At 64.5% G+C, this 57,671-nt stretch carries 47 protein-coding genes and 1 pseudogene (1 of these 48 running past the window's edge); all 48 read right to left on the bottom strand.

Annotated features, from left to right (window positions below; genetic code table 11):
* Positions 1-560: the 5' portion of a transporter substrate-binding domain-containing protein gene (locus QZ613_RS10445; protein WP_291901840.1), read on the bottom strand. Its footprint begins 943 nt before the window's first position; 560 of the gene's 1,503 nt are visible here — the first part of the coding sequence; it begins with the start codon at positions 558-560; the stop codon falls past the left edge of the window.
* A 77-nt stretch (positions 561-637) separates the two neighbouring features.
* Positions 638-841: a heavy metal-associated domain-containing protein gene (locus tag QZ613_RS10440; protein ID WP_043563338.1), complete on the bottom strand. Its 204-nt coding sequence runs from the start codon at positions 839-841 to the stop codon at positions 638-640.
* Between the two features lie 69 nt (positions 842-910).
* Complete coding sequence (locus tag QZ613_RS10435; protein ID WP_291982305.1) at positions 911-2,509, bottom strand: HAMP domain-containing sensor histidine kinase; 1,599 nt, start codon at positions 2,507-2,509, stop codon at positions 911-913.
* Entirely contained in the window at positions 2,509-3,210 is a 702-nt protein-coding gene (locus tag QZ613_RS10430; RefSeq protein WP_291982303.1) for a response regulator transcription factor, read from the bottom strand. Before QZ613_RS10430 ends, QZ613_RS10435 begins: the two co-directional genes overlap by 1 nt.
* A gap of 84 nt (positions 3,211-3,294) precedes the next feature.
* Positions 3,295-4,131 carry a spondin domain-containing protein gene (locus QZ613_RS10425; protein ID WP_291982301.1) on the bottom strand — a complete coding sequence of 279 codons (837 nt, stop codon included), beginning with the start codon at positions 4,129-4,131 and terminating at the stop codon, positions 3,295-3,297.
* A 153-nt stretch (positions 4,132-4,284) separates the two neighbouring features.
* A complete protein-coding gene (locus QZ613_RS10420; protein WP_291982299.1) occupies positions 4,285-5,211 on the bottom strand; it encodes a transglycosylase SLT domain-containing protein in 927 nt (308 codons plus the stop codon).
* 221 nt (positions 5,212-5,432) lie between these two features.
* Positions 5,433-6,050: a c-type cytochrome gene (locus tag QZ613_RS10415; RefSeq protein WP_291865995.1), complete on the bottom strand. Its 618-nt coding sequence runs from the start codon at positions 6,048-6,050 to the stop codon at positions 5,433-5,435.
* Between the two features lie 118 nt (positions 6,051-6,168).
* A complete protein-coding gene (locus QZ613_RS10410; protein ID WP_291982297.1) occupies positions 6,169-6,828 on the bottom strand; it encodes a putative metalloprotease CJM1_0395 family protein in 660 nt (219 codons plus the stop codon).
* 148 nt (positions 6,829-6,976) lie between these two features.
* A complete protein-coding gene (locus QZ613_RS10405; RefSeq protein ID WP_043563173.1) occupies positions 6,977-10,123 on the bottom strand; it encodes an efflux RND transporter permease subunit in 3,147 nt (1,048 codons plus the stop codon).
* A 15-nt stretch (positions 10,124-10,138) separates the two neighbouring features.
* Entirely contained in the window at positions 10,139-11,257 is a 1,119-nt protein-coding gene (locus QZ613_RS10400; RefSeq protein ID WP_291982295.1) for an efflux RND transporter periplasmic adaptor subunit, read from the bottom strand.
* Positions 11,258-11,440: 183 nt separating this feature from the next.
* Positions 11,441-11,590 (bottom strand): PIN domain-containing protein, encoded by a 150-nt coding sequence (locus QZ613_RS10395; RefSeq protein ID WP_291982293.1) that lies wholly within the window; start codon positions 11,588-11,590, stop codon positions 11,441-11,443.
* Positions 11,591-11,701: 111 nt separating this feature from the next.
* The gene (locus tag QZ613_RS10390) at positions 11,702-11,980 is read right to left on the bottom strand and encodes a DUF1272 domain-containing protein (RefSeq protein ID WP_291982291.1); all 279 of its coding nucleotides are present in this window, start codon (positions 11,978-11,980) and stop codon (positions 11,702-11,704) included.
* Positions 11,973-12,557, bottom strand: coding sequence for an isochorismatase family protein (locus QZ613_RS10385; RefSeq protein WP_043563169.1), 585 nt, complete (start codon positions 12,555-12,557; stop codon positions 11,973-11,975). The genes QZ613_RS10390 and QZ613_RS10385 overlap by 8 nt, the downstream gene beginning before the upstream one ends.
* A 92-nt stretch (positions 12,558-12,649) precedes the next feature.
* Positions 12,650-12,967, bottom strand: coding sequence for a pyrimidine/purine nucleoside phosphorylase (locus tag QZ613_RS10380; RefSeq protein WP_043563168.1), 318 nt, complete (start codon positions 12,965-12,967; stop codon positions 12,650-12,652).
* Positions 12,964-13,173, bottom strand: coding sequence for a DUF2788 domain-containing protein (locus QZ613_RS10375; RefSeq protein ID WP_043563167.1), 210 nt, complete (start codon positions 13,171-13,173; stop codon positions 12,964-12,966). Before QZ613_RS10375 ends, QZ613_RS10380 begins: the two co-directional genes overlap by 4 nt.
* Before the next feature lie 19 nt (positions 13,174-13,192).
* A pseudogene (locus QZ613_RS10370) lies at positions 13,193-14,421 on the bottom strand (argininosuccinate synthase).
* A 57-nt stretch (positions 14,422-14,478) separates the two neighbouring features.
* Positions 14,479-15,414, bottom strand: a complete 936-nt coding sequence (gene argF, locus QZ613_RS10365) for an ornithine carbamoyltransferase (protein ID WP_043563163.1) — start codon at positions 15,412-15,414, stop codon at positions 14,479-14,481.
* A 12-nt stretch (positions 15,415-15,426) separates the two neighbouring features.
* Positions 15,427-16,599, bottom strand: a complete 1,173-nt coding sequence (locus tag QZ613_RS10360) for an aspartate aminotransferase family protein (protein WP_043563161.1) — start codon at positions 16,597-16,599, stop codon at positions 15,427-15,429.
* A 369-nt stretch (positions 16,600-16,968) separates the two neighbouring features.
* The gene (locus tag QZ613_RS10355; RefSeq protein WP_043563158.1) at positions 16,969-17,724 is read right to left on the bottom strand and encodes a zf-TFIIB domain-containing protein; all 756 of its coding nucleotides are present in this window, start codon (positions 17,722-17,724) and stop codon (positions 16,969-16,971) included.
* Between the two features lie 180 nt (positions 17,725-17,904).
* Complete coding sequence (locus QZ613_RS10350) at positions 17,905-18,138, bottom strand: DUF3567 family protein (protein ID WP_043563156.1); 234 nt, start codon at positions 18,136-18,138, stop codon at positions 17,905-17,907.
* Between the two features lie 38 nt (positions 18,139-18,176).
* Complete coding sequence (clpB, locus tag QZ613_RS10345) at positions 18,177-20,756, bottom strand: ATP-dependent chaperone ClpB (RefSeq protein ID WP_043563154.1); 2,580 nt, start codon at positions 20,754-20,756, stop codon at positions 18,177-18,179.
* A gap of 136 nt (positions 20,757-20,892) precedes the next feature.
* Entirely contained in the window at positions 20,893-21,357 is a 465-nt protein-coding gene (gene moaE, locus QZ613_RS10340) for a molybdopterin synthase catalytic subunit MoaE (protein WP_043563153.1), read from the bottom strand.
* A 1-nt stretch (position 21,358) separates the two neighbouring features.
* Positions 21,359-21,610 (bottom strand): molybdopterin converting factor subunit 1, encoded by a 252-nt coding sequence (moaD, locus tag QZ613_RS10335; RefSeq protein ID WP_291868367.1) that lies wholly within the window; start codon positions 21,608-21,610, stop codon positions 21,359-21,361.
* 29 nt (positions 21,611-21,639) lie between these two features.
* Complete coding sequence (gene glp, locus QZ613_RS10330; protein ID WP_291982289.1) at positions 21,640-22,845, bottom strand: gephyrin-like molybdotransferase Glp; 1,206 nt, start codon at positions 22,843-22,845, stop codon at positions 21,640-21,642.
* Positions 22,832-23,359 (bottom strand): molybdopterin-guanine dinucleotide biosynthesis protein B, encoded by a 528-nt coding sequence (gene mobB / locus QZ613_RS10325; protein WP_291868363.1) that lies wholly within the window; start codon positions 23,357-23,359, stop codon positions 22,832-22,834. The genes glp and mobB overlap by 14 nt, the downstream gene beginning before the upstream one ends.
* Positions 23,356-24,690 (bottom strand): hypothetical protein, encoded by a 1,335-nt coding sequence (locus QZ613_RS10320; RefSeq protein ID WP_291982288.1) that lies wholly within the window; start codon positions 24,688-24,690, stop codon positions 23,356-23,358. The genes mobB and QZ613_RS10320 overlap by 4 nt, the downstream gene beginning before the upstream one ends.
* On the bottom strand, positions 24,690-26,672 hold the full coding sequence (locus QZ613_RS10315) for an ATP-dependent DNA helicase (protein ID WP_291868358.1): 1,983 nt from the start codon (positions 26,670-26,672) through the stop codon (positions 24,690-24,692). Before QZ613_RS10315 ends, QZ613_RS10320 begins: the two co-directional genes overlap by 1 nt.
* 47 nt (positions 26,673-26,719) lie before the next feature.
* A complete protein-coding gene (locus QZ613_RS10310; RefSeq protein WP_291982285.1) occupies positions 26,720-27,583 on the bottom strand; it encodes a serine protease in 864 nt (287 codons plus the stop codon).
* 96 nt (positions 27,584-27,679) lie between these two features.
* A complete protein-coding gene (locus QZ613_RS10305; RefSeq protein WP_291868352.1) occupies positions 27,680-28,588 on the bottom strand; it encodes a transglycosylase SLT domain-containing protein in 909 nt (302 codons plus the stop codon).
* Positions 28,588-29,646, bottom strand: a complete 1,059-nt coding sequence (locus QZ613_RS10300; protein WP_291868349.1) for an SDR family oxidoreductase — start codon at positions 29,644-29,646, stop codon at positions 28,588-28,590. Before QZ613_RS10300 ends, QZ613_RS10305 begins: the two co-directional genes overlap by 1 nt.
* The gene (locus QZ613_RS10295; protein ID WP_043563139.1) at positions 29,646-30,926 is read right to left on the bottom strand and encodes a nucleotide sugar dehydrogenase; all 1,281 of its coding nucleotides are present in this window, start codon (positions 30,924-30,926) and stop codon (positions 29,646-29,648) included. Before QZ613_RS10295 ends, QZ613_RS10300 begins: the two co-directional genes overlap by 1 nt.
* A gap of 45 nt (positions 30,927-30,971) precedes the next feature.
* On the bottom strand, positions 30,972-33,761 hold the full coding sequence (gene prsT / locus QZ613_RS10290) for an XrtA/PEP-CTERM system TPR-repeat protein PrsT (protein ID WP_291982283.1): 2,790 nt from the start codon (positions 33,759-33,761) through the stop codon (positions 30,972-30,974).
* 37 nt (positions 33,762-33,798) lie between these two features.
* Entirely contained in the window at positions 33,799-35,157 is a 1,359-nt protein-coding gene (prsR, locus tag QZ613_RS10285) for a PEP-CTERM-box response regulator transcription factor (RefSeq protein WP_043563134.1), read from the bottom strand.
* Positions 35,154-37,265 (bottom strand): XrtA/PEP-CTERM system histidine kinase PrsK, encoded by a 2,112-nt coding sequence (gene prsK / locus QZ613_RS10280; RefSeq protein ID WP_291868373.1) that lies wholly within the window; start codon positions 37,263-37,265, stop codon positions 35,154-35,156. The genes prsR and prsK overlap by 4 nt, the downstream gene beginning before the upstream one ends.
* A gap of 61 nt (positions 37,266-37,326) precedes the next feature.
* Positions 37,327-38,709, bottom strand: coding sequence for a TIGR03013 family XrtA/PEP-CTERM system glycosyltransferase (locus QZ613_RS10275; protein ID WP_043563128.1), 1,383 nt, complete (start codon positions 38,707-38,709; stop codon positions 37,327-37,329).
* A gap of 300 nt (positions 38,710-39,009) precedes the next feature.
* Entirely contained in the window at positions 39,010-41,097 is a 2,088-nt protein-coding gene (locus QZ613_RS10270; RefSeq protein WP_291868344.1) for an O-antigen ligase family protein, read from the bottom strand.
* Positions 41,098-41,423: 326 nt separating this feature from the next.
* Positions 41,424-44,027, bottom strand: coding sequence for a TRAP transporter permease (locus tag QZ613_RS10265; protein WP_043563125.1), 2,604 nt, complete (start codon positions 44,025-44,027; stop codon positions 41,424-41,426).
* A 105-nt stretch (positions 44,028-44,132) separates the two neighbouring features.
* Positions 44,133-45,098, bottom strand: a complete 966-nt coding sequence (locus QZ613_RS10260) for a TAXI family TRAP transporter solute-binding subunit (RefSeq protein WP_043563124.1) — start codon at positions 45,096-45,098, stop codon at positions 44,133-44,135.
* A gap of 241 nt (positions 45,099-45,339) precedes the next feature.
* The gene (locus QZ613_RS10255) at positions 45,340-46,470 is read right to left on the bottom strand and encodes an ISAs1 family transposase (RefSeq protein ID WP_291868322.1); all 1,131 of its coding nucleotides are present in this window, start codon (positions 46,468-46,470) and stop codon (positions 45,340-45,342) included.
* A 320-nt stretch (positions 46,471-46,790) separates the two neighbouring features.
* Positions 46,791-47,579, bottom strand: coding sequence for an enoyl-CoA hydratase-related protein (locus tag QZ613_RS10250; RefSeq protein ID WP_043563123.1), 789 nt, complete (start codon positions 47,577-47,579; stop codon positions 46,791-46,793).
* Positions 47,576-49,756 (bottom strand): acetate--CoA ligase, encoded by a 2,181-nt coding sequence (locus QZ613_RS10245; protein WP_291901814.1) that lies wholly within the window; start codon positions 49,754-49,756, stop codon positions 47,576-47,578. The genes QZ613_RS10250 and QZ613_RS10245 overlap by 4 nt, the downstream gene beginning before the upstream one ends.
* A 10-nt stretch (positions 49,757-49,766) precedes the next feature.
* Positions 49,767-50,549 (bottom strand): enoyl-CoA hydratase/isomerase family protein, encoded by a 783-nt coding sequence (locus QZ613_RS10240; RefSeq protein ID WP_043563119.1) that lies wholly within the window; start codon positions 50,547-50,549, stop codon positions 49,767-49,769.
* A gap of 74 nt (positions 50,550-50,623) precedes the next feature.
* Positions 50,624-52,213, bottom strand: coding sequence for a hypothetical protein (locus tag QZ613_RS21130; protein ID WP_366144452.1), 1,590 nt, complete (start codon positions 52,211-52,213; stop codon positions 50,624-50,626).
* A complete protein-coding gene (locus QZ613_RS21125; RefSeq protein WP_366144450.1) occupies positions 52,098-53,390 on the bottom strand; it encodes a hypothetical protein in 1,293 nt (430 codons plus the stop codon). Before QZ613_RS21125 ends, QZ613_RS21130 begins: the two co-directional genes overlap by 116 nt.
* The gene (locus tag QZ613_RS10230; RefSeq protein WP_291982281.1) at positions 53,377-53,721 is read right to left on the bottom strand and encodes a hypothetical protein; all 345 of its coding nucleotides are present in this window, start codon (positions 53,719-53,721) and stop codon (positions 53,377-53,379) included. The genes QZ613_RS21125 and QZ613_RS10230 overlap by 14 nt, the downstream gene beginning before the upstream one ends.
* Positions 53,670-53,843, bottom strand: a complete 174-nt coding sequence (locus QZ613_RS10225) for a hypothetical protein (protein WP_291982279.1) — start codon at positions 53,841-53,843, stop codon at positions 53,670-53,672. The genes QZ613_RS10230 and QZ613_RS10225 overlap by 52 nt, the downstream gene beginning before the upstream one ends.
* A 462-nt stretch (positions 53,844-54,305) precedes the next feature.
* Positions 54,306-54,581, bottom strand: a complete 276-nt coding sequence (locus tag QZ613_RS10220; RefSeq protein ID WP_291982277.1) for a hypothetical protein — start codon at positions 54,579-54,581, stop codon at positions 54,306-54,308.
* A gap of 856 nt (positions 54,582-55,437) precedes the next feature.
* Entirely contained in the window at positions 55,438-55,608 is a 171-nt protein-coding gene (locus tag QZ613_RS10215) for a hypothetical protein (protein WP_291982274.1), read from the bottom strand.
* Between the last annotated feature and the right edge of the window lie 2,063 nt (positions 55,609-57,671).

The raw sequence follows: 57,671 nt of genomic DNA, 5'->3' as shown, positions 1-57,671 counted from the left end.
GCCACCGCACGCAGGCCGTCAAGCGGATTGGCGACCAGCAGGGGGCGCAGCTGCGGGTGTTCGTCGAGCACCCGGCGGCTCGACGAATACCCCTCGACGAGCACCAGGCGCAAGGCTTCGAGGTCCTTGAGCGAATGCAGCTGCGCGGTCTCGCGGCGAGTCACGACGACCAGTGGGGTGATCAGGTAGGGGGCGCTGAATTCGAGAAAAGCTTCGCGCTCGGGCAGATGGACGACGGTGGCCACGGCATCCAGCTGGCGCGCGCGCACCGCGTCCATGAGCTGCATCCAGGAGAGGTCGGCGACGAATTCGAAACGGACTCCCAGTAACGCGGCGATCTCGGCCATGAAATCGGCCGCCACACCCTGCACCCGGCCGTTCTCGTCAACAAAGGTATAGGGGCCGTAGCCGGCATCGATGCCCATGCGGATCACCGGGTGCTCGGCGACCCAGGCGCGTTCGGCGCTGCTCAGCTCGAGCCCGGCAGCGCGCAACGAAGCGCTCGCCGCCAGCAGCATCAGCAGGCAGAGACCGGTCAGAAGGCGAACGACCAACGGCATGTCTTGTCCCCGGGTCAAATCGGTTCAGTTGAACGCGCGCACAAGATCAGCGATACGCGCCCGCGCGCCCGCCGAACCTACTCGGTCGGATAACCCGCGTCTTCGATGATCTGGCGGATATCGCCCTCATCGACCATCGCCGTATGCTCGATGGTCGCCTGGCCGGTTTCCAGCGACACCTCGACGTGGCCGATGCACGGCAGGTCCTGAATGGCGTTCATGACCAGGCGCAGGCAGTCGTCGGACTTCATTCCGGTGATCTTGAGGGTGGTGGTCGGCATCGCATCTTCCCGTTCGCGGTGAGCGCTCATTGTAGCCGCTGTCACCAGGGTCACCGCAACCCGCGCCCACTAGCCCAGATTCAGCGCACCCTGCATCGACTGCGCCAGCGGCAGCGCCAGGCAAAGGCGCGTGCCGCCGTCCGGCGACGGCAACGGTCGCAGGCTGCCGCCGTGCAGGCTGGCGACGCGCTGGGCGATGGCCAGGCCGAGGCCGCCGATGCCGCCGCTGCTGCGCCGGACCGGCGGGTCGCGCAGCGATTGCCCGCTTTCGAGGCGGATCAGGACTTCTTCGGGCAGACCGCTGCCGGTGTCCTCGATGGTGATCCGGGCCTGGGCGCCGTCGTGGGTGACGCTGACCCGTACCGGTGCGCACTCCGGCGCATGACGCATGGCGTTGTCGATGAGGTTGGTCAGTGCGCGCTCGATGAGTTGCAGGTCGCCGTCGAGTTCGAGGCGTCCGGGGGGTTCGCCGTGCAGCGTCACCGGCGACGGCCCGCCGTTGACGGCGAATTTCTGCACCGCGTCGGCAACCAGTTCGTCGAGCCGGAAGCGCTCGCGGTGCAGCAGCTGGTCGGTCGATTGCAGCGCTGCCAACTCGAAGAGCTGCTGCGAGAGCCGACGCACCTTGTCGCTCTGCGCGAGCGCGGCGGCGACGACACGCTCGCGCTGCGCGGGTTCGCCGAGGCCCTGGCCGGCCAGCGCTTCGAGATGGCCGTGCAGCGCGGTCAGCGGCGTCCGCAGGTCGTGCGCGACGCCGGCCATCGTCTCGCGGTGCGCGCTCGCCTGCTGCTGTTCGCGCGCGGCCTGCGACTCGATGCGCTCGGTCATGGCGTCGAAAGCGGCGCCGATGGCCAGCACTTCGTCGCCAGCGCTCGGCGACGAGCGGCTTGCGGCGGCTTCGCCGGACTGCCGGCGGCGCTGGCTATAGTCGCCGATGCGGCGGGCGAGCCGGTGCAGGGGCTGCGTCAGCCGACGCAGGGTAAAGGCGCCGACCGCCAGGGTCACCAGCAGACCGAGTCCGGCGACCAGCGCGGTGCCCTGCCAGACGCGGCGCTGACTCAGCTGCCCGGCGACTGCTTCGCGCGCCTGGCCGTCGAGGACGATGTAGAGATAACCCGGCGGGCGGCTGTCGCCCGCACGCGGCGGAAACATCGCCGCACTGAAGATGCGCGCGACACCCGATCCCATCGGGTCGCTGCCGCGCAGCGGCAAGGCGCTACCGGCCAGGAAGTCACGCACCGGGCGCAGGTCCACCTGCTCCTGGCGCACCATGCCGGGGTCACCGATGTAGGCCTGCACGCGGCCGTCGGCGTCGAGCACGTAGACCTGGATGCCCGGGTTGACGACCATCAGCATCGACAGCAACTCGTCGCGCGCCGCGCGATCGGCCTGGTCACGGTCGGCAAGGGTGATCTCCGGCCAGTGTTCGACGATGTGCCTGGCCAGCCCGTGCGACAGCCGCTGCAGGGATTCCTGCTCGTCCTCGGCGGCGACGTGCCAGCCGAGCACCCCGACCAGCGCGCCGTAGGCGAGCAGGAGCAAGGCCATGGCCATCGTCAGGCGCGAGGAAAATGAACGTCGCGCGTGCCGCGCGGAACACGCTGACGAAGACCGCGTGGCATGCGCGGCGCCGGGGCGCGCATCGCTCACATTGCGCTCACGGCTCATTACGGGCTCTCTTCGAAGCGGTAGCCGACGCCCCAGACGGTGACGATGCGCTGCGGGTCGCGCGAATCGTCTTCGATCTTGGTGCGCAAACGGTTGATGTGCGAGTTGACGGTGTGCTCGTAGCCGTCGAAGCCGGCGCCCCAGACGCGTTGCAGGAGTTCACCGCGACTGAAGGCGCGGCCCGGGTGGCGAGCGAGAAAGTGCAGCAGGTCGAACTCGCGCAGGGTCAGCGGCACGGCAGTGTCGCCGCGCTGCAGTTCGCGGCGCTCGGTATCGAGGCGGAAGGGCCCGAAGCGCAACTCCGACGCGGCGGCCGCAGGCGACGAGCGCAGCTGCTCGATGCGGCGCAGCAGGGCACGCACGCGGGCGACCAGTTCGAGCATCGAAAACGGCTTGGCAAGGTAGTCGTCGGCACCGAGTTCGAGGCCCAGCACGCGGTGCGCCTCGGCCGAACGCGCGCTGAGCATGATCACCGGCACGTCGGCATGGCGGGCGCGCAAATGGCGGCAGACGTCCCAGCCGTCGGCGCCGGGGAGCATCAGGTCGAGGAGCACCATGTCCCAGCGCTGGCGATCGATGGCCGCCATCGCCCGCAATCCGTCGGACTCGCGATGCAGGCGATAGCCGGCTTCTTCGAGGTGCAGGCGCAAGGCGCCGGCAATCGCGTCGTCGTCCTCGACGAGGAGCAACTGCTCGTTCATGCGCCCAGCGGCGCGGAACGCTGCCGGTGCCGACGCCGGAGGGCGATGAACAGCGAGCCGGCGGCCGTCGTCTTCAAACCGTTCTCACACCGGTGACGCCGTCGCCAGAGGCGAATCCGCGCGCTCGGCGCCTGGTTTGGGGCGCCGGCGGCCGACCCAGCCAATGGCCAGCAGTCCAGGCAGCATCAGCGCCAGGCTTTCCGGCTCGGGCACCGTCGCAAAGCTGATCCGATAGACCTCGCTGCTGGCGCCAAGGCCACTGTTGAAAACGTAGCCGGCGGCCGTATTGACGCCGTTGAACGCCGCCAGTCCGGCGAAGTTCAAACCGACGTTGCCGCCTTCGGCAGTCCGCAGGGTGGCGTCGCTGCCGGCGACGAAGGCGGCGGCTGCGCTAGCGAAGGTTTCCGATCCCGCATCCCAGATGTCACCCGCGGTCTGCACGATCGACGAGATGAGCAGATTGCCGGCGGCGCCGAAGAGCTGATACTGCGTCGGCGAATCGTTGCCTATGAAGTGATCGTTGCTGGGCAAGGCCATGGCCGCGAACGTAAAGAAGGGATTGCTGGTGCTGTCGATCAGCGAGAAGAGCTTACTGCTGCTCGCGCCAGGCAGCAAGGCGCCGCCAATCGCGGCGCGCGTCGACGTCGGATCGGCCGCGGCGAAGGCGGCCTGCCATTGTGCGCCGCCACCCAGTTCGGCGACGGAAATGATTTCCGGGCCGGCAGGAGAGCCGCTGTCGAAAGCGTCGAAGCTACCGTTGTTGAAACCCACGTGCAGCGGCGCAAAGGCGATGCTGTTCGCGGCAGCGAGATTTTCAATGGTCACCATGAGGTTGACCTGTGCGGCGCTGGCAGCAGAGCAAACGGCCAGCGCCGCAGCGCCGGCCGCCAGGCGGAAAGGGAGGGAAAGGCGTTCGTGCATCTGGGTTCTCCTCGAGGAAGGAAGCGGATGGAAAACGAGCCGGAAAACCCGAGCCCGCACGAACGATGATAGGAAACGATTCTCCCGCAGTCCTCATGGAATATTCACGCCGCGGTGAACATTGCGCCCGCGCGCACACGGCGACAGCGCGCATCACCCGCAGCAAGGAAGATCGGCACGCTTGTCGGCCACCCCGCCGGGATGCGGCGAGCGCGCTGCGGCCGGTGCCTGCCGGGCAACGCCGGGCTGTTCGCCGGGCGATGCACCGGCAAAGTAGAGAACACGCCGGACATACTGCCGCGTCTCCAGGCACGGATGCGGAGGCACGGCGCCGCAACGTCCGACGCTTCCCGCCCCCGCGTCGTAGGCCGTGGCCATCGAACGCCAGTCACCGGCGAAGCGCTCGTGCAGCCGGCCCAGATACGCCAGAGCGGCGCGAATGTCCTGCTCGCCGTCGACGATGCGGGGGCCGCCGGAGTTCTGCCGCGCAGCTGTGGCGAGCTGCATCACGCCCTGTGCGCCGCCTTCCGGAACGACGGCGGGATCGAGGTTCGACTCGACCAGGGCGATGGCCAGCGCCAGACGCTCATCGACCTTGTACTGCCGCGCGGCGCTACGGATCGACGCGGCAATCTTCTGCCTCGCTCGCGGCTGCCGGGACAGGTAGGCTTCGATGTCGAAGGACTGCGTGTGCAGGCCAGCGGCGAAGGCGCCGCAAGGGTCGCCGAGAAGCACGTTGTCGACGCGTGGATCGTAGTACTGGAGCGCCTGCGTGTTGCCGAGGCGGGTCGCCAGGGCGAGATAGGAATTGGCCAGACCCGGGTTGCGCAGGGCACCGGGCGCGCTGGCCAGCACACGGCCGACGTGGAAGAAGCCTTCGCCACTGCCCATCGTTCCGGCGTCGCAGTAGAGCGCCATGGCCAGCATCAGGTTCTTGCCGATGCCTCTCCCCACTTCGGCGGCCTGCGCCTGGGCCAGCGCGGCCTGCACGCGTGGCGTCTGAACGTCGCCGTCGGCCCGCGCCGGCAGACCATGAAGCCCGGTCGCCAGAAACAGCACCAGCAATGCGCTTCGCCTCATCTTCTTTGCCCCTGCTCGCCCAGCTCACGGCCGTCGTCCGCGGTCTCGCCCGCGGCGCGAGGGTGGCAGCGCGGTTGCCGGTCACGGCGAGCCGCTGCCTACGGACAAAGTCTCTCAGCTCGGGCGTGCGCGGCACAGGAACTAATGCGCACTGGGAACATTGCCGGGCAGTGCCCGGCATTCGCGGACCCTGTCAGGCGTTCTTCCCGCCCGCCGAGCGCCTACTGCAGGGTTGCGATGTACTCCGCAACCGCGTGCGCCTCGAGTTCGGTGAGCTTGGCGGCAACGGTATGCATGACGGCGTTGTCGTTGGTGCGTTCACGGGTGTTGAACTGCTTGATTTGGTCTTCGATGTAGCGTGGGTGCTGCCCGGCCAGGCGCGGCAATTGCGGCGTCCCATAACCCTTCTCGCCATGACAACTGGCGCAGGCCGGCAGGCCCGAGAAAGGATTTCCCTGGCTGAAGATATACAGGCCGACACCCAGCAGCGCCGTATCCCGCGACGTTTTTGCCGGCACGCTCTTGCTCTCGAAGAAGACGCCCAGTGCCTTCATCTCGGCCGCCGTCAACTCTGCAGCCTGCGGCTTCATGGTCTCGCTCTTGCGCTTGCCGCTCTTGAAATCGGCCAGCTGCTTGCTGACATACTCGGCATGCTGCCCGGCCAGGCGCGGGAAGACGACGCTCGCCGCCTCGCCTTCCTTGCCGTGACAAAGCGAGCACCGCTCGACGACGATCTGCTGCGCACGTGCCTGATCGGCATTGCTGTCCGCCTGCACGGGCAGCGCCGACAGCGCCGCCAGGACGCCCGCCGCGAGCAGGGTGCTATGTTGGTAAGCCAATTGATTTCTCCTCCGCCAGCACAGACTGTGTGCACAGTGGCTGGATACTAATTCGCCGGCGTCTGCTTTTCAATCGCCCCGAACACGGCGGCGCGCAGTGCGCCCGCGGGCGGGCCTGTCAGGCGAAGGCGCGGAATCCCGCGGATTGGGAAGCTGCCGAGGCGTCGCCGGCAGCGGCCACCGACTCGTAGGCGGCGGCCGCGGCACCGATGCGTGACTCGCTTTCCTGCGCCGGCGTCTGGTTCTGCGCACGTTCCTGGGCAGCCAGCTGCAGGCGCGCCACGCTGGCCATCTGTGCGGCCATCGCCGCGACCTTCTGGTCCTGCGACGACGGATCGGCCGGCGCCAGCGCCGCGGCACGAATCTGCTGCGCCTTGGCGATCGTTTCCTCGGGATCACCGGCGGGTGAGGTGTCGATGCCTACTTCGCCAGCGACGGCGTAGCGCTGATTGTCGGGACCAACCTGGTGGGTGAATGTCGCGCTGCCGGTCAAACCGGCCCCCGCCGCCATGTGCGCCAGTTCGTGCGCGCGCACCTGGCGGTCGGTGGCGCTGAGCTGGTCGATCAGGCGCAGGTCTTCCGGGGAAAGCGCACCCGCAGCACTGGTGGTGGCGATGGTCTTGCCCGCGACAGCACCCGTTTCGGGCGCCGGACTGGTTGCCGCGGATCGACCCGCTGCGCCGGGTCGCCCAGCCTCGGTGGCCGCCGCTTTTTCGGCCGGCTCCGGTTCTTCACGGGCGGCAACGCGACGAGTTCCCTGGCCGGGCGATACGACCATGCGGAGAACTGAAGCCTGCGAAGCAGCGACACTGGTGACCACGACAACCTCGGACCGCAAACGACAACGTTGTGACTATAGACCCAAGAGGCGTCGTTCGCCAACCGGCCTGCCGGCTGCCGTGCCGCTCTCGTCTGGCGCGCCGCGATCAACCTCGCCGAACGCGCGCCAGCCATCGCCGCAGAAGCGAGCCTCCGCACGGCGACTTCCGACGTTCGCCCATGAAAGCCAGATAGAGCAGCGGGACGGCGAACAGGGTCAGCGCGGTCGAGAAGGTCAGCCCCCAGACGATGCTCGAAGCGACCGGCCCCCACAGCAGGCTCTTGCCGCCGAGGCCGAAAGCCAGCGAGAAGAGGCCGCCGATGGTCGTCGTGGTGGTGATCAGGATCGGAACGACGCGCCGTCGCGCCGCCTGGATCAGGGCGTGCATGCCACCCATGCGCGTCATCCGCCCGTTGGCCGCGTCGATCAGGACGATCGCCGAGTTGACGCCGATGCCGGTCAGCGCGATCACCCCGTACAGCGTGTACAGCGACAGCGGATTTCCCGACAGCGCGAGCCCGAAAGCGACGCCGGTGAAGGCCAGCGGCACGGTCACCAGAATCATCAGCGGCTGCCAGTAGCTGGCGAACTGCGCCGCGAGAATGAGATAGATCAGGCCGATGCCGAGCAGGAAAAGCATCTTCATCGCCGCCAGGCTTTCCTCGATGTCCTCCAGCTCACCGGAAAAATCGAGGCTGACGCCGGGATGCGCGGCGCGAATCCTGTCCCATTCGCCGGCGATGATCGCGTTGGCCGCGGCGGTGTCGGTGAGCGTCTTGTCGAGACTGGCTTCGACGGTGACCGTGCGGCGCAGGTTGTAGTGGCGGATGAAGCCGCGGCCCGGCGTGATCTCCGCTTCGACGAGCGCGCCGAGGCGGCTGATCCGGCCATCCGGCAGGGCAATCGGCTCGTTCAGGAAAGTCGCCGGGTCGAGGCGGCGGGTACGCTCGGAACGCACGCGCACCTCGAGCTTGTCGCCCTCGTCGCGGGTGAAGGCAACCACCTCGCCGTCGACGGCGATGCGCACCTGGCGCGCCAGTTGCGCGGCGTTCAAGCCGGCCTTGCGCAGCGCGTCACGGTCGAGGCGCAGGCTCAGTTGCGGACGGCCGGGGACGTTGTCGTCCTGGACGTCGCGCGCGCCGGGGATCCTGGCGGTGATCTCCTTGAGCGCGTCGGCGGCGGCCTGCAACTGCGCGAAGTCGTCGCCGCGCACCTTGACGCTGATCGCCTTGCCGGCCGGCGGCCCGCCGGAGAGCACGGTGAAGCTCTTGCGGCCGAGACCCGGCACCGCTTCGACGCTGGCGCGCATCGCCTCGACGGTGGCGCTGACGTCGCGCGCTCCCTTGACCAGCGGGTTGAGCGAGACGATCACCTGCCCGTAGGGGTCGCCGTAGAGCGGCTCGGTATCGGTGAACTTGACGCCGGCGTTGGCATACACCGAGCGCGCTTCGCCACCCGTCCCGACGCCATCGAGCTGGCTGCGCACCACCTGCTCGACGGCCCGGGTTTCGGCCAGCGTGTCTTCGAGCGTTGCCGTCGCCGGCATGTCGACGTTCACGTAGATGATCCGGATCGGATCGAAGGCGAAGAACTGCACGCGGATCACGCCGCTGGCAACCAGCGCCACGGCGGCGGCAACTGCGGCCAGAGTCAGCGCCGCGAAGCGCTTCGGCCGGCGCAGCGTGTAGGCCAGCGCCTGCCCGTAGCGCAGGCGAATGCGGCGATTGAAACGGTTGCGCCAGAGCTGCAGAGGCGACGGCCGATCAAGGCTCATGCCGATGGCCACGACATGCACCGGCATCATCCAGAACGCTTCGAGCAGCGAGATCAGCAAGGCCAGGGTAACCACGAAGGGAATGATGAACATGAACTTGCCGACGATTCCCGGCAGCAGCATCAGCGGCAGGAAGGCGGCCATGGTCGTCGCCACCGACGCCAGCACCGGCGCCCAGACCTCGCCGATCGCGTCGAGGCTGGCCTGCAGCGCCTGCTGGCCGCGTTCGATGCGGTAGTAGCTGGCTTCGACGATGACCACCGCGTCGTCGACCAGCAGGCCGAGTGCGATGACCACGCCGAGCAGCACCGAGACATTGACCGTGTGTCCCATCGCCGCCAGCAGGGCGAAAGTGCCGAGCAGCGAAAACGGGATGCCCAGCGCCACCAGCACGCCGATCTTGGCGCCGAGGAACAGCCAGCACACGGCGAGCACCATGATCACCCCGTAGAGCGCATTGGTCTGCATGACGTTGATCGCTTCGCGGGTGGGGATGGTCTGGTCGTCGGCCAGGATCATCTTCAGGCCGCTGGCGGCGAGCACGGCGTTTTCCCCGGCGATGAAGCTGCGCAGACGGTCGACGAGTTCGAGCGTATTGCTGCCGGCTTTCTTGTTGATCGCCAGCGACACGGCATCGCGGCCGTCGGTCGAAGAGTATTGCGTCGCCGGCGCGCGTGCGCGCTCGATGGCCGCCACCTCTTCCAGGCGCGCCGAAACGCCGGGCCGCGACGCCGACATCACCGGCAGCGTCGCCAGCGACCCGGGGTCGGTGACCACGCCCTTGACGCCGACCGACCAGGCGCTCCCCTGCCCCTTCAGCGTGCCGCCGGAAACGTCGCGATACCAGTCGCGCACGCTGTCGGCGATGTCGGTGCTGGTCAGCCCGCGCGCCGCCAGTGCCTGCGGATTGGCGCTGATCAGCAATTCCGGGTCGCGCAGTCCGGACGCGATGACTGTATCGACGCCGCTCATGCGCTCCAGATCGCTCTTGATGCGCCGCGCGTTCAGGCGCAGCGTCTCGTCGTCGGCCTGGCCGACGAGCAGGATCGACGCCGTCGGAAAGCCGTTCGACGTGGTGATCTCCATCACCAGCGGGTCCTTGGCCTCGGGCGGCAGCTCGGATTTCGACTTGTTCTGGATTTCGCGGCGCAGGTCGTTCATCCGCTTGTCGAAGTTGCGCTCGGAGATTTCGCGAAAGCGAACGAGGATCGTCGAGATGTTCTCGCGTGAAGTCGAAATTACGAAGCGCACGTCGGCGACGCCCTTGATGCCGTCTTCGAGCGGGTTGGTGACCAGCCGCTCGACTTCCTCGGCACTCGAACCGGGCAGCGCGGTGATGATGCTCACCCAGTTGAAATTGATTTCCGGGTCCTGCTCGCGCGGCATCGTCAGGTAGCTGAGCAGGCCGAGCAGCAAGACCACGACGAAGGCGACGTTGGCCAGCGGATGGTTCGAGATCAGCGCGCGCAGCAGCTTCATGGTGGGCGGCGCAGCCTACCTGATCGCCGCGCCGTCTTGCAGCGTCGCCTGGCCGCGCACGACGACGCGCGTTTCCGCCGGCAGCTCGACCGCCGCCGCGCGGCCCTCCTGTGCGCCGGGCAGGACGACGAAACGGGCGACCCTGCCCTGCTCGACGAAGACTCCGATTGCGTCGCCACGGCGCACGAGCAGCGGCGCCGGCAGGTAAGGCTGCGGATCGGACCACAGCAGGCGCCCATCGCTGCCCACGGGAACTGGCGGCGGCTGCCCCGCATCGGCGGCGACGAAAGCCAGGCGGACCTCCTGCGTGCGCGCCGGCGCCGATACCGTGCTGCCGACGCGCAGCAGGCGCAGCGGGTAGCGCTGTCCGCGCGTCGCGAAAACCAGGTCGGTCGCGCGCCGCAGTCCGGCGACGTCGGCCGGTGCGATACTCGCGCTCACTTCGGCGGCGCCGGTCTCGGCCAGGACGTAGAGCACGCTTCCCGGCGTCACCGCTTCGCCGGCCTGCGCCAGCCGCTCGACGACGCTGCCCGCAAACGGCGCGCGCAGCGTCGCCTTCGCCAACTGGCGCTGAGCGATCGCCAGCTGGGCGCGATTCGACGCCAGCTCGCTGCGCTTGAGCGCCACCTCGGTTGCACGCTCGACCTGTGCCTCCTGCGAGAAGAAGCCCTGCGCGACCAGCGCCTGCGCGCGCTGGTGCTGCTGCTCGGCCTGCCTGAAGCGCGCCAGCGACGCATCCACGGCCGCCTGCGCCTGCGCCACCGCGAGCCGGAAGTCGACCGGATCGATGTCGACCAGCACCTGCCCCTTATTAACGGCGCTGCCGGCTTCGGCCGTCCAGCGCAGCACGACCCCGCTGACCTCGGCCGACAGCTTCGACTCGTTGCGCGCCATCACGCTCGCCGCCAGTTCGCGCTGCGGGTGGATGATGACCTCGCCGAGCGGCGCGCTCTCGATGATCAGCGCGGTCGCTTTCGTGGCCACGGGCGTGTTCTGGGCCTGCGCCGGCGGCGTTGCCGCGAGGAGGATCAGGAGGGCGCCAAGGGCGGCGGAAAACGCCGCCGCGGGCGGCCGCGTCGGCCCCGCTCGGCGAACGAGCCGGGCAATCGGTTGCTGCAGGTCAATCAGTCTCATGGCTGCCGCCCTGCCGGCGGCGATTAATGTCAGATGAATGGCGATAGAAGCGCCAGCGCAAGAAGCGAAGTATCCTCAGCAAAGGCGCGGCGGTCAAATGGGTCGTTGCCGCCAATCGGCTCTCTCAGAACCGGCCCCGACTTGCCACGCAATCCGGCTACTTCTGCCTTGCGGCGCCGACAGTCACGCGACATCGACCCGCCCTATGCCCAGCAGGTCGGCCGCCTCACACAGGCGGCGATCAGTGCTGGCCAAGCGGGCGTTCAGGCGACGAGCAACGGCCAGGTGCAGGGCGTCTCCAGCGCGCAGGGCAGCGGGCGTCGCGATGAGCACCGCCGCCGTGTTCGAGCCGGCGTTGCAGGGGCAGAAAGGCGCCGCTGTGTCGCCCGTCGAGTCGTCGCCGATCGACGCGGTGGCTGGGCGGACGGGCCGTCAGCAGCGAGATCAGCGCGGAGTGGCGGCCAGCGAGCGCGTTTCGGCGGCCGCGCACGCGAGCGGCTTGACGATGCGTTGCGTCGAAGCCGGATTGTTCGCCAGTTCGCCCGCCGGGCGGACCGGCCGGCGGACCAGTTCGCCGCCGCAGTTGGGGCAGCGCTGCCCGGGCAGCCGCTGCGCTACGCAGTCGGCGCAGAAGGTGCATTCGAAGGAGCAGATCATCGCCTCGGGCGATTCCGGCGGCAGGTCGCGATCGCAGCATTCGCAGTTCGGGCGCAGTTCAAGCATGGACGCCTCCCAGACTGGCCAGGCAGTCGTCGACGCCGACGATGCGCGCGAAGCGCCCGCCGAGTACCAGTTCGGCGTGGGCCTTGATTTCCTGCGCCGAGTACACGCGGCCGCTGACCGGATGCGTCATCGGGAAGGTGAGCGTCGCCTCGCTGACGAAATCGACCTGGTAGCCGATGTCCGACCCCACCCGGGTGGTCGTCTCGCAACATTGTTCGGTCCGGATACCGGCAATGATCAGGCGCTCGACGCCGTGCCGGCGAAGCCACAGGTCGAGGCCGGTATCCGAGAAAGCGTTGTGCGTGTGCTTGAAGAAAGACGCGGCGGGCGAACCCGGCAACCAGTCGAGTCCGCGTACGGCTCCTGACTCCTCGCTGAACGGGCCGGCCTGGCCGACGTGGAAAATGTGCACCACCGGCACGCCACGCGCGCGGCAACCGTCGTCGAGGGCGAGCAGCGCCGCCTTGAACGCGGGCAGGTCCCTCTCCGACCAGTAAGGCATCTGGCGGAAGGACTCCTGCACATCGATGACGATCAGCGCGCTACGGCTGACGTTTTCAATTTCGTGCGCGGACATTTCACGATCTCCGTTGTTGAGCGTGCGGCCATGGTAAGGCTTTCTCCTGCGTGGAGCGATAGCGCCTATCGCCAGCAAACGAACGGAGAGAACTACGCGAAGTGGCAGACGTAGTGAAAAGCGTCTGCGCAGACGATATCGAACGACGAATCGCCGGGTACGGCGAACGACTGGCCTGCGGCGTAGGTTTGCCACTGATCGTTGCCGTCGAGACGGACACGGCACGAGCCGGCGACGCACTCCATGACCTCCGCGGCGCCGGTGGTGAAGGTCAGCGACGAGGGCATGATGACGCCGATCGTCTTGCGGCTGCCGTCGGCCAGGAGCACGGTGTGGCTGATGCACTTGCCGTCGAAATAGACGTTGGCCTGCTTGACCACGCTGACGTTGTCGAACTGCGAGCTGTTCATAATCCCCAGACTTTCTCCATGATCGTCTTGGCAATGAAGCCAAGCATCCCGAAGGACAGGACGAAGAACAGGATGAGCGTCCCTGTCCTCCCGGCTTTCGCTTTCCAGGCAATCTCGCCGACGATGAACAGCATGAAGAGCATGAAGGCACCGATCCCGAAGGTCATGCCAAATTCCGATATCTGCTCTTCCGTCAGCCCAAACATGGCGGGCTCATCTCCAGGATCAGTGTGGGCGATTCGCCAGTTTTGCCGCGATGCGCATGCGTAGCGCGTTGAGTTTGATGAAGCCACCGGCGTCCTTCTGGTCGTACGCGCCGGCGTCGTCCTCGAAGGTGGCGATGGTCGAGTCGAACAGGGAATTGGTTTTCGAATCGCGGCCGACGACGATCACGTTGCCCTTGTACAGCTTGACCCGCACCCAGCCATTCACCGGCTGCTGCGTGTGGTCGATCAGCGTCTGCAGGGCGAGGCGCTCGGGGCTCCACCAGTAGCCGTTGTAGATCAGGCTGGCGTAGCGCGCCATCAGGTCGTCCTTGAGATGGGCGACTTCGCGATCGAGGGTGATCGACTCGATGGCCCGGTGCGCGGGCAGCAGAATGGTCCCGCCCGGTGTTTCGTAGCAACCGCGCGACTTCATTCCGACGTAGCGGTTCTCGACCAGGTCGATACGGCCGATGCCGTGCTTGCCACCGAGCTGGTTGAGCAACGCGAGAAGTTCGTGCGCCGGCATGCGCGTGCCGTTGATCGCCACCAGGTCGCCCTTCTCGAATTCGAGATCGACGTACTCGGCCGCGTCGGGTGCCGCTTCCGGCGACACCGTCCAGCGCCACATCGACTCCTCGGCTTCGGCGGCCGGGTCTTCGAGGTGGCGGCCTTCGTAGCTGATGTGCAGCAGGTTGGCGTCCATCGAATACGGCGAGCCGCCCTGGCGGTGCTTCATCTCGACCGGAATACCGTGCCTCTCGGCGTAGGTGAGCAGCTTCTCGCGCGACAGCAGGTCCCACTCGCGCCACGGGGCGATAATCCGGATGTCCGGCTTGAGTGCGTAGGCGCCGAGTTCGAAGCGCACCTGGTCGTTGCCCTTGCCGGTTGCCCCGTGCACGACGGCGTCGGACGCCGTCAGTCCGACGATCTCGATCATCCGCTTGGCGATCAGGGGACGGGCGATCGACGTGCCGAGCAGGTACTCGCCTTCATAGACGGTGTTCGCCCGGAACATCGGGAAGACGAAATCACGAACGAACTCCTCGCGCAGGTCGTCGATATAGATGTTTCCGGCTTGATGCCGCACTGCAGCGCTTTCGGCCGCGCCGCCTCGAGTTCGTCCCCCTGGCCGACATCGGCGGTGAAGGTCACCACCTCGCATTGATAGGTATCCTGCAACCACTTCAGGATCACCGAAGTATCGAGACCGCCGGAATAGGCCAGTACCGCTTTCTTGACGTCGCTCATGAGATTTCCCTGCTGATTTTTCTGGTTCTGCTGACGATGCTGATCGTGTTGACTCAGCTATTTGGATTCTGGCGTCTCGACCCGGCCCAGAAGCAGGTACTCGAGGAGCGCCTTCTGCGTGTGCATGCGATTCTCGGCCTCGTCCCAGACGACGCTCTGCCCACCGTCGATGACCGCCGCTTCGACTTCTTCGCCGCGATGCACCGGCAGACAGTGCATGAACAGGGACTCGCGTCCGGCAGCGCGCATCATGTCGACGTCGACCTGCCAGTCGGCAAAGTGACGCCGACGCTCGTCGTTCTCGGCTTCGAAACCCATCGACGTCCACACATCGGTGGTCACCAGGTCGGCGCCGCGCGCGGCCTCCATCGGATCAGCGTAGAACTCGAAGTGATCGGTGCCATACAGGCCGGCGCGTGCCGGCTCGACCTCGTAGCCCGGCGGCGTTGACACATGGACGTTGAAATCGAGCACTTCGGCCGCCTGCAACCAGGTGTTGCAGACGTTGTTCGAATCGCCGATCCAGGCCACCGTCTTGCCCTGAATCGGACCGCGATGCTCGATGAAGGTGAAGATGTCGGCGACGATCTGGCAGGGGTGATACTCGTTGGTCAGGCCGTTGATCACCGGCACGCGAGAATGGGCGGCAAAGCGCTCGATCATCGCCTGCTCGAAGGTGCGGATCATGACCACGTCGCTCATCCGCGAAATTACCTGCGCCGCGTCTTCGACCGACTCGCCGCGCTGCAATTGCGAATCGCGGCTGTTCAGGTAGATCGCCGAACCGCCGAGTTGCTGCATGCCGGCCTCGAAAGACAGGCGGGTACGCGTGCTCGCCTTCTCGAAAATCATCACCAGCGTACGGTCGCTGAGCGGCCAGTACTTTCGGTACGACTTGAACTGCCCCTTGATCCAGCGCGAGCGCGCGAAGAGGTGATCGAACTCGGCACGGGTGAAGTCCTTGAACTGCAGGAAATGTTTGACGCTGTCCATCACAGATCTCTATCAGGGGGCGAGAAAATCGCCAATCAGTCCGCCCAGGCGGGTCACCAGTTCGCGCGCGTCGTCGGCGCTGAAGTTCAACGGCGGCAGCAGGCGCACGACCCTGTCGGCGGTGACGTTGATCAACAGCCCGACGTCGAGCGCGCGGAGGACCAGTTCGGCGCAGGGACGATCGAGTTCGACGCCGATCATCAGGCCCTGACCGCGAATCTCGACCACGCCCGTGCAAGCTGCCAGCGCTTGCGCCAGCCCCTCGCGGATCAAGCGCCCGATGGCCACCGCGTTGTCGATCAAACCATCCTCTTCGATGACCGCGATGGTCGTCAGCGCCGCGATCGATGCCAAGTGGTTGCCACCGAAAGTTGACCCGTGCTTGCCGGGCTTGAACAAGCCCGTCGCTTTGCCCCGCGTCAGGCAGGCGCCGATCGGCACGCCGCCGCCGAGCCCCTTGGCCAGCGTCACCACGTCCGGACGGATACCCGCGTGCTGAAAGCCGAACCAGGTGCCGGTACGGCCGGTACCGCACTGCACCTCGTCGCAGATCAACAACCAGTCGTTCTCGTCACAGAGGGTACGCAGGCCGCGCTGGAAATCGACGTCGGCGATATGGATACCACCCTCGCCCTGGACGATTTCGAGCATCACCGCGACGACGTTCTGATTGGCCCTGGCCACCGCCCGAATCGCTTCGAGGTCGTTGTACGGAACACGCACGAAGCCCGAGACCAGCGGTTCGAAACCAGCCTGCGCCTTGCGGTTGCCGGTCGCCGAAAGCGTCGCCATGGTACGCCCGTGGAAGGCATTCTCCATGACCACGATCGCCGGCCGCTCGACATCCCGCCGATGGCCGTAATAGCGCGCCAGCTTGATCGCGGCTTCATTGGCTTCGCAACCCGAGTTGCAGAAGAAGACCTCGTCCATCCCGGCCAGCGCGGCCAGCTTGTCGGCCAGCTGTTCCTGTTGCGGAATGCGGTAGAGGTTCGACGAGTGCAGGATGCGGCCGGCCTGCGCAGCAATCGCCGCGACCAGCGCCGGATGGTTGTGCCCGAGCGTCGACACGGCAATACCCGCCAGCGCATCGAGGTAGCACTTGCCGTCGGTATCGGTCACCCAGCTGCCGTCGCCGTGGCTGAAGGCGATGGGCAAGCGAGCGTAGGTATTCATCAGGTGCGACATGGTTCACCCATTGCAAAGCACTTGAAACTGAAACGGCGGCTCGCGCCGCCGAATTACGAGATGGACGTGATACGCAGTGAAACCAGAATCGGTTGGTTCCGGCGTGCTTTGAAAGGGGTTCGCACACCGTCTTGCAAGGGCATGGATTTTACGGGAAAAAGACCGCCCTGTATAGAAAAGGCGAGCGTTATGAGGAGCGTGCGTGGGGCGGGTGTGACGGCGAGATACGAAACGGAGGCAGCTGCACGACACTCGCCGTTCATCACCCTACGGCAACTGCGCGTACCGCGGCCACGGCAACCCGCCGCCGGTGCGAACCCGGCCACTGGCATGTCATCGTCGTTACTGCGCGTGCAAGTACTCGCTCACTCAGCGCCGCAGCAGCTTCCAGACGGTCTCGATACCGCCGATGACCAGGTCAGAGATGTCGGCTTCGAGGAAGCCCTTGCGCTTTTCCCGCGTCGCCAGCGACTTGGCGCGCTCGTTGGCGAGCAGCGCGTCGGCGACGGCGTTCGGGTTTACATGCTGCTGTCGGCTGGCCTTTTCGCCAAAGTTGTCGAGTGCGTCCTGCACCGCGTCGGGATCGAGAATGACGATCGGCGAACGGCAGTGCGTGCATACGTGATCGCGGCGAATATCGACCGGCGCGCCGCAGCCCGAGCAGCGAATGGTCTGCACCTGCCGCGCCAGCTCGGCGACCTCGACGCCGTTGAGCTGACGGACAAAACCTTTTTCGATCATGAACGCGGCGAAAGCGCTGTAGCGACCGTGGCGCTGCGGGCAGCGGCTGTAGGCAAAGCGGCCGTTGCGCGTGCTGTCGAGCCGATGCATCAGGCGTTCGCGACAGCGCGGGCATTGCAGGATGTCGCGCCAGGGCTGGCGCAGGTCGGCGTGGTGTTCGTGCAGCAGGCGGAACAGTTCGAGAACGCCGGCCGGGGCGAGTTGCGCGCTTTCGAACTCGTCGAACCAGATGCCCTGGCAGGGAAAGCAGATGTCGAGCGAGACGATGCCGTTGAGCTGGCGCTGGAAATGTTGCACCGCCATCGGCGCCTGGCAGCTCGGACACGGTCCGCCGCGCGCCACATGTGCGGGTTGAACAGGTCGAGCATCGCTGAGATCGTTCATGGCATCGAATGCCTGCTGGCTGGTTTTACTCGGGCGGGGCCGTCGCTGCACTCCCCGACTTCTGCTCGGAGCCAGTGCTGCTCGCCGCAGCCCGAAGCGCACTTTCGCGAGTATAGCGGCCAGTCCTTCGGCAGGCGAGCCCGACTCAGAGGGCGGCCGTCCGGCCGCCCTCGCGCGTCCTCAGTGCAGGACGATGGCGCGGGCAGCGCCTGCGCAATAGGTGTCGAGGACGGCGTCGATCGACTCCTCGTCACGCTCGTGGTCGGGAATCTCGTCGAGCGTTCGGCGCAGGGCCCTGGCCACCGAGCCCTGGATGAAGAGGCTGCGACTGGCCGCCTTGTCGACCACCTCGAAACCTTCCTGCACCGGATAAGCGACGATCGCGTAATGCGCACTGTCATAGACGAGGTTCATGATCGCTCCTTATCGCTGCCCTGGGTCATGGCTATAGCCTATACCTTGTCGAAGCGCATGATGCCATTTTCGCATTGCGCACGAATCGTATCGCCGGCGACGAAACGCCCTTCGAGAATCGACTTGGCGAGCGAGTCCTCGAGTTGCGACTGGATCGCTCGCTTCAGCGGGCGGGCGCCGAAGACCGGATCGAAGCCGGCAGCGGCGATCTCGGACAGCGCGCTGTCGTCCACCTGCAGCTGCAGTTCGAGCAGAGCCAGACGCTTTTCGAGGTAGGCGAGCTGGATGCCGGCGATCGCCTTGATATGCTGCTCGTCGAGCGCGTGGAAGACGACGACTTCGTCGATACGGTTGATGAACTCGGGCCGGAAGTACGACTTCACTTCGCCCATCACCGCCAGCTTTATCACCTGGTAGTCGTCGCCAGCCATCTGCTGGATCATCTGGCTGCCGAGGTTCGACGTCATGACCACCACCGTGTTCTTGAAGTCGACCGTGCGACCGTGCCCGTCGGTCATCCTACCGTCGTCGAGAACCTGCAGCAGGACATTGAAGACGTCCGGGTGCGCTTTCTCGACCTCATCGAGCAGGATCACCGAATACGGCTTGCGCCGTACCGCTTCGGTCAGGTAGCCGCCTTCCTCGTAGCCGACATAGCCCGGCGGCGCGCCGATCAGCCGCGACACCGAGTGTTTCTCCATGAACTCGCTCATGTCGACGCGGATCAGGTGCTCGTCGGAATCGAAGAGGAAACCGGCGAGCGCCTTGCACAGCTCGGTCTTGCCAACGCCGGTCGGACCAAGGAAGAGGAAGGAGCCGTAAGGCCGATTGGGGTCGGCCAGGCCGGCACGCGAACGGCGGATGGCGTTGGCCACCAGGCGCACCGCCTCGTCCTGCCCGACGACCCGCTTGTGCAGGCGCTCTTCCATGAGCAGCAGCTTCTCGCGTTCGCCCTGCATCATTTTCGACACCGGGATGCCGGTGGCCCGCGAGACGACCTCGGCGATCTCCTCGGTACCCACCTGATTGCGCAGCAGCTTGTTCTGCTGCCCGCCCTGGTTTGGCTGTTCCGCCGCTTTCAGCTGCGCCTCAAGCTGCGGCAACCTGCCGTACTGCAACTCGGCCACCTTGTCGAGCTTGCCATCGCGCTGCAGGCGAACGAGTTCGATCTTGAGTTTGTCGATCTCTTCCTTGATCTGCGCACTGCCCTGCACCTGCGCCTTCTCAGCCTTCCAGACCTCGTCGAGGTCGTTGTACTCGCGCTCGAGCTTGAGCAACTCATCCTCGATCAGCTGCATGCGCTTCTTCGATGCCTCGTCCTTTTCCTTGCGCACCGCCTCGCGCTCGATCTTGAGCTGGATCCTGCGCCGGTCGAGCTTGTCCATCACTTCCGGCTTCGAGTCGATCTCCATCCTGATCCGCGCCGCCGCCTCGTCGATCAGGTCGATCGCCTTGTCCGGCAGGAAGCGGTCGGTGATGTAGCGCTGCGAAAGCTCGGCGGCAGCGACGATCGCCGGATCGGTGATGGCGACGCCGTGATGCAGCTCGTATCTGTCGCGCAGGCCGCGCAGGATGGCGATCGTCGACTCGACGCTCGGCTCGTCGACCAGCACCTTCTGGAAGCGGCGTTCGAGCGCGGCGTCCTTCTCGATGTACTTGCGGTATTCGTCGAGCGTCGTCGCGCCAACGCAATGCAGTTCGCCGCGAGCGAGGGCCGGCTTGAGCATGTTGCCGGCGTCGATCGCCCCCTCGGCCTTGCCGGCGCCGACCATGGTGTGCAGCTCGTCGATGAAGACGATGATCTGCCCCTCTTCCTGGGCGATTTCCTTGAGCACCGCCTTCAGACGTTCCTCGAACTCGCCGCGATACTTGGCCCCGGCGAGCAGCGCCGCCATGTCGAGACTCATCACTTTCTTGCCCTTGAGCGTTTCCGGGACCTCTTCATTGACGATCCGCTGCGCCAGGCCTTCGACGATCGCCGTCTTGCCGACGCCCGGCTCGCCGATCAGCACCGGGTTGTTCTTGGTCCGCCGCTGCAGAATCTGGATCGCCCGGCGGATTTCGTCGTCGCGCCCGATCACCGGGTCGAGCTTGCCATGACGGGCGCGATCGGTGAGGTCGATGCAGTACTTGGCCAGCGACTGACGCTGCCCTTCGACGTCCTGACTGTCGACCCCTTGTCCGCCGCGCACCGAGGTCACCGCCTGCTCGAGTGACTTCTTGACCAGCCCGTGCTGCTTGGCCAGGCGAGCGCACTCGCCCTTGTCGTCGCACAGCGCGAGCAGGAACATCTCCGAAGCGATGAACTGGTCGCCGCGTTTCTGCGCTTCCTTGTCGGAGACGTTGAGCAGGTTGCCCAGATCGCGGCCAATCTGCACCTCGCCGCCGTGTCCTTCGACTTTCGGCAGGCGGGTGATCGCCTGCGCGAGCGCCGCCTTCAGCGACGCCACGTTGACGCCGGCACGCGCCAGCAGCGGCGAGGTGGCGCCGTCGTCCTGCTGCAACAGGGCGAGCAACAGGTGCTGTGGCTCGATCAGCTGGTTGTCGTGGCCGACCGCCAGACTCTGGGCATCGGCCAGCGCCTGCTGGAACTTGGTCGTCAGTTTGTCGAAACGCATGCTGCACTCCTTCGGAGGTTTATGTTCATGCGCTACAAGTGGGGGCATGCCGGGCTAAGTCAACACCACGGCTGAGGCGATGGCTTATTTCTTGCGTGCCCTGCGCGGCGGGCGGGAAGCGCGGCGCGCGGCTCGGTCAGTCTGCGCCCGGCTCACGCCAGCGTTCGGCTGCCTGGTCGTCGGCGTCGCGGGCGTCCACCCAGCGTGCGCCGGCCGGCGTCACTTCGCGCTTCCAGAACGGCGCGCGCGTCTTGAGATAGTCCATGATGAACTCGCAGGCGGCGAAGGCCTCGCCGCGATGCGCGCCGGCCACCGCGACCAGGACGATCTGATCGCTCGGCATCAGGCGGCCAACGCGATGAATCACCAGCGCGTCGATGATCGCCCAGCGCCGGCGGGCTTCGGCGACGATCTCGGCGAGCGCTTGCTCGGTCATTCCCGGATAGTGTTCGAGGGTCATTTCGCAAACGCCGGCGCCGTCGTTCGTATCGCGCACCAGGCCGACGAAGGACGCCAGCGCGCCGATCTGCGGATTCCCCCGGCGCAGGGCGGCGAGTTCGCTGCCGACGTCGAAATCGGCCTCCTGAACGCGGATGCGCATCTCAGCCACCGGTCACCGGCGGGAAGAAAGCGACCTCGTCGCCCGCACGCAGGGGCGAGTCCGGCCGTGCCATCTGCTGATTGACCGCGTAGCGCAGGTTCTGCAGCGTTGCCAGGCTTTCCCAGGCGCCGCCACGCGCGGCCAGCAGGTCGCGCAAGGCCGCGACATCGCCCACCCCGGCCGGCAGTTCGAGTTCCTCGCTGCCCTGTCCCAGTCGTTCACGCAGACCGGCAAAGTAGAGAATCTTCAGCATCTTCACGCTCTTCGCTGGCGTCGATCGGCTCAACTCAGCAATTCGGAAAACGGTACGAAGCGCACCATGTCACCGCGCCGGATCGCCTGCTGCGGCGGGTTGTCGACCAGGCCATCGCCCCACACCGCCGAAGTCAGCACGCCCGACCCCTGGTTGGCGAAGAGTTCGACGCCGCCATCGGCGTTGATCCTCGCGCGCAGGAACTCGCGCCGCGCATCGGGCCGTGCCCATTCGCCGTCGGCGCGCAAGCGGTAGCTCAGCGGCGCGGTGCGGCGAACGCCCTGCATCTTGAGTACGAAGGGCCGCACCAGCATCAGGAAAGTGACCAGGCTCGACACCGGGTTACCCGGCAGGCCGATGAAGGCTACCTCGCGCTGCACGCCGCGGACCTGACCGAAGGCCAGTGGCTTGCCCGGCTTGATGGCGATTTTCCACATCTCGAGCCGACCTTCGGCTTCGACAGCGGCCTTGACGTGATCCTCGTCGCCGACGGAAACGCCCCCCGAGGTGAGGATCAGATCGCTGTCCAGCGCCGCCGCGCGCAGCGCCTGCCGGGTCGCAACGAGGTCGTCGGGCACCTGCCCGTGATCGCGCACCTCGCAGCCCAGGGCGTCCAGCAAACCGGTCAACAGGAACCGGTTGGCGTTGTAGATCGCCCCTTCCTGCAGCGCCTCGCCGGGCATGCGCAGTTCGTCGCCGGTGAAGAAAACGGCCACCCGCAGGCGCCGCAACACCGGCAGAGAAGCGATCCCCACGGACGCGGCCAGCGCCGTGTCCTGCGGCCGCAGGCGCTGGCCGGCGGCGAGAATCTCGCTGCCCGCGGCGATGTCGCTGCCGGCACGGCGAATGTGGTCGCCAGCTTCGGGCAGATGATTGATCGTCACTTCGCCGGCGACGTGCTGGCAGAGTTCCTGCATGACCACGGCGTCGGCGCCGGCCGGGATCGCGGCGCCGGTGAAAATCCGCGCGGCGCTTCCCGGCTGCAAGGGGCTGCCGACGCTGCCCGCCGGGATGCGCTGCGCCACCGACAGGCGTGTCGGCACCTGGCGGACGTCGGAGACGGCGACGGCGTAGCCGTCCATCGCCGAATTATCGAGCGGCGGCGCGTCGATCGGTGCCCGCTGCGCCTGCGCCAGCACGCGGCCGGCGGCGGCCAGGGTCGGCAGCGAGCTCGCTTCGGCAAGCGCCGACGCCGCGCCCAGCAACTGCGACAGCGCCTGATCAAAAGACAGCATGGCTCGCTCCCCTCAGTTCAACGGTATCGAGAATGTAGCCGACAATCGCCGGCGTGTCGTTCAGGTCCAGCGCCACCAGGCCGGCGGGAAAACCCGGCGGCAGCGGCTGGTCGGAGGCCACGCCGACGATCTGGCGATGCGCCGGCCACAGCGGCGGCTTGCCGTTGGCCGGCCGATAGACCTCCAGCGTCGGCACCGCCTCGTCCTTGAAACCCTCGACGAGAACCAGATCACACGGCGAAAAGCGGGCCAGATATTCGGCCAGCGACGGCTCGCGAGCGCCGCGCAACTCGTTCATCAGCACCCAGCGCGAACTGCTGGCCAGCAAGACCTCGCCGGCGCCCGCCTGGCGGTGCCGGAAAGAGTCCTTGCCCGGACGATCGATATCGAAATCGTGATGCGTGTGCTTGATCACCGAGACGCGCAGACCGCGCGCCGTCATCTGTGGCAACAGCTTTTCGAGCAGCGTCGTCTTGCCCGAACCGGAGTAGCCGGCGACCGCGAAAACCTTCATCGACAGCCTCCGGAAGAATCCTGACAAGACACCGGCAGCACCGCCGCAAAACCGCCACCGCGGGTCCTGAAATTGGTCGTCTGGCCACGGTAGAGGCGTGCGGAAAGCAGCTGTACCTCGCCCCGGTAGACGTAGTTGCGCAGGTCCAGCTTGAAATCCTGGCCAACGCCATCGACCAGCAGGTGGCGCTCGGATGGCGCGACCAGTGCCTGCGCGACGTAGCCGCCGCGCGCGATCTCGGCGAAAACGCGGCGGGTGATCTTGTCGCCCCGATAGGCCGCCTTGCTGCCAAAACCGGCCGCCGGTTTGAAGAACCATTGCTTGCGACTGTTCCAGAACGCTTCGGCCGCGGCTGGCAGGACCTCCTCGGTACGCGGAATACTGCTCGCCAGGAGCCGCCGATCGTGCTCGCCGACGCCGATCTGCGCCAGCCATTGCTCGTCACCGAGCAGCGCCAAATTGCGCTTGTCGGCATACAGCGCGTGCATCTGTGGATGCGGGGTGAGGACCACCGCGTCGGCCAGATAGGCGGCACGCAGCGCTGCATGCTGCGCCTCGGCAAGCGCGAAGTCGGTCAGCCGGTTGTAGACCAGGTCGACGGTCGCGCCGCGACACGCGAGACGCTCGCCGTCAAAGGAAAGCTCTTCCGGGTCGGCAACCACCGTCGCGATGCCATGCGCTTCGAACAACTCGCGGAAGAGCTCGAACTCGGGCGCCAGATACTGCTCGCGGGGGCGGGTATCGACGATCGCGACGCGCGTCAGCGGCTGTTCGGGAGACTTTCCTCGCGCCAGCCGCCACTCCTCGCGAAACATGTTGACGAAAGCCGCCTCCAGCGGACGCGGGGCAGGCATCATTTTCGCCACCGGAGCGCAGCAGGCCCGCTGGGCACGCAAGAGACGGGCGTTGAGCAGTGCCCCGCCGGCATTCGAATTGACCTCGATCAGCTGCGGACCGTCCGGCCCGAGGTGAAAATCGTAGCCGAGGAAGACGCCCGCGGCGGCCGGTGAATGGCGGGCGATGGCCGGCGCGTAGGCGAGCACCCGCTCGCGATACGCGGGCAGCCGCAGCACGCGCTCGAGAGCGGCAATGGTCTGCGCCATGCGCAACAGGTGCGCTTCGCTGACAAAGACGACGCTGTCGGAGAACAGGTGTGGCCGCGTCGCCAGGAGTTCGGCATGCGAGACGCTCCCCTGGCCTTCTTCGAGCGCCCGCTTCAGCGACGGGTGATCGACGGAAATGCACGCGCAGCCGCGATTGAGCCACTCGGCTGCGGCGGCGCAGTCGGCGGGCATCAGCTCGGCCACCGCCGGCGGCAGGGGCGCGGCCATCAACTGCCCGCCACCGCTGGCGAGGCGAAGAAGGCCAGCGCCTCTTCGACATCGCGACTGCGCTTCATCGGTGGCAGGCTGCGCCAGATGCGCTTGCCGTAGGGTTTGCTGATCAGGCGCGGGTCGCAGATCATCAACACGCCGCGATCGCTCTCGTCGCGAATCAGGCGCCCGGCGCCCTGCTTGACGTTGATCACCGTGCGCGGCAACTGATACTCCATGAAGGCATTGCGGCCGGCGCTCTTCATGCGCTCGATGCGCGCCGAGAGCACCGGATCGTCGGGCGGGGCAAAGGGCAGCTTGTCGATGACCACCAGCGACAGGGCTTCGCCGCGCACGTCGACGCCTTCCCAGAAGCTCTGGCTGCCGATCAGGATGGCGTTGCCGAGGCGGCGAAAGCGCTCCAGCAGCTCGTTCTTGCTGCGCTCGCCCTGCAGCAGCAAAGGCAGGTCGAGTCCTGCCCGCTCGAGCTGTTCGCCAAGCAGTTCATGCGTTCGCCGCATCGCGCGCAGCGAGGTGCACAGAAAGAACGCCCGCCCGTGACTGGCCTCGAGCAAGGGAAAGGCGGCCTTGACCACTGCTTCGCTGTAGCCGTGGCTGTTCGGCTCGGGGAGACCTTTCGGCACGTACAGCAAGGCCTGACGCGCGTAGTCGAAGGGGCTCTCCCAACGCGCCGAACTGGCGTCGGCAAGCCCCATCTCGGCGCAGTAGTGGCTGAAATCGTCCTGCACGGCAAGCGTCGCCGAGGTGAATATCCAGGCCCGCGGATGGCCGCTCATCTGCTTTTGCATGATCTCGGCAATCACCAGCGGCGTCGCGTTGAGCTGCAGGCTGTGGCTATGCGTTTCCCCCCAGCGGACGAAATCGGCGTGGGCGCCGTTCTGCCCGCCGTTTTGCCAGTTGCGCACGCGCAGCAGCAATTCGCCGGCACGCCGCCAGCAGCTGTCCAGGCCCTCGGAACGCTGCGCCTGCGTTTCCAGCAAACCGGCCAGCGCTTCGAGTCCGTCGACCACGCCGGCGACGCCACTCTCGAAGCCAGCCCTTCCCTCGAGTTGCAGGAGCGCGAAACGCGCCGGCTCCACCGGCAGCGTCAGACGCAGGTCGCGCGCCGCCTTTTCCAGGCTGGCGCACAGCCCGGGAAGGTCGAGGCAGTCGCGCGCCGACGCCAGAGCAGCGATCTGGGTATCACGAGCCAGCTCGCCGAACTGCGCCGTCGACACGCTCTCGCCGAAAAACAGGCTGGCGATTTCCGGTAGCTGATGCGCTTCGTCGAAGATTACCGTGTTGCACGCCGGCAGCAACTCGGCCGTTCCTTCGTCACGCAGCATCACGTCGGCAAAGAACAGGTGATGGTTGACCACCACCAGGTCGGCGGCCAGCGCTTCGCGGCGCGCCGCCAGGACGAAGCATTCCTTGTGCTGCGGGCAGTCCTGCCCGAGGCAATTGTCGCGCGTCGAGGTGACCATCCCCCACACCGTCGCGTTCTCGGGAACGTCGGCGCAGTCGGCCTTGTCGCCGCTGCGCGTCTGCTTGGCGAAGCGGGCGATGTGCCGCGCATAGGCGGCATCGTCGCGCGACAGGAAACGGCCGTCGGCCAGCGCTCGCTCGAGATGATAGTGACAGAGGTAGTTGGCGCGGCCCTTGAGCAGCGCCACCTTGACCGGCGCCTTGAGCGCCTTGCGGATGGTCGGAATGTCGCGCGAGAAGAGCTGGTCCTGCAGGTTCTTGGTGCCCGTCGACACGATCACCTTGCCGCCCGAGAGCAGCGCCGGAACCAGATAGGCATAGGTCTTGCCGGTGCCGGTGCCCGCTTCGGCGATCAGCACGCTATTGTCGGCCATCGCGGCGGCGATGCGCTCGGCCAGTTCGAGCTGCTGAGTGCGCAGCCGATAGCCGGGAACACCGCTGGCCAGCGGGCCATCGGCAGAGAAGACGTCGGAAAGCAGGGCGGTCATGCGCGGATCGTCGGAAGCAGCGCGCATGCTACCAGAAGCCGGCGCAGCCAGCGCGATTCCCGACTGCGCCGCGACTATTGCCTGGCTTCGCGCAGCAGGTCGCTCAGGTACTCGGAGGGAATGGCAAAACTGATCCCCGACGGCTTGCTCAGCGTTGATTCCTTGCTCTCCTTGACGAAGACCATGTTGATGATGCCGACCACTTCGCCGCGGTCAAGCTCGTACAGGGGGCCACCACTGTTGCCCGGATAGGCGGTCGCGTCGAGCTGGAAAATGTCGAAGCTGCCCCGGCGCAAGCGAGCGATCACTTTCGCGTTGAGGTTGCGGGCGTTCGAGCTGGGCAGGACGATCGGCGTGATCGACGAAATGATTCCCCGGTGCGTGACCGGCGAAAGACCGAGAACGGCACCAATCGGAAAACCGGTGAATGCCACTGCCTGTCCCTCGCGTACCCGATCGGAGTCGTGCAGCGTCAGCACCGGCATGCTCGGGCCGTCGACGCGCAGCAGGGCGAGATCGTGAATCTTGTCGACCGCCACCGTGCGCGCTTCGCGCCGCTGCAGTGAGGGCCCCGCTGGACGGGCCATGATCACCAGGCGCTCGCCGGCCGCCTCGTCGATCTTGTCCGGGAGGACGTGCGAATTGGTCGCCACCTGGCGGCCGTCGCCGACGACGAAGCCGGTACCGCGCATCATGAACTGCGGGCTGCGCGTCAGCTGATAGGTGCCGATGACGACGATCGAAGGCTTCACGCGATCGATCACGTCGGGCAGATCCGCCGCCGCTGGCGCGATGAAAAACAGCAAGCTGGCCGCCGCGACGGCCGACCAGCCGCGCAACGCCGCTGCCCGCGCCCGGGCTGCGGGCTGGGGGAAGCTGCCCGGCAGGTGGCCGAGGCGGTTGCGCAAGTGAAAACGAATTCGGGACCAGAGGCTCATCACGTTCCTTCGACGACGATCGGACGCTTGCTGACACGGGAAGCGGCCAGGGGGAGCGGGCAGCCGGCAGCGCCGCGCGTCGGCGCGCCCGCTTTCCTAGCTTCCCTGGGTCAGGCGGATGCGCGGCAACTCCGGCGAAGGCGTCGTCACGCTGGCGTCGTAGGGATGGGCTTCGCGCTGGAAAAGACTCATGATGCGTTTCACGTAGCCGCGCGTCTCGGCGTACGGCGGTACGCCGCGGTAACGATTGACCGCACCCTCGCCGGCGTTGTACGCCGCCGCGACCAGGCTGACGTCGCCCTCGAAATAGGCCAGCAGCCAGCGCAGATAGGCGAGACCTCCACGAAGATTCTGCTCCGGGTCAAACGGTTGCTTGACGTTGAAGCGCGCCGAGGTGTCCGGGATCAGTTGCATCAGGCCCTGCGCGTTCTTGTTCGAGAGCGCCTGCGGGTTGAAGTTGGACTCGGCGCGGATGACCGCCAGAGCCAGGCGCGGGCTGACACCGTACTGGGGCGCCAATTGCCGGACCAGGCCGAAAACCGCTTCCTGAGCTTCACCGCGGGCAACCAGCATATCGCGGCCGTCGTCGGCAAGAAGCGCCGGACGCATGCATTCGGGCGCCTTGGCGCCCGGCTCACCCACGAAACGCAGCATTTTCTGCGACTGCGCGTGCCCCTGTTTTGCCGCCAGAGCGAAAAAGTACGCCGCACGCGCGTCGTCGCGGTCGACGCCGCGACCGTTGGCGTACATCCAGCCAAGATTGAACTGCGCCTCGGCGTCGCCGAGCAGCGCCGCCTCACAGTACAGACGAGCGGCGCGCGCCGGGTCCTTGGCCACCCCTTCACCATGCTCGTAGCTCAGCGCCTCGGTGCGCAACGCCAGCCAGCGCACGGCATCGGCAGCCTTGTCCGCCGCCACCGCCGGTGCTGGCGCGGCGACGACGAGCAAGGCGCAAACGAGCATTGCGGCGCAGCCTGGCAGCGGACTGCGAACGGAGGCGGTCATCACGCATCGCCTCCGGTCACGGCGAAGCGTGACACATACCAGGGCATGGCGGCTTGCACCCCCGCCTGCAATGCGTGGCTCGGGAGATAGCCGAGCAGGCGCCTGGCCTTGCCGATATCGGCCTGCGAGTGGCGCACGTCACCGGCCCGGAACTCCCCGTAAGCGGCTTGCACCTGGCGTACGTCGGGGCGAACGTCGGCAAGCGCGTCGCGGAGGATTTCAAACAGCCGATTGAGCGTCGTGCGGTCATCGACGGCGACGTTATAGACCTGGTTGAGCGCCGCCGGCTCGTCGCTCGTCGCGGCCAGCAGATTGGCCTGCACGGCGTTGTCCACGAAACAGAAGTCACGGCTCGTCTCACCGTCGCCGTTGATCGTCACCGGCTCACCGAGGAGCAGAGCCCGTGTCCAGCGGGGAATGACCGCCGCGTAGGCGCCCTGCGGATCCTGGCGCGCACCGAAGACGTTGAAATAGCGCAGGCCGATCGACGGGAAGGCGTAGCAGCGAGCGAAGACCTCCGCGTAGAGCTCGTTGACCAGCTTGGTCACCGCATACGGCGACAGCGGTCGCCCGATCGTGTCTTCGACCTTCGGCAGCGCCTGATGATCACCGTAGGTCGAACTCGACGCGGCATAGACAAAGCGCCTGACGCCCGCGTCGCGGGCGGCGACCAGCATGTTGAGAAAGCCGTCGATGTTGGCGGCGTTGGTCGCCTGCGGATTGGCCAGCGAGCGCGGCACCGAACCCAGCGCCGCCTGATGAAGAACGAAGTCGACCCCGATGCACGCCTCGCGACAGGCGTCGGGATCGCAGATGTCCGCCTCGATGAAACGATGAAGCTGCCACTGCTCGGGAGTGAGCAGAGCCTGCACCTCGTCGATATTGCGACGATGCCCGGTGGCGAAGTTATCGAGACCGACCACCGTTTGCCCGAGCCCGAGCAGCTTCTCGACCAGATGCGACCCGATGAAGCCGGCGCTGCCGGTCACCAGCCAGCGTGCCCGCCGGGCCAGCAGGCGCTGCTCGAGGGCGGCAAGAGCGGTCGGCAATGCAGACATTACAGACGCCACACGGTGATGCCCTGGGCACGCAGCTGCGCCGCACTGAACATGCTCTTGACGTCGGCCAGTACACCGCCTTTCTGCAGCTTGCCAGCGATGTCGGCCAGCGGCCGCTGCTTGAACTCGCGGTGGGCGACGGCGGCGACGATTGCCGCCGCCTCCGGCAATTGCTCCCAGGGCGTCAGCTCGACACCGTACTCGTGGCGCGCTTCGTCGGCGTCGGCGACCGGCTCGTGCACCAGCACCCGTGCCCCGTACGACTCGAGTTCCCGGATCACGTCAATGACGTGCGAGTTGCGCAGATCCGGGCAGTCCTCCTTGAAGGTCAGGCCCAGGACGATGATCGGCGCGCCCTTGACCGGCAGGCCGTTGCGAATCATGTGCTTGATCGTCTGCTCGGCGATGAATTTTCCCATGCCATCGTTGATCCGCCGCCCGGCGTTGATCACCTGCGGGTGATAACCGAGCATCTCGGCCTTGTGCGTCAGGTAGTAGGGATCGACGCCGATACAGTGACCGCCGACCAGACCGGGACGGAAAGGCAGGAAATTCCACTTGCTGCCGGCCGCCTCGAGCACCTCGAGCGTATCGATGCCGATGCGATCGAAAATGATCGCCAGCTCGTTCATCAAGGCAATATTGAGGTCGCGCTGGGTGTTCTCGATGACCTTCGCCGCTTCGGCGACCTTGATGCTCGAGGCCGGGAAAATCCCCGCGGTGATGATTTCAGAATAGACGGCGGAGACCCGTTCGAGGGTCTCCGGCGTGTCTCCGGAAACGACCTTGACGATTTTCGTCAGCGTCCGCTCCTTGTCGCCGGGGTTGATCCGCTCGGGCGAATAACCGACGAAAAAATCCACCTTCCACTTCATTCCGGAGAACTTCTCGATGATCGGGATGCAGACTTCCTCGGTTGCACCGGGGTAAACCGTCGACTCGAAAACGACCGTCGCACCGCGCTTGAGGTTCCTGCCGACCGCTTCCGACGAGCCGACCAGAGGCCCGAAATCCGGCCGATGCGCCTCGTCGACCGGCGTGGGGACGGCGACAATCACGAAATCGGCTTCCGCCAATGCCGCCGGATCGGTACCCACCTCCAGGTGTGCAGCGGCCTTGAGGTCGGCGCTGCTGACTTCGCCGGTCGGATCGAGGTGCTGCCGGTAATGCGCAATCTTGCTCGCTGAGAGGTCGAAACCGATGGTCCGCCGCAGCTTGCCGAACTCGACTGCCAGCGGCAAACCCACGTAACCCAAACCAACCACAGCAACGGTAGTCATTTACTTGTCATCCTTTCACGATCATCGATTGCCAGACGTTTGCGCTCAGAGCCCCTTGAGCAGGTCGCTGACTTCGGCCTGCGCCGCAAACTTGTCGCCCAGCTTGGCAAGCTGCTCAAGCTCGCTCCTGGCTTCCTTCTTCTGTCCGGCCTTGATCAGCGCCTTGGCATAATTGAAACGGATCAGCGACGCCTGCGGAGCCAGTTCCACCGCTTCCTTGAGCAGCGCCACCCCGCGCGCCTTGTCGCCCTTTTCCATCAGCAGGACAGCGAGAGTATCCATCACGGCCGGCTGCTTGGGTGCCAACTTGTTCGCTTTCTCGGCATAATCGACGGCCTTCGGATCCTTCAACTGACCGGCCACCCAGGCCATGTTGTTGAGCACCGCGGCGTTGTCCGGCTGGGCATCGAGCAGGATGCGATATTGCTTGGCGGCTGCGGCATAGTCCTTGCGGGCGGTATCCGCCTCGGCCAGATACAGGCGGAAGCGACCATCCTTGGGGTGATCCTTGAGCCAGGTCTGAGCAAACCTGTCCGCCTCGGCAGCATTTCCACCCGCGGACATGGCCACGTGCAGCTTGACGGCAAGCTCGGTCGCCGCGGGAATCTGCGTGAGACCGGCCCGGTAGGCCGTTGCGGCGTCCGTCCACGAGCGCTTCGCGGCGTAGGCATCGCCCTCGAAAATGTAGCCGACAGGCTCCTTCGGCCGCTGCTTCTGCACCGCACGAGCGACGGCGACCGCCTCCGGCAGGCGACCGGCGTCGAGTTCGAGCATGATGATTCCGCGCTGTGCCTCGAGCGAATCGGGCATGACCTTCAAGGCCTTGTGCAGGCTCTGCAAAGCCGCGTCCTTGTTCTTTGCCGCAACTTCGACTTCGGCCATGCGCAGATAGGGCAATGGCAGGTCAGGCTTGAGCGCGGCCAGCTTGCCGTAGGTGGCGAGCGCCTGGTTGAACTCTCCGGCGGCCTGCTGGGCACGTCCGGCAGCGTCCAGGATCTCGGCCTCGTTGGGCAACACGGCGACTGCATTCTGGGCCGCGGAAAGCGCACTCTTGGTGTCGTTCTTGCCGAGATAGAGACCGATCAGGCCGAGATGCGGTGCGGACTCGGTCGGGTTTGCCGCCATCGCCCGATTGATGAGGGCGGCAACGTCCTCGGTCGAGCCGCCTTCCTTGGCTCGCATCTGCGCGAGAGCGAGAAGCGCCTGCATGCTCTTGGGATCCTTGGCGAGCACCGCTTCGAAGCGCTTCTTGGCGTCGGCGGGCTTTTTCTCGACGATATCCAGATTGGCCAGGTTGGCCGCTGCCGGATAGAACGCCGCATTCACGGCCAGAGCTTTCTCGAAACTCGCCCGCGCGCCAGCCAGGTCGTGCTTGCCGAGCAGTGCCGTGCCGCGCAGGTTATGCACCAGCGGGTCATCGGGCTGCTTCTTCTCCATGCTGGTGATGGCCTTGAGGGCAGCGTCGAACTCACGACGCTGCAGGTGCGCGGCAATCAGGGCCAGGTCGGCGCGGTTGCCCGGGTCGGCAGCGGCAACCTGCTCGAGGTCGCGGAAGGCCACCTCGCTCTCGCCTTGCGCCAGATTGACCATCGCCAGCGAGGTCCGCTTGCCGGCATTCTGCGGGTCGAGCGCGGCAGCCTTGGCGAAGTATTCACCCCCTTTGTCGATCTCGCCGTTCTGAACATAGACCTGGCCGGCCAGCGCCAGCATGTTCGAATCCTTGTCGATCTTGCCGAGCACCGGCGTGAGAACGCTCAGCGCCTTGCCGGGCTGCGAGCTGCGCAGGTAACTGGCAATCAGCACGCGCCGCGCGATCCCCAGCTCGGGCGTGCTCGGAAGCGCCTTGAGCAGGTAAATCTCGGCCTGCGGATAGGCCTTCAGCTCGTACTCGATGAGGCCGGCCAACTGCAGGCCGAGAGGACTGTCGGGCGCGAACTTGAACATCTGCTGGATGGATTCCCTGGCCGCCGGAAAGTCCTTTTGCTGGTAAGCCATCAAGGCCGACAGATAGGTCGTCTGCGGATGGGTCGGAGCGATGTTCTTCATCGCCGCGATCTGTTGCCCCGCCTCGGCGAGTTTGCCGTCGGCCATGAACAGCCTGACGATCGCCGCATGCGCTGGCAGGTAGGTTGGCCGCAGCTCCAGGGCCTTCCGATACGCCAGCATGGCGCCCGCCGAGTCGCCCTGGGACGACAGGACGTCGCCCTTGAATTGCCAGGCGTCGTAGAGGTCCGGCGACTTCTCGATCGCCGAGTCGACCAGCACCAGCGCGGCCGGCAGCTCGCCCTTCCTCGCCTTCTGCCCGGCTTGGCCAAGCAGCGCCGGGCCGTAGCCCGGTTGCGCCGCGACGGCGGCCGCATAAGCCGTTTCGGCCTGCACCGGCTTGTTTTGCATCAGGTAGGCCGTCGCCAGCGACGTCTGCAGGTCGGCCTTGGCCTGCGCCGTGGACAGGTCGGCGTTGGCGAATTCGTCGGTCACCTTGTCGGCCTGCCCCAGCGCCAGCATGCTGCGCGCAAGAGCCGGCGTCACCTCGTCGGCAGGATACTGGTAGAGCTTGGCCTTGCGCAATTCGACCTCGGCGCCGGTCGCGTCGCCGGCCTCGAGCAGCGCCTTGCCGAGAAGAAATCGCGCTTCGGCCAGGTCCGGTTTCTGCTGCAGAGCGTTCTTCAGCTGGATGGTAGCGGCCTTGGCATCGTGCTTGGCCAGGTACTCCTTGGCCGATGCGAGCATGGCTTCCGGTTTCTCGCCGCCACATCCAACCAGGAGCAGAGTGGCCAGCAAACCCGAAACGGTCGCTTTACGCAACCGCTGCATTGATGAGTCACGCGTATTCATAGGTATCCCCACGGAGTGGTAAAAATTGGCAATTAGTCTACTTGAGTCCAAATCGATGCATCAGGTCGTACAGCGTCGGGCGGCTGACGCCAAGCAGTTCAGCGGCCTTGACCACGTTCCCGTCGGCACGCGCCATGGCGGTGATGATCACCCGCCTCTCGGCTTCGTCGCGCGCCTGGCGCAGATCCAGCGGCGTCGCTTCCGGCGGTTGCGCGGTGGATAAGCCGATGTCGTCGGCGGTGATCTGATTGCCATCGGCCATGATGACCGCCCGCTTGATGCAATTTTCGAGTTCACGCACATTGCCCGGCCAGCGGTGGGCTTCGATCGCCCGGGTGGCATCTTCGCGCAGGGTCATCGCGCCGCGATTCTGTTCCTCGGCGAAGCGTCTGACAAAAGCATGCGCCAACAAGGCGGGATCCCCGGAGCGTTCCCGCAAGGGAGGGATATTTACCACAATTTCGGCAAGGCGATAGTACAAATCCTCACGAAACCCCCCGTCGGTGATCAGGGATTTCAGGTTCTGGTGCGTGGCGCAGACGATGCGCACATTGACCGGAATCTCCTGCCGCCCGCCGATCCTCTCGACGACACGCTCCTGCAGAAAACGCAGCAGTTTGGCCTGCAGCGAATGCGGCAGATCGCCGATCTCGTCGAGCATCAGGGTACCGTTGTTGGCGGTCTCGATCTTGCCCGGAGTCATTCGTGCGGCGCCGGTAAAAGCGCCCTTCTCGTAACCGAACAGCTCGCTTTCCAGCAGGTTCTCCGGAATCGCTGCGCAGTTGATGGCCACGAAGCGTTCGCCACGCCGCGTGGACGACTCGTGTACCGCGCGCGCCAGGATTTCCTTGCCGGTTCCACTTTCGCCAAGCAGCAAGACCGTCGCATCACTGCTCGATACCCGCTCGATGGTTCGGCAAACGCGCAGCAGCGCGGGGTCGCGAGTGAGCAGGCCGGACAGCACATCGGGCTGCTGCATCGATTGCAGTCGCTTGTTTTCCTGCTGCAGTTCATGCAGGCGGTAGGCACGATCGATGGTCAGGCCGAGCATTTCGATCTCGAAGGGCTTGGCAAAGAAGTCGTATGCTCCGAGGGCAATCGCCCGCAAGGCATTGGCGCGATCGTTCTGGCCGGTGAGAACGATGACCTTGGTGTCCGGCGCCAGGGTCAGGACTTCCTCGAGCAGCTTGAAGCCCTCGGAAACGGAGTCGGCATCGGGTGGCAAGCCGAGGTCCATGGTCACCACCGGTGGCTGGAAGCGGCGTATCTGCGCCAGAGCACTCTCGCGGTCATCGGCAGTCAGGGTCTCGTACTGGTCGAAAGCCCAGCGAATCTGTTTCTGCAACGCCCGATCATCTTCGACGATGAGCAGATGGGGTAGCTTTTCGGAACTCATTCCGACTCCTCGGGCAAATCAGCGGAGTTCTTTGTCGAGCCCGCGTCGAACAACGGCAAGAGCAGGGCCACCTGCGTACCGACATCGACAGCGCTGTCGACCGACAGCTTGCCGCCCAACTCGTGCACGTACTGAAAACTCTCGTAGGCACCAATTCCCATGCCGGTCGGCTTGGTCGTCTGAAAAGGCTTGAACAGGCGCTCGCGAACGAATTCCGGACTCATCCCGTGGCCGCTGTCACCCACCTCGACCAGCGCATAGTTCCCTTGCCTGGCCAGGCGGATCCACACGCGCCCAGTCGGGTCCGTCGCCTCCAGCGCGTTCTGGACGAGATGGCCGATGACGCGCTCGATACGGTCTTCGTGGCCGCGGGCGACGAGCTTTTCCTCGATGGTCAGTTCGACCTCGCGTCCCTGACCCGACTTGGCGGTCTGGATGCGGCGCACCGCGTCAGCCAGATCGATGCCGCGGGGGCTGTCAAGCGGCGTTGCGCCCTCGCGCAGCTGCAACATCAACTGGCGCATTCTCTCGACCGAGTTTTCGACGGTCATCAGCATGTCTTTCTGAAATTCCGGGTTGTCGCGGTGGCGTTCAGCGTTCTTGATCATCAACGACAACTGGGCGACGATATTTTTCAGGTCATGGACGACAAAAGCCGACATGCGGTTGAAGGAGTCGAACTTGCGCACTTCAAGCAGCGCTTCGCTGGCCTGCATCTGGCCAAGAAACGCTCCCGCCTGCCGGCCAGCCGTTTTCAGCAGGTCGTTGACCTCCCAGTTCACGTCGATTCGGGCCCGTGCCGTGGCCAGCACGACAAAGGCGATCAGCTCGTTGCCGGTGGTCAGCGGCACAACCAGCCATGCGTTCGGCACTTCGACCAGCCACGACGGCAGGGCGAGGCCATCATAGCGCCGCGGCAGCGAGCGATACTCCTCAAGATTGATCACCCAGCCGCTATCGATCAGAAACCTGCACAAAGGACTGCCATCATCCTCCGTGGCCGCCGAAACGGGCATGTTCCAGCACGCGGCCTGGGCAAAGAAACGCCCCGAAGGATCCTTCAACCACAGCGCACCGCCGGGACTCTCGACCATGTCGGCCAGGCCGCGCACGGCGTGACGGCCCATTCCCGAGAATCCCCCTTGCGAGGAAAGCGTCTGCGTGAAGCGCAGCCACTCCTCACGGTAGTCATAGCGGTAGCTGAAGAAGTGCTTGCCAACCTGGACCCGCAAGCGCGCACGCATGGACCCCGAAAAGGTCAGTGCGACGAGCACCAGCAGGGCAGCAAAGAGCAGCGCCAACTGCAGGGCCCGCCCCCATTCGCCGCCGAACAAGCGAACGTAATAGCCGGCGGAAGCCATGAACAACAGATAGATGCCGACGATGACCAGGGTTGCCGACTGCATGGCGGCACGCTGCGACATCACCAGACGGCGCTTCCAGTCGTGGCTGCGGATCGCCGACAGAGCGACCATCGGCAGACTCACCGCGTGCGCAAAACCACGGATACTGAAGGCGTCGGCGTCGACCTGATTGAACAACAGCGCGTCGGAGTAAAGGTAGAGATCGAACAGAAAAGTGCCCCCAAGGCCCAGACACAGCGGCTTGATACTCCAGCGAAAGTCGGGCGAGACGTTGCGGAACAGTTGCTCGAGGAGGACCAGACCGAAGACGCTCATCGCCAGCGACGCGAATAGCGACAGGCGCTGCGCGGGCAGGAGCAGGTCAGTGCCGGTGACCACCAGGAGCTGTGCGCCGAAACCAACGACGACGAGCAGCAGGGCGATGCCACCCAACCAGCCGACACGCACGCGCGCCGGCGCACCGTCACCCGGCTCCGGCTTCATCAACAGGATCAGGAACAGATACCAGCCACCGAAGCGCAAGGCATCGGCGAGCATGCTGCCGGCGAGGAAGACGACGTTGTGGGTCAGCGCAAAAGCCATCCCCAGCAGCCCCCATACGGCACACAGGCTGACCGCCAGGAACATCGCGCGGCTGCGTCCGCCGACGCGCCAACCCGACGCCAGATAGAGCGCCAGGAAGGCGGCCAGCAGTCCGGTCAGCCCGTAGCTCCAGGTAGCAATCATCGCCATATTGGTTGCCATCACGATCGACCAGCCTCCCCAATCCGCGCCCACACGCAATCTGCCAGGATCGCCAGAAAGCTCACTGAGCGCCTTTGCCGGTCAACACCACGCCGACCGTCTGAAAGAGAATCACGACATCGAGAAACAGGCTGTGATTCTTGACGTAAAACAAATCGTACTGCAGCTTCTGAATCGAATCGTCGACCGTCGAACCGTAGTGGTAGCTTACCTGCGCCCAGCCGGTGACCCCGGGCTTGACACTGTGGCGCACGGCGTAGAAGGGTACGTCGCGAGTCAGTTGATCAACGAAATAGGGGCGCTCCGGACGCGGTCCGACCAGGCTCATGTCACCGGTCAGCACGCTGTACAGCTGCGGCAACTCGTCGATGCGCAGCTTGCGGATGATCCTGCCGACGCGCGTCACGCGATCATCGTTGGCCGTCGCCCAGCGCGGTTGGCCATCGCTTTCGGCATCCTTGCGCATGCTGCGAAACTTGATGACATTGAACAGACGACCGTCGAGACCCACCCGCTCCTGGCGGTAGAAGACCGAAAAGCCGTCTTCGAGGATGATCATCAGCATGGTCAGCAGCATCACCGGTGCGGCCAGCAGCAAGAGGAAGCTGGCGGCGACGATATCGAACAGGCGCTTGACGGCGGTCCGCCGCCAGCTCTGGCGAAAGCCGTCGCCGAAGATCAGCCAGCTGACACGCAGCGAATCGATGCGAATCTGCCCGAGGGCACGTTCGAAGTAACTCGCCAGGTCGAGAACCTTGACGCCGGACAGTTTGCAATCCAGGAGTTCGCGCAAGGGAAGCGCGCCACCGCGACGCTCGCGTACCGCGACGATGATCTCGTCCACCTTCAGCGAATGCGCGGTGTCGGACAGAGACATGTCGCGCGACAGGAGGACCTGCGCCGGAACGACGAGCTCGGTATCGGTCGGGCTGGGATAAAAGCCGACGATGTGGATATCCGGATCCGACTTGCGCAAGACGCGCCCGACATTTTCCGCCTCGTCGCCCGCGCCAAAGACCAGCACCCGGTGACTGAGCAGCAGGCCGCTGCGGCTGTGTGCCGAATGGACGCGGTGCAGCAAGGTCGCGAAGAGCGCCGCCAGGCCGGAGAGGAGCATGAAGCCACGATCGACCTCGGCCACGGAGAGCATGGAGAACACGACATAGGCCAAAGGAATGGCCAGATAGAGGGACAGCACGGCACGCGCCCGCGTCTCGGCGCGAGTGCGGCTATGAACCCGCTGATAGATACCCAGCCAGGCGTTGAAGGCAATGCTCATCAGCGCGAAGATCAGCGCATAGAAAGCCACCTTCTCGAGGGCTATCTCGCCGCCACGACCGACCCAGACGGCGACCAGGATCACGCAGACCACCGGGAACATCAGATCGATCGCCACCCGGGCGATGGTCGCCCGATAAAACCAATGATTGAAGACCTTGATCACGACAGACCCCTTGCAATCGCCAATCTGAAAGCTTTTCGTTGATAACGGACTTGCCGAACGCCGCCCTGGTGAAGGGGAAAGCAGGCAAGTATCACGAAACAGAGGTTATCAACGGAACAACGTCGAGACCGTGACCGAATACACAAGCGGGGGGCAATACCTTGTAAAACATACCGTCCAACTCCCTACAAGAACCAAACGTGCACTTCAATACAACGCGCCAGTACCTTGATACGTCTTGTTTTTTATTGATTTTTGACGAGCGCGTGCAGTCAGGAATTCTGCAAGCTGCGGCGTCTGTCAGGGTGTCCGAACGGGAACCGACGGCGCGGCAAGAGGGTTGGCAGCGGCGCATCCGTTCAGGAACAGGGCAAAGCATAGCAGCAAGAAGAACAGGAAAGCAGGCCGCGGCATGTCCAACAGGCTGGAAAACATGCCGACTACCATAAATGCAATTAATGCCGCGAGCAAATAAGGGGCCAAAACATGCGAACGTCCCGGCCCGCGAAGGAGGTTGACGCAGGCCAGCGCCAGCAGGACGAGCAGGAGCAGCAGGCCGCTGACGCCCTGATCGACGAGCATTTCGAGAAACAGGTTGTCGATGTGCCAAGGCACGAAGTAGTGGCGACCGGCAAAGAACCAATGCGCGAGCCCATCGGAAAAGTCGCCATTCTGCAGCAGGTCCCGCCCCGTGGCATCACGGAGGCGCAGCTTATCGACGTCGATGGCGTCAGCCGAACCGGGCAGGAGGCGCAAGCTGAGAAAGCCGAGGGCCGGTGGCCACGCGCCGGCGGCGCCGGCCGGGGGAGCGTTCAGGCGCAGCGAGAAGTGGTGCCATTGCGCTTCCCCTCCCGGAACTCGCACGAGCGTCCCACGGCAGGAAGCCTCGTACAGCAGATGCCGCTGGCAGACAGCCACACTCAGCCTGGCGTCCTGCGGCGCACGCAGGTCCATGGCCAGCGTGTAGCTCCCGTCGTGCAGTGGCGACACGCGTTGCAGCAGTTCGAAAGCGCCCTGCCGACGCGGGCCTTGCGACGGGCCGGAAAGGCGCAAATAGGTCCCGCTCTGGCGGTCGTCGACAAACAGCAGGCGGCCGGGGATTTCGCGCTCCGGCACGGCCTGTGAATAATTGGCAGGAAAACGTCCCAGGCCCCTGCCGAACATGATCTCTGACGGCGAGCGCAAAAGGCTCAGCCCGGCAGTCCAGTGCTCCAGACGCCCGCCCAGATCGCGCTCGCTGGCCGACAACCGGCGGCTCATGAAATCGCCGAAGCCAAGCACCGCGACCACCTCGAAGGCCAGGACCGCGAGCAGGACACGCCCTCCCCAAAGCCGCCAGGGCTCCGGCGGCGGGAATGGCGAGTCCGTCGGCGCGCTTGCCGGCAAGCCCGGCGGCGGAAACGACTGCCGCTGCGCCGACAAACGCCAGGCCAGCAGCGCCAGGGACAGCCCGACGCCGAGATAGACGCTGCGCGAGAAACTGGTCAGGCAGGCGTAGGCGACGAGCACCGCCAGCGCCGCGGCGATGCCCCAGCGCCAACGATCCGGCGCGCGCACCACGGCATGGACGGCAAACGGAACCGCCAGTGCAAGATAGCCGTCGAGCGCCGCGCCACCGACGTGCATCTCCCAGAACAGGGCCGTGCTGCGATAGGGAGTCGAGAAGTCGAACAGCCCCGGGTAGGTGCTGCGTTCCCAGACAATCGCCACGCAGAGCAGGCCCAGTCCGGTCGCCACGCCCGCGGCGAGGCGGGACGCTGCCAGCGCCGGCGCGCGTTCGTGCAGCTGGCGCAACGACGGCAAGAGGAGGAGTGCAAAAAAGAAAGCCTTGCCTACGCGCAAGCTGTTCAAGGGCTCTTCGTAGCCCTGGAACCATCCCGCCAGCGAGGGATCGGCGGCGCTCAGGCCACGCACCAGGGCCACAGCGTAGGATACGGAGAGCGCCGCCAGCCCGATTCCGGCCAGGCGAAAGAGGGTGAATTCCGCCGATCCCGCGCCGCCGTCCGGACGGCAAGAAAGGGGGAGGAGCGCCTTAAGCAGCCCTCGCTGCGCCGTCCGGGCGCCATGACCGGGGGAAGCTGGGGATCGCCCCCGGCGTGGCCAGCCATCGGCGGCCAGGCGTGCCTGGCCGCCACTCACCGCTGCCAGTAGCAAGAGGTCGAATTCGTCGACGCCGATCCAGCCGGTCCACGCCGAGAAACTGGCGACCGGCAAAAGTGCAGGGAGGACGAAGAGGAAGAGCGACGGGCGCAGGCCGACCGCCATGGCCCAGGCGACGAAAGCGACACCGAGCAGGTTCGGCCACAAGGGATGATTGGCGGCGATGTACAGCCCCAGTGCGCCCGCGAGAGCCGCCAGCACAGCGTGCACCCCGGGCAGCCAGCTCACGGCCTGCCGCCCGAGCAAACACAGCGGACACTCACAACGCGGCCTGGCTGCCGGCTTCCAGTGGTCATCAGCCCTCTTCTTTTCCGTTCGCCTGCCCGGCGCGAGACCTTGGCGCGGGAATTCTGTCGGTGCGACCCGTACCTGTCCGTCGATCGAGCCCCGCGACCGCGAAGCGCGTGAGCCGGACACAACGCCGACGCCAGCGCTCAGCGACGGGATCGGCGAGCGCGCAAACGGACGAGGCCACCGGTGGACCACGATCGTGCAGCATGGTCGAACGGCGGCCTCAACGCAGCAAAGCCCTTGCCCAGAGGCAAGCAGCCCTGCTAGCTAGCCGGTTTCAGCTCGTTGGCAGCAATCACCCGCGCACGCCGAAGCTGGACGGCAACAACCAGCCCCAGCAGCAGAAAGGCAGGAATAAAGAACCATTCCTTGTCCGGTCGCTCGGTGGGCACCTCGAGGGCAGTGATGACAAAACCCTGCTCGATGCCGAGCTTCGCCGCGCGGCTGCCGAACTTGACGCCCAGGATATCGACCTGATCACCCGACGCCATCAGGCTGAGGCCCATGGCATTGAGACGCTGCAGTGCGGGCGCCTGGACGCCGAGCGGCAGCAGGACGCCCTTGGCGACCTTCTTGCCGTTGATGTCCTCACCCTCGATCCAGACCCTTAGACCGGCACCATCGGGCGCCTTCTCGACAACCTCCATGATCTTGGTCGGCGGCAACTTGTCGTAAGGCGGTTGAATGATGTCCATCCAGAAACCCGGGCGGAACAGGGTGAAGGTCACCAGCAGCAGAACCACGGCCTCCCACCAGCGGTTGCGGGTCATGAACCAGCCCTGCGTCGCGGCGGCGAAAAGGAGATTGGCGATGATCGCCGTAGACACCGTCAGGAAGAGGTGTCCGAGGCTGTCGATGCCGATCAGCAAGAGCTGCGTGTTGAAGATGAACATGAAGGGCAGGATCGCCGTTCGAATGCTGTAGCCGAAGGCCGTGACACCGACCTTGATCGGGTCGCAGCGCGCAATCCCGGCCGCGGCATACGACGCCAGGCCCACGGGCGGTGTCACGTCGGCCATCAGTCCGAAATAGAAGACGAACAGGTGTACGGCAATCAGCGGCACCAGCAGACCGCTCTGCGCACCGAGTTCGACCACCACCGGAGCCATCAGGGTGGATACGACGATGTAGTTGGCCGTCGTCGGCAGACCCATGCCAAGGATCAGGCAGATCACCGCGACCAGACAGAGCATGATCATCAGGTTGCCGCCCGAGATCAGCTCGACCAGCTCGCTCATCACCAGTCCGATGCCGGTCAGCGTCACGGTACCGACGATGATGCCGGCGGCCGCAGTGGCGATACCGATACCGATCATGTTGCGCGCACCGGTGACCAGACCGTCAAGCAGGTCCTGGAAGCCCTGGCGAGCCGCTGCACCAAGGTCACCGTGCTGGCGGAAGAAAGCAATCATCGGCCGTTGCGTGACCAGGATGAACATCAGGAACACCGTCGCCCAGAACGCGGACAAGGCCGGCGAGAGTTCCTCGACCATCAGGTTCCAGATCAGCACCACCACCGGCAGCAGGAAGTGCAGACCGGACTTCAACGTCGGACCGGCATCGGGCAGGTGGTCGATAGGCGTATCCGGATCGTCCATGTGCAATTCGGGATAACGTGTACCGAACTTCAACAGGCCGATGTAGGCAGCCATCATCACCACACCGACGATATAGATGGAGGCGTCACCGAAGACATCCTTGAGCCAGCCAAAGCCGTAGTAGACGATGCCGGCAAGGATGACCATTCCGGAAACGGTCATCAGGAAGGAAATCATGCGCTGGCTCAAGGTGGCCTCGTGCACATGCGGAATGCCGCGAATGTCGGCCTTCATCGCTTCCAGGTGCACGATGTAGAACAGCGCGATGTACGAGATCAGCGCCGGCAGGATGGCGTGCTTGAGCACCTGCGTGTAGGGAATGCCGACGTACTCGACCATCAGGAAGGCAGCCGCACCCATCACCGGCGGCATGATCTGACCGTCGACCGAAGCCGCGACCTCGACGGCGGCGGCCTTGTCGGGTCGATAACCGACGCGCTTCATGAGCGGAATGGTAAAAGTCCCGGTGGTGACGACGTTGGCAATCGACGACCCGGAAATCAGGCCCGTACACGCCGAGGCCACCACCGCGGCTTTCGCCGGACCTCCACGCAGGTGACCGAGGAGCGAGATGGCCGACTTGATGAAATAGTTGCCGGCGCCTGCCGTTTCCAGAAGGGCGCCAAACAGGACGAAGAGGAAGATGAAGCCCGATGACACACCCAGCGCGACACCGAAAACGCCTTCCGTACTCAGCCACAGGTGCGACATGCCCTTGCCGAGCGAAGCCCCCTTGTGGGCGATCAAGTCCGGCATGTAGGGGCCGAGGAAGATGTAGCCGATGAAGATCACCGCCAGAATGACCATCGGCAGGCCAAGCGCACGGCGCGCCGCCTCGAGCAGGAGAACGATGCCGGCGACCGAGGCGACCAGGTCGAGCGTCGTCGGCTGACCGGGTCGCGTCGACAACTCGGAGTAGAAAACGAATAGATACGAGGCGCAGAAGACGCCCGCCAGTGCCAGAACCCAGTCCAGGGGCGGCACATAGGCACGCGGAGAGCTCTTGAATGCCGGGTAGGCAAGATAAGCAAGAAACATGGCAAAAGCCAGATGGACCGAACGCGACTCGGTGTCATTGAGCACCAGGATACCCAGCGAATACGGCAGCGGCGAAGCGATCCAGAGTTGAAACAGCGACCAGGCCAGCGCGGTAAACAGGATCAGCTTGGCGACCATGCCGGTCGGCTTGCGGCCACCGGTGTCTGCTTCGGCGACCAGTTGTTTTAGTTGCTCGTCCGTCAGGACGGCTTCAGCTTCTTTTTCAGCCATGTGCAAAATCTCCGCAGACTTCAACGTAAGACGGCCCCGTCGGGGCCGTCGGCAGGTCTAGCGGGAACGGCGAACTCCCTGCCGATCCCGCATGCTTCCGACCGATTACATCCAGCCCTTCTCCTTGTAGTACTTTACAGCGCCATCGTGCAGGGGTGCCGACAGACCGTTCTTGATCATTTCCTTCGGATCAAGGTGGGCAAAAGCCGGATGGAGCTTCTTGAAGTCGTCCAGATTGTCGAAGACGGCCTTGACCATGGCATAGACAACGTCGTTGGAAACCTTCGAAGACGAGACAAAAGCCGCCACCACGCCGAAGGTATTCACCGGGTTCGGGTTGTTGGCGTACATGCCGCCGGGGATCGTCACCGCCGCGTAGTAGGGATAGGTCTTCACCAGCTTGTCGACTGCCGGCCCGATGATATTGACGAGCTGCGCGTGACAGGTGGTGGTCGGATCCTGGATATTGGCGGACGGGTTGCCGACGACGTAAGCAAAGCCGTCGATCTTGTTATCACACAGCGCCGCGCCATGTTCGTCGGCCTTCATCTCGGAAACCAGCGAGAAATCGCTGGTCTTCATGCCCATCGCCGGAAGCAGGATATCCATCGTCGCGCGCTGGCCTGAGCCCGGGTTGCCGATGTTGAAGCGCTTGCCCTTGAAGTCCAGCAAGGAGGTGACGTTGGCGTCCTTGCGTGCGAGCACGACCAGCGGCTCCGGATGGATCGAGAACACCGAGCGCAATTCGCCAAAAGCGGCACCCTTGAACTGGTTTTCTCCCTTCAAGGCATTGTAGGCGACGTCCGACTGCGCAACGCCGAAGTCGAGTTCGCCGGCCTTGATGGTATTGACGTTGTACACCGAGCCACCGGTGCTCTCGACCGAGCAGCGAATACCGTGCGTTTTCTTTTCCTTGTTCATCAGTCGGCAGATCGCGCCGCCGGCGGCGTAATAAACGCCGGTGACCCCGCCGGTACCAATGGTCACGAACTTCTGTTCCGCAAAAGCTGCCGGGCTGACGATACTGGCGGAAACGGCAAGGGCGGCAGCAAGGGTGGTAAGTTTCTTCAAGAGTTTGTCTCCTCAATTATATTCAAGCAATTGGAACGAGCCATGCCGCGACCACGCAGACGAGCGGCTTGATCATGGGAAGGTGAGCAAGACTTCTCTACCCTTCCTTCAGCACTGATCCGCCGCCAGAGCAATGATTCATGAGTCAAGTTCCGGGCCTGTCGGCGCGTTGGCCAACGTCAATTTACCCGAAACATTGCGTCTCGTGCAACGGACAAAAGCCAGGGCAATCGCATGAATCCTATACAAGACCCAGGAGTTCAGCCCGGAAGGAATCGGACGTGGCGGCGATCAGGCGCTGAGTCTTGAGGCCACCCTTGCGCTTGACCGGGGAAAGGCGGATGAGATTCAAGACGAACTGACGCAAGACAGCCAGGTTGTGTGCGGCATGATCGGAGCAGGCCCGCATCTGATCGTCGCCAAAGACCACATCCATGCACCAGTGCAGGCTGTTCTCGACACGCCAATGCAAGCGAACGCTTTGATTCATCCGCTGCGAGTCTGGCACCAAACTGCTGATGTAAGAGCGGCGTTCAGTCGAGGTTGTTTTTCCCCGGATCGTTCGCTCGGTGGTGATCACCGCAAACGATTGCAGGTCTGGCCAACGCTCGGGGGCGTGCAGGCAGTCGAGCTGATCGAAGACATAGCAGCGACGCACTTCGAGCCGGCCATGATTCTTCTCGACGACTTCGTGAAACTGGTGGGGAGTCTTGCCCGGCGCCGCCTCAAAGGCGCTGAAGAAGTCGTCGATCGATTCAGCCAGCCTCGGCTGGTTGCCCTTGGCCGCCAGGATATAGTCTGCACCCCGGTTGCGAATGGCTTGCGCAATGTTCGGCTGCGTGCCCATGGCATCGATAGTGACGATACAACCCTCCAGGGCCAGGGTCGCCAGCAGTTCAGGGATGGCGGTCTTCTCGTTCGACTTCTCGGCCGTCGCCCGCTGACCGAGGACCAGGCTCGCCTGGGCTGCGAAGGCACTGACTAGGTGAAGCGGTGTGGCGCCCACCCTTCCTGAACGACGACTGGTCTTACCGTCGATGGCCACCACTTCGCCGTTCGCCAGCACGGGCAGTACCTGACCTACCCAGCGCACGAAGGCCGCCCCGAATTCGTCGGGATTGATCGCCGCAAAGACCCGGCCAATGGTGTCGTGCGAGGGAATGCCCTGCTCAAGTTTCAGATATTGCCGCAACCAGTCCAGCTTCTCTTTGGCCCAGGCCTCGATTTCGGCGAAGGTGTCGGCGCCTGACAGGACCGCGCTGACCGAAACCACCAGCAGTTCGACCAGGTCGTGCTCCACTTTCGTGACCTGTCTCGGATCGCGCACACCCACCCATACGTCAACCAGCCGGACCTTGTTTTCTGCGCTCATGGAAAACTCCAAAAAGACAGAAAACTACACAAATCAAGGGGCTGTGGACAGATCTTTCGTAACTGCTTGAGCGTAAACGATTATTTCAGAGGGTCAACGACGTTGGCATTCATGCGATTGCCCTGGGACAAAAGCCAACGCTGAGCGACTCTACACATAAAACCCGCTGACATTTAGACCAATTCCAGAAAACTTGCTGATACCAATGCAGCGCCACAATGGCTCGCTGGCGACCCATTGGCAGTTTGCTGCGGGGAGCTGAGGCGAAGACATCGACCATCGTCGTGCGCTGGTGGTTCCGGCGCCGACCGCCGCCGCAGTCATTCCTTGAGCATTCTGTGCACCGCCTCCAGATGCTCCGCTTCGTTATGGCACATTCCCTGGAAGGAAGCGCAAAGATCGAGAAAGTCTTTTAACTCCATGCGTTGAGCCATTTTCATCAATCGCTTGGTGAGGCGCAGCGCCTTCGGCGGTTGGGCTGCAATGCGCCCCGCGAGGTCAAGCGCCGTCGGCAATAAATGCTCGGGCTCGACGACGTCGAGGACAATCCCCAGTGCCTTGGCCTCGTCGGCGCTGACGATGCGTCCGGTCAGCGTCAGCTCGAAGGCCTGCTGGTAACCAATCAGCCGCTGCATGAGCCAGGCGCCGCCATCCCCGGGGATAATGCCCAGGTTGAGAAAGGTCTCGCCGAACCTGGCACGCCGCGACGCCAGGCGAATATCGGCCATGTTGGCCAGATCGAAGCCAGCGCCGATCGCCGCACCGTTCACCGCCGCGATGACCGGGACCTCGACTTCGCACAGCGCCAGCGGGATGCGCTGGATGCCACGACGATAGCGCTGCGCGACCTCGGCCACGTCGCCCGCGAAATCACCGCTGCGCCCGGCCATGTCCTTGACGTTGCCGCCGGCCGAGAAAGCGGCGCCGGCGCCGGTGATGACCAGCACGGACACGTCGTCGCAGCGGTTGACCCATTCGGCGACGCCGACGATGTCTTCGATCAGTTGCGTTCCGGTCAGCGCGTTGCGCACGTCGTCGCGATTGAGCGTCAGAAGCGCGACCCGGCCATCGACCTCGAGCAAGGCATCGGTGACTGGCGGAATGTTCATCGGCAAGCCTCCTTTGCGGCCAGCGGCTTGCGGCTGACGATTATCCGCGCGTCGACCACCGCGTAGCCGTCGGGCCGGGCGATGACCGGGTTGAGGTCCAGTTCGATCAGTTCCGGGTAGGCCTCGACGAGGCTCGAAACCTTCAACAGCAGATCGACCAGCGCCGCCTTGTCAACGGCCGCTTCGCCGCGCACGCCGGCGAGGATCTTGCGCGACTTGATCTGCTCGAGCATCGACGACGCATCGTGCGGCGACAGGGGGATGGCACGGAAAGCCACGTCCTCGAGGATCTCGACGAAAATGCCGCCCAGGCCGAACATCAATACCGGGCCGAAAATGGGATCCCGAATGACGCCGATGATCACCTCGACCCCTTTGCGCGCCATCGGCGTGAGCAGGACGCCTTTGATCACCGCCTGCGAATCGTAGGCCCGGCTGGCGGCCATGATCTCGTCGAAAGCGACGCGCATGCCCGCTTCGCCACGGACGTTGAGCTTGACCCCGCCGGCGTCCGACTTGTGCAGGATGTCCTTGGAAACGACCTTCATGGCCAGCGGCTGATCGCCGAAACGCGCGGCGATGCTGGCGAGATCTTCGGCCGAGCCGGCCAGCAGTTCCTCCGGCACGGCAACGCCATGCGTGCGCAACAGGTTCTTGGCTTCGTATTCGAAGAGATCGCGGCCTGCCGCCTGCGCATCGGCGAACACGAGCTGCGCTGCGCGCTCGGGAACCACCGTTGGCACGGCCTTCTGGCCCGTGCACGCCGCCAGATAGATGCCGCGTTCACCGAGTGCCGCCAGGACGCGCACCGCGTGCTCGATCGAGCTATAGACCGGCAGACCGGCCTCGTGCAGGCGGCGCAAGGCCGGTGGATTGACCGGTGCGTAAAGGCTATAGACGATCAGCGGCTTGTCGCTCCTGCGCGCCAGCTCGATCATCGCCTCGGCGCCACGCATCTCGCCGCCGAGCAGGTCTTCGGCGAAGCGCGTGTAGTAGCCGCCGAACATGCCGACCAGGAAGATGCTGTCGACATCATCGTCTGCGGCGACGATCTCCAGGCAATCGGCGAGCAGAGCCGGGTTGGCGTCGCTGCTGCCGGCGACATCGACCGGGTTGACCAGCGATGCCTGCGGGAAAAGGATTTCGCCGAGACGCCGCCGTGTCGTTTCGCTCAGCTCGGCCAGTTCCAGGCCCGCTTCGGCGAGGCGATCGGAAGCGATGGTCGCCTGACCGCCACCGTCGGCGACCACCGCCACGCGCTTGCCGCGCGCTTTTTGCAGCAGTCCCAGCCCCTCGGCGACGGGCAGAATCTCGTCCGAATGCTGGACCACGCTGACGCCGACCTGACGCAGGACGTCGACCGTCATCGCATAGCTGCCGGCCAGTGCGCCGGTGTGCGAACTGGCCGCCCTCTGGCCCGCTTCGGTTGACCCCGACTTGTACACCACGACCGGCTTGAGCGCGGTGATTTCACGCGCCGCGTCGAGGAAGCGCCGCCCGTCACGAAAGCCTTCGACGTACAGCGTCGCCACTCGGGTGTGTGGATCCTCGCCGAGATAGCGCAGGTAATCGTTGAAGCCGATATCCGCCTGATTGCCCGGCCCGGCGTAGGTACTGAAGCCGACGTGACCGTTGCGCTCGGCCTCCAGCACCAGCGCCAGCAGCATGTTGCCCGACTGCGAGATGAGTCCGATGTCACCCGCCTTGACGTTGTTCAGGGCCAGCAGATTGACTTTCTTGTGCAGGTTGAACATCCCCGAGGTGTTCGGGCCGATGACCCGCACGCCGCTCTGGTGCGCGGCGGCCAGCATTTCCTGCTCCAGCTTGATGCCGTCCGGACGGCCTGTTTCGCGAAAACCGCTGGCCAGGACCACCGCCCCCTTGACGCCTTTCTTGCCGCACTCGACGAGCAAGCCCGGAACGCTGGCTGCGGGAGTGCAGATCAGCGCCAGGTCGGCGGTTCCCGGAATGTCGGCCAGCGAGCGATACGCCTTGACGCCGAGAACCCGGTCGACCTTGGGATTGATCGGGTAGATCGTGCCGGCGTAGCCATCCTTGATCAGCCCGACCATGGCCTTGTAGCCGCGCTTGGTGGGATCGGCCGAAGCGCCGACGATGGCGATCGAATTGGGAGCGAGAAAACCGTGCAGCGGGCTGCTCTGAGTTGCGTTGGCCATGGTCGTCATCTCAGCAGCCCTTGAAAACCGGCGGACGTTTCTCAGCGAAGGCGTCGATTCCCTCCTGCCAGTCCTGGGTGGTACCGACGAAGGTCATCGCTTCGAGTTCGGCGGTAAGCGCGGCATCGAAAGTACGCTCGGCAGCCATGTTCAGCTGCTCCTTGGCCAGTTGCATCGACAAGGGCGCCTTGCCGGCAATGCGCCCGGCGAATTCGCGTGCCGCAGCGAGAAATCCTTCATCCGGCAGCACACGATTGGCCAACCCGATGCGCACCGCCTCGTCGCCTCTGATACGCTCGCCGAGAAAGACCAGTTCGCGCGCCTTGGCCAGCCCGACCAGCCGCGGCAGAAGCGAGGTAACGCCACCGCCGAGAAAAGTGCCGATGCTCACCTCGGGCAGTCCTATCTGCGCGCTCTCGGCCATCAGGATGAAGTCCGAAGCGATGGCCATTTCTGCTCCGGCGCCGACGGCAAAACCATTGACCGCGGCCACCACCGGCTTCGACAACAACAGCAAGCGCTTGCAGACGATCTGCTCGCCGCGCAGGTACTGGCGTCGATCGTAGGCGGTTCGCCCCGCCTTGTGTTCCTTGAGGTCGGCGCCAACACAGAAAGCGCGGCCCTCGCCGGTCAACAGCACCACGCGCACGTCACCGTCGGCTTCGGCGACGCCCAGCGCAGCGTTGAGCTCGTTATAGAGCTGTTGCGTCACCGCGTTGAGGCGATGTGGTCGGTTCAGGCGAATTTCGGCAATCCCGCCGCTCGCTTCATAGATGATCGTTTCACTCTGCATAGGCAACGACAGTCCTCTTCAGTGGATGAACGATTGGGCGCGACCCGAAGAGTGGCGAACCGCGCCGGCTATTGTCAAGTGGGCAGTTCCTGAATCGACGACGGTGATGCCTCGAGTACCGCCAGTGCCTGCTCGGTAAACACGCGCAGGCCAAGCTCCGGCCGGTAGCCATGAATCTCCTTGACATCCAGCGCCCGCATGAAGGTAATGATTTCCTGACTGATCACCTGCCCGGGGACCAGAATCGGAAAACCCGGCGGGTAAGGGATGACGAAGGTCGTCGATACCAACTGGCGTCCGGCGGCGATTTCCCTCTCGATGGCCTTGCCCGCGATCGGCACGTATTCGCACTTGCTTTCGTCGTAGGCGAGGAAGAAGGCCGAGCGAATGTCGCCTTCAGGCGTGCCGTTGCCCGAACTCAAGCGGAACGAATCGTGAAAGCAACTGAAGTCGGGCAGCGGCGGCAGGTCCTCGCGCAAGGCCTTGACCTGGCGTTCGAAGATCTTGCGCTCGACGTTGCTGGCGTCATCCAGGCGGTCATCAAGATCGCGCGCGATCTTGACCAGCACCTCGATCAGATAGGCGACCGACGAGCGCGTGGTGCCGATGTTGGTCATGAACAGCACCGTGTTGCGCGAGGTCTTGTTGATCTGGATGCCGTGCTTGTTCATCAGGATCTCGTTCTTGAACGTATCGCCGTCCCAGCCCGAGCCGGCCACCGACAGGGTGATCCGCGTCGCGTCGAGAACGAATTCGTCTTCGCTCCAGGCGGCCATGATGTCGGTCCAGCCATGCTCCGGATCCCAGTAGCTCTTGATCCCCGACTTGCGATACTCGGCGGGAATCATCTCGGCGACGGTGACGACGTGGAAGTACTTGCTGATCAGCGGGTGCGTATTGATCACCTTGCGCAGCGACATCGCCTGCTCGACCTGGCGCTGGATGAACTCGAAGCCCTCGAGTTCCACCTGCCGGCGGCCGATATCCAGCGAGGCGATGATCTGGTAGTTCGGCGAGGTCGAGGTGTGCGTCATGTAGGCCTCATGGAAGGCCTGCTCGACCTCGTCCTTGAAGTCCTGGTCGTGCACGTGGATCATCGAACCCTGGCGCAGAGCGGTCAGTGTCTTGTGCGTCGATTGGCAGGCGTAGGCACGCACTCGCACCTTGTCCGGGTCTGGCATCAAGCGGCTCTTGAGCAGGGTTTCGTCGTCGGCATTGGCCATTTTTTCCTGGTACTTGGCGTAGTCCGCTCGGTATTCCGGCGAGCGGTAACGCTCGCGCAGCTGACCGGCGCAGTACATCGCCGTGCGCCGCCGGTAGGCGGGGCCGAAACGGGCAAAGGCAAACCACGCCTCGTCCCACAGGAAGACCAGATCGGGTTTGATCGCCAGGCACTCCTCCATCACCCGTTCGACGTTATAGACCACGCCGTCGAATGTGCAGTTGGTGAGCAGCAGCATGCGCACGCGATCGAGCTTGCCGGCAGCCTTCAGTTCGAGCAGGCGGTGCTTGATTTCCTTCATCGGCACGGCGCCGTACATTGAAAAATCATTGAGCGGGTAGCTGTCCAGATAGACCACCTGCGCCCCGGCCAGGACCATGCCATAGTGATGCGACTTGTGACAATCGCGATCGACGAGCACGATGTCGCCAGGGCGGACGATCGCCTGCACGACAATCTTGTTGCAGGTCGATCGTACCGTTGGTGGCAAAGAAGGTCTGCTTCGAGCCAAAGGCACGGGCGGCCATCTCCTGCGCCTTCTTGATCGGCCCGTGCGGTTCGAGAAGACTGTCGAGGCCGCCCGAGGTGGCCGACGTTTCCGCGAGAAAGATGTTCATCCCGTAGAAGTCGCCCATGTCCTTGATCCAGTGCGAGGCGGTGATCGACTTGCCGCGACTGATCGGCATGGCGTGAAAGACGCCGGTGGGGATGCGCGCATACTGCGTCAGGGCATTGAAGAACGGCGCCTCGAAGCGCTCCGCAACGCCGCGCAGGATATTCAGGTGCAGATCGAGATGATCCTCCTGGTTGTAGAAGACCCGTCGGCAGTTGCCGAGCTTGGCACCGGCGATCTCCTCGACCGATTGATCGGTGAACAGGTAGACGTCGAGCTCGGGACGAAGCTTGGCGATCATCCGGCACAGCTCTGGCCCATACTCCTTGGGTTCGACCTCTTCAAGGACGGCCTCTTCGAGGCGCGAGAGATAGCGATGCAGGAGCTCCAAGGTCTGCTCCGAATCGCGCCGGAGGTCGTTGCGAATGACCACTGCCTGGACGTTGTGGTTGAACATCACGCCGATCAGGGCGTCGGTGAGGCTGGGTACGAACACCGGTTCATAGACGAAGGGGTCCTCGATGCGGCGTAGCGAACGCAGGGTTCGGCGCAGGTTCTCTTCCTGCATTGGCGAGAATTTGTCCACGAACAGGACTTCGAAGTAGAGCAATTCCTTGCCGGCATTCTCCGTGGACTCATCGTCGGGACTGCCCTCGGTCAGTTCCTCGACGTCATGGTGGTGAGGATTGCGTCGATAGCTGTTGCTGAGCAGGGAATGACAGATGTTGCGCACGGTAATTGCCAGCACATCGAAGCGTCCCTGGATGACCAGTTCGCCGAGTCGGCCGAAAGTGTCGTGCCCCGGGAATGCCCAGTAGAGCTCGATCGGGCGCAAGGCATCGATCAACTCGCCGACCTTTCGCTCGGCCTCGTTGCGCCGGCGTTCCGAGTGACTCTGGGTGAGTTGCTCGCAGGCTATTTTCAGGGCGCTCCAGCGATCGGTGCGCAGTTGCAGCGCACTGTAATATTCACCGAGCGACTTCTTGTTCTTGCTATCTGCCTTCATTGCTCGTCTCCTCACGCAGGTCCATGCCTCGCGTATCGTTGTTAGGTGGCGGTGGCGAAGCGCCAAACTCGATGAGCCGATCGCCGACGGTGAAATCGGCAAATGATTGCGACCAGCTGACCCCGGGCCAGAAGAAATCGGCGCGCCCTTCGCCGGGCCAATACGCCGCCGAATAAAGGGTGCCGAGGCCGCGCGCGAAGGCGTTCGAGTAAATCGGCGGCCGCAGGAAGGCGGCGATCAGCGCCTCGCTCGTCATCGTGCTGTCGTCGAGCATCTCCATCAACCGCCGCAGGCGCTCGACCGTCGACGTCGCGCGGCGTGCTGGTGCCATTCGACCTTCTTCTGGTGATTGGTCGCCGCCGCCAGGCGACGGATGTCGCCGCTCTTGCCCGGGGCGAGAAAGACCGTCGAGAAATCGCCGCTGCGGTCGACCACCGTTACGTTGTAGCTCATATGCACCGGACCCGCGCCAGTGCCGCGCAGGCCTCGTCGGTAACCGTGCCGGGGGGGGTGTGTCCAGCGTAGCGCAGACCAGTCGAGCACGCCAAAACATTCGCCGACTCCTGGCGTACCGCCAAACGACAGGCGTCACGACCCCGGACCATCCTGTCGTTTATGCCATCGAGGCAGGCCCCACCTTCATCGCTGAAGGCGATCACTTCACGACCGTTCCAGTCCTCGTTCAGGATGACGCCTTCGCACAACGTGTGGCGGGGGATAGTCGTAGTGCGCACCAGATCATCGGCGCTCGCCGGGCCCAGACCAGCTGCGAAATCCCGTACGTACGGCGGCGGCAGAAAAGCACAAGGAGCGGGGCCCTCGCACGTCGCGCCACCCAGAGAGTTCGGAGAGCGCCTCGAGGTGGGAGCAGCATTTCCGGCACTGTGCTTGCGAGCGCCCGCACGCACGGCAGTATTAGGGGCGCGCCTGCTTCGCCGCTTTCGAGACCAGCGTCGATACGACGGCCAGAATTCCCTGACAGGTTTTGCCACACTGCCCCTGTCGTGCTTCTTCCAGCCCGAGAGCATGCGACTGGTCTGAAGAGCGGCATCCTACCTCCTTCACCTCGATCAGAGGATCTTGAACGCGCCGGCCGACGGCACCTGTTCGGCGACGGCGGTATCCAAGACGACCCTTGTAGAATCCCTTGATCCCACGGATCCAGTTTCTGCGCGGGCGTTTGATCTGCATTCCTCGTTCATCGCACGACCGCGGGTGTCAGGATACCCAGATCGGCTTGCCTTCATAGCGTAGTCACCGGGACCGGTAATGCAGGCAGCCATAAAGCACTCGTGTTTTTCCCTTCAACCGCAGGCGGTGATAGTCGCAGCGTGAAAACGACGTTTGCGTCGTCGGTCCATGCGGTAGATTCCCGATCCGGAGCTGGATCGACGATATCGCCTTCCTCGTCGGTGTATTTTCATGACCAGCTGGCCCAGCTGTCGATGTATTGTGGGGTTTTTCCAGCGTTCGTTCATCCGCTGCAACTGTCCACTTGAAGTCAAGCCACTGAAGCTAGCAGGTGAAAGAGACAGCGGGCGTCTGCATACGCGAAAGCCGCGTGATTGGTCATGGGCCTCGCGCCGGCAGACGCGCTGGTTGAGTTCGCCGGATAACTTCCTCGGTATCCTGGTCGAGAAAATTCCAGATCGAAGTAGCCGCGATAGCCTTCCTCGAGCAGCTTGGTTGCCGACGGCTAGGCGTGTCCTCGCGCGTATGCGGCGCTTTTATTCCGGAACCGCTCCCGGGTAAGACCTCGTTACCAGGAGCACCACCGCACCTTGTAGGTGGATCAGGCTCCTTGGTCGCCATACGATTTTCAGTGAGCAGCGGACGAACGACCGTGCCGGCAACGGGTGACGCAGGATTCCAGGGTGCCGCCCGGCGTTGAGCCGTCTTCATGACCTTGACCGTCGGGATCCTGTGAGATCTCGTCGGGCATCCTTCTTCCTTCGTTTCGTTGGAGATGAGAAGGTGGGATGTGGCCGGAGTCGCCAAAAGCGCGACTGAATCACCAGGTACCGTCTGCCGATTCCGTTTCCATCGGTCAGCGGATTGGATCAGCTGTATTTTCGTAACTCTCGACCTTGGCCAGGGCACGTTCGGCACCGACGTCCCCGTCCTTGTTGCCGATGCGCACGGTTTCCATCTTGTTGTCGCACGCGTGCGCCAAGATGCCGCGGAACCACAGCTCGAATACCCGTAATCCTATTGGCAACAGATCTTCGTTTTTCTCGTCCGAACATCAGAAGACGGCGACCGGGTCGCCGCCGCGACGCTTGATGTGTCGATGAACCTCCTTGTTCTGCAAGCAGTAATCGTTGTTGTATCCTGATCCTTCGAACTCTCGGATGCGTGCATAAATAAAAAAACTCGCTGGGAACGAAGACGTTCGGTTCGCGACCGTAGTAACAGTCGAATCGTTGATGTGCTTGGAAGTGCGCACCCGCTCATCCCTGACCGGCCAGGTTTAAGTGGTGGCGCTGAGTGAGTAGATCGGACGCTGTGTTTGCGATGGAAGAACGCTGCAGGTGCCCGACATGCTGGTGTGATGACGGTCGTGTCATCGTAGGTTTTTCTTGGGTCAATTTCTTGCTCCTCTGTGACGATGTATTTTTCCTGCGGTACTACTTTCTTGCTGCGCTGCTGAGCGCAAATCCCGAAATCCGAGGAGGGTGCCGAGGGGCCAGCCCGAGGATGATCAAACCGATACCACCTGGTTTACCCCCTCTCGTCCGAAACCTACTTGCTCACGGTGACCCGTGTGTGAATAGTGGGCGCAGTCTCCGTCGTTGGCCGGGCAGTGACGTCGATGTGCGGCCGTCAGATTCGGTCAACCTGGAGATCGAGCATCTCTGGCCGGCGCAACCCCAGTGCCCGCGGCCAGGACCGCCGCTGCGCCGCGCGATCCTCGTCCCGTTGACCACGCCCCAGGCTGTTCAATAGTCGTCCGGGCGCCCGAGTGTTTCTGATAAACCGGAAACTCGACCGGCTCGATCACGGAACTCTTCGTGTCTGACCCAGACCGCGGATACCGACCTCGCGTTCCCGACGCACCCGCGACAGATCGATTCAAAAAAGAAAAAAAAAAAAAAAACGGGTGATTTCCTCGCCGCCACCGCCACCGTGAATGACGTAGCCGGAATGGGCCGACATGCGAACCAAAACAAGAAAGGGGCCGCAGGAGGACAAACAGACGGAAAGAAGAAGAGAGTAAGGAGACGATCGAGTGCCCGGTGCCGCATTCGCCGCCCCGTTGACATCAAAAAAAGTAGCACTGGACTGATTGATCGTTGGGCTGCTGGCACGGTCATCGGCACTTCCACATCACCCCCCCCCCGGTCGATAGTGTCGGTCATCGTCGGATGAGAATGCATTCCGGCGCCCATCGACACAGCGTGCCGTCGATTTCCCGGGCACCACATTCGAGCATATGGAAACACCGAAGCGCCCGACGTCGGGCACGTCGAGACACAGAAAATCGTATACCGGCTTGATACCCATTTCGTAGGCAGGAGGTGAACATCTTGCGGTAATCTTTCGACCATGTTCCCGTTTCGATCATCACCGAAAACCAGAACAAGAGGTTAAGGAGTGGTGGTTGTAGATGTGTCGTCAACCACGCCCGTTCGGAACATTGGCCCCGCGGCACAGTGCCATAGGACCATGCTTGCGCTGGCCATCTGGCAATAGTCTGCTCGGCCGCCCGCCCGTCGGCTGGGCGTGATAGGGCGGCGCGTGGCCGTAGGAGGCCAATCATTCGCTGAAGACTACCATCTGCAAACCCAGGGGGGAAAGCGGGCCATGACGACGTCAGCTTGTGCTCCCTAAACAAGCGGTGATGTTCTCGCGTGCTCCAAGTGAAGACTTCATCGTGGATGCCGGCAATTGAAAGAGGAATCAATGAAATTGGGCTCTCCTGCACGACGTCTACGGTAGGCGCTACGAAAAACTGCGATCGACGTCAAGCTCCGGCGCAGCGAACTCGACGTTCCACAACGTGGGAGGTCACGTGCAGACTGCGCACTCACTGACAGCCGAATGGGGGCCGGGGGGAAAACGGCATCCGGGCCATGGAGCCGCGGGTCGTCAACCAGGCGCCATCGCCTGCAATGACGCCTCGATGACGTCCATCCCTCATCTTCCAGGCTGTGACGCTCGGAGATGGTCGCGTGATCACTTATAACCCGCAGTACATTACCGTTGCTCGCCGCACAACATCAACAGCAAGCCGCGTTTCGCCGCTTCGTTCTTCAGGGCCAGCCATGTCCGCCCGCCGGC

This window comes from Candidatus Accumulibacter sp. ACC005 (assembly GCF_907163215.1).
In the GTDB taxonomy this organism is placed as follows: Bacteria; Pseudomonadota; Gammaproteobacteria; order Burkholderiales; family Rhodocyclaceae; genus Accumulibacter; species Accumulibacter regalis.
This window is presented reverse-complemented; position numbering and strand designations above follow the sequence as displayed.

Coding starts and splice junctions, on each gene's coding strand:
- QZ613_RS10440 (WP_043563338.1), bottom strand. CDS start 841: ATGCCGACCACCACCCTCAAGATCACCGGAATGAAGTCCGACGACTGC.
- QZ613_RS10435 (WP_291982305.1), bottom strand. CDS start 2,509: ATGAGCCGTGAGCGCAATGTGAGCGATGCGCGCCCCGGCGCCGCGCAT.
- QZ613_RS10430 (WP_291982303.1), bottom strand. CDS start 3,210: ATGAACGAGCAGTTGCTCCTCGTCGAGGACGACGACGCGATTGCCGGC.
- QZ613_RS10425 (WP_291982301.1), bottom strand. CDS start 4,131: ATGCACGAACGCCTTTCCCTCCCTTTCCGCCTGGCGGCCGGCGCTGCG.
- QZ613_RS10420 (WP_291982299.1), bottom strand. CDS start 5,211: ATGAGGCGAAGCGCATTGCTGGTGCTGTTTCTGGCGACCGGGCTTCAT.
- QZ613_RS10410 (WP_291982297.1), bottom strand. CDS start 6,828: ATGGTCGTATCGCCCGGCCAGGGAACTCGTCGCGTTGCCGCCCGTGAA.
- QZ613_RS10405 (WP_043563173.1), bottom strand. CDS start 10,123: ATGAAGCTGCTGCGCGCGCTGATCTCGAACCATCCGCTGGCCAACGTC.
- QZ613_RS10400 (WP_291982295.1), bottom strand. CDS start 11,257: ATGAGACTGATTGACCTGCAGCAACCGATTGCCCGGCTCGTTCGCCGA.
- QZ613_RS10390 (WP_291982291.1), bottom strand. CDS start 11,980: ATGCTTGAACTGCGCCCGAACTGCGAATGCTGCGATCGCGACCTGCCG.
- QZ613_RS10385 (WP_043563169.1), bottom strand. CDS start 12,557: ATGTCCGCGCACGAAATTGAAAACGTCAGCCGTAGCGCGCTGATCGTC.
- QZ613_RS10380 (WP_043563168.1), bottom strand. CDS start 12,967: ATGAACAGCTCGCAGTTCGACAACGTCAGCGTGGTCAAGCAGGCCAAC.
- QZ613_RS10375 (WP_043563167.1), bottom strand. CDS start 13,173: ATGTTTGGGCTGACGGAAGAGCAGATATCGGAATTTGGCATGACCTTC.
- argF (WP_043563163.1), bottom strand. CDS start 15,414: ATGGACAGCGTCAAACATTTCCTGCAGTTCAAGGACTTCACCCGTGCC.
- QZ613_RS10360 (WP_043563161.1), bottom strand. CDS start 16,599: ATGTCGCACCTGATGAATACCTACGCTCGCTTGCCCATCGCCTTCAGC.
- QZ613_RS10355 (WP_043563158.1), bottom strand. CDS start 17,724: ATGAACGATCTCAGCGATGCTCGACCTGTTCAACCCGCACATGTGGCG.
- QZ613_RS10350 (WP_043563156.1), bottom strand. CDS start 18,138: ATGAACCTCGTCTATGACAGTGCGCATTACGCGATCGTCGCTTATCCG.
- clpB (WP_043563154.1), bottom strand. CDS start 20,756: ATGCGTTTCGACAAACTGACGACCAAGTTCCAGCAGGCGCTGGCCGAT.
- moaE (WP_043563153.1), bottom strand. CDS start 21,357: ATGCGCATCCGCGTTCAGGAGGCCGATTTCGACGTCGGCAGCGAACTC.
- moaD (WP_291868367.1), bottom strand. CDS start 21,610: ATGCTGAAGATTCTCTACTTTGCCGGTCTGCGTGAACGACTGGGACAG.
- glp (WP_291982289.1), bottom strand. CDS start 22,845: ATGCTGTCTTTTGATCAGGCGCTGTCGCAGTTGCTGGGCGCGGCGTCG.
- mobB (WP_291868363.1), bottom strand. CDS start 23,359: ATGAAGGTTTTCGCGGTCGCCGGCTACTCCGGTTCGGGCAAGACGACG.
- QZ613_RS10320 (WP_291982288.1), bottom strand. CDS start 24,690: ATGGCCGCGCCCCTGCCGCCGGCGGTGGCCGAGCTGATGCCCGCCGAC.
- QZ613_RS10315 (WP_291868358.1), bottom strand. CDS start 26,672: ATGCGCGCTGCTTCCGACGATCCGCGCATGACCGCCCTGCTTTCCGAC.
- QZ613_RS10310 (WP_291982285.1), bottom strand. CDS start 27,583: ATGAGCCTCTGGTCCCGAATTCGTTTTCACTTGCGCAACCGCCTCGGC.
- QZ613_RS10305 (WP_291868352.1), bottom strand. CDS start 28,588: ATGACCGCCTCCGTTCGCAGTCCGCTGCCAGGCTGCGCCGCAATGCTC.
- QZ613_RS10300 (WP_291868349.1), bottom strand. CDS start 29,646: ATGTCTGCATTGCCGACCGCTCTTGCCGCCCTCGAGCAGCGCCTGCTG.
- QZ613_RS10295 (WP_043563139.1), bottom strand. CDS start 30,926: ATGACTACCGTTGCTGTGGTTGGTTTGGGTTACGTGGGTTTGCCGCTG.
- prsT (WP_291982283.1), bottom strand. CDS start 33,761: ATGAATACGCGTGACTCATCAATGCAGCGGTTGCGTAAAGCGACCGTT.
- prsR (WP_043563134.1), bottom strand. CDS start 35,157: ATGAGTTCCGAAAAGCTACCCCATCTGCTCATCGTCGAAGATGATCGG.
- prsK (WP_291868373.1), bottom strand. CDS start 37,265: ATGGCAACCAATATGGCGATGATTGCTACCTGGAGCTACGGGCTGACC.
- QZ613_RS10265 (WP_043563125.1), bottom strand. CDS start 44,027: ATGGCTGAAAAAGAAGCTGAAGCCGTCCTGACGGACGAGCAACTAAAA.
- QZ613_RS10255 (WP_291868322.1), bottom strand. CDS start 46,470: ATGAGCGCAGAAAACAAGGTCCGGCTGGTTGACGTATGGGTGGGTGTG.
- QZ613_RS10250 (WP_043563123.1), bottom strand. CDS start 47,579: ATGAACATTCCGCCAGTCACCGATGCCTTGCTCGAGGTCGATGGCCGG.
- QZ613_RS10245 (WP_291901814.1), bottom strand. CDS start 49,756: ATGGCCAACGCAACTCAGAGCAGCCCGCTGCACGGTTTTCTCGCTCCC.
- QZ613_RS10240 (WP_043563119.1), bottom strand. CDS start 50,549: ATGCAGAGTGAAACGATCATCTATGAAGCGAGCGGCGGGATTGCCGAA.
- QZ613_RS21125 (WP_366144450.1), bottom strand. CDS start 53,390: ATGAAGGCAGATAGCAAGAACAAGAAGTCGCTCGGTGAATATTACAGT.
- QZ613_RS10230 (WP_291982281.1), bottom strand. CDS start 53,721: ATGGCACCAGCACGCCGCGCGACGTCGACGGTCGAGCGCCTGCGGCGG.
- QZ613_RS10225 (WP_291982279.1), bottom strand. CDS start 53,843: ATGAGCTACAACGTAACGGTGGTCGACCGCAGCGGCGATTTCTCGACG.
- QZ613_RS10220 (WP_291982277.1), bottom strand. CDS start 54,581: ATGCAGATCAAACGCCCGCGCAGAAACTGGATCCGTGGGATCAAGGGA.